Source organism: Providencia sp. PROV201, from assembly GCF_028479545.1.
Lineage (GTDB): Bacteria > Pseudomonadota > Gammaproteobacteria > Enterobacterales > Enterobacteriaceae > Providencia > Providencia huaxiensis.
Window position 1 is genome coordinate 1 of sequence record NZ_JAMPNW010000014.1, and the last position, 57,671, is coordinate 57,671.

General features: G+C 41.4%; 52 protein-coding genes (1 of these 52 running past the window's edge). 35 read left to right on the top strand and 17 right to left on the bottom strand.

Annotation, left to right across the window (positions count from 1 at the left end):
* The 4 genes from ftsY to rpoH form a co-directional block, all read left to right on the top strand.
* Window positions 1–1,019 (top strand): signal recognition particle-docking protein FtsY (gene ftsY / locus PR809_RS12530; protein WP_272524533.1); only part of this gene is annotated, 1,019 nt, incomplete at its 5' end.
* Between the two features lie 6 nt (window positions 1,020–1,025).
* Window positions 1,026–1,691 (top strand): cell division ATP-binding protein FtsE, encoded by a 666-nt coding sequence (gene ftsE, locus PR809_RS12535; RefSeq protein WP_004258545.1) that lies wholly within the window; start codon window positions 1,026–1,028, stop codon window positions 1,689–1,691.
* Entirely contained in the window at window positions 1,684–2,661 is a 978-nt protein-coding gene (ftsX, locus tag PR809_RS12540; RefSeq protein WP_166264270.1) for a permease-like cell division protein FtsX, read from the top strand. The genes ftsE and ftsX overlap by 8 nt, the downstream gene beginning before the upstream one ends.
* Before the next feature lie 256 nt (window positions 2,662–2,917).
* A complete protein-coding gene (gene rpoH / locus PR809_RS12545) occupies window positions 2,918–3,796 on the top strand; it encodes an RNA polymerase sigma factor RpoH (RefSeq protein WP_166264272.1) in 879 nt (292 codons plus the stop codon).
* Between the two features lie 109 nt (window positions 3,797–3,905).
* Here the strand turns inward: rpoH and gloA2 are convergent, their stop codons facing one another.
* Together gloA2 and panM are read right to left on the bottom strand one after the other, a co-directional pair.
* Entirely contained in the window at window positions 3,906–4,292 is a 387-nt protein-coding gene (gene gloA2, locus PR809_RS12550) for an SMU1112c/YaeR family gloxylase I-like metalloprotein (protein WP_206276528.1), read from the bottom strand.
* Window positions 4,279–4,692: an aspartate 1-decarboxylase autocleavage activator PanM gene (gene panM / locus PR809_RS12555; RefSeq protein WP_272524534.1), complete on the bottom strand. Its 414-nt coding sequence runs from the start codon at window positions 4,690–4,692 to the stop codon at window positions 4,279–4,281. The genes gloA2 and panM overlap by 14 nt, the downstream gene beginning before the upstream one ends.
* A gap of 379 nt (window positions 4,693–5,071) precedes the next feature.
* Between panM and PR809_RS12560 the strand changes: the two genes are divergently transcribed.
* From PR809_RS12560 to livF, 5 genes are all read left to right on the top strand, one after another.
* Complete coding sequence (locus PR809_RS12560) at window positions 5,072–6,181, top strand: branched-chain amino acid ABC transporter substrate-binding protein (protein WP_004908157.1); 1,110 nt, start codon at window positions 5,072–5,074, stop codon at window positions 6,179–6,181.
* A gap of 102 nt (window positions 6,182–6,283) precedes the next feature.
* Window positions 6,284–7,210 (top strand): high-affinity branched-chain amino acid ABC transporter permease LivH, encoded by a 927-nt coding sequence (livH, locus tag PR809_RS12565; RefSeq protein ID WP_004258523.1) that lies wholly within the window; start codon window positions 6,284–6,286, stop codon window positions 7,208–7,210.
* Entirely contained in the window at window positions 7,207–8,478 is a 1,272-nt protein-coding gene (locus PR809_RS12570) for a high-affinity branched-chain amino acid ABC transporter permease LivM (protein WP_102137978.1), read from the top strand. Before livH ends, PR809_RS12570 begins: the two co-directional genes overlap by 4 nt.
* Window positions 8,475–9,254: a high-affinity branched-chain amino acid ABC transporter ATP-binding protein LivG gene (gene livG, locus PR809_RS12575; protein ID WP_195697732.1), complete on the top strand. Its 780-nt coding sequence runs from the start codon at window positions 8,475–8,477 to the stop codon at window positions 9,252–9,254. Before PR809_RS12570 ends, livG begins: the two co-directional genes overlap by 4 nt.
* Window positions 9,254–9,955, top strand: coding sequence for a high-affinity branched-chain amino acid ABC transporter ATP-binding protein LivF (gene livF / locus PR809_RS12580; RefSeq protein ID WP_102137976.1), 702 nt, complete (start codon window positions 9,254–9,256; stop codon window positions 9,953–9,955). Before livG ends, livF begins: the two co-directional genes overlap by 1 nt.
* Before the next feature lie 47 nt (window positions 9,956–10,002).
* Here livF and PR809_RS12585 read toward each other — a convergent pair whose 3' ends face one another.
* Window positions 10,003–10,917 (bottom strand): hypothetical protein, encoded by a 915-nt coding sequence (locus PR809_RS12585; RefSeq protein WP_272524535.1) that lies wholly within the window; start codon window positions 10,915–10,917, stop codon window positions 10,003–10,005.
* Between the two features lie 556 nt (window positions 10,918–11,473).
* Between PR809_RS12585 and hutU the strand changes: the two genes are divergently transcribed.
* The 7 genes from hutU to PR809_RS12620 all read left to right on the top strand — a co-directional run bounded on the left by hutU (window position 11,474) and on the right by PR809_RS12620 (window position 20,801).
* The gene (gene hutU, locus PR809_RS12590; protein ID WP_206276877.1) at window positions 11,474–13,141 is read left to right on the top strand and encodes a urocanate hydratase; all 1,668 of its coding nucleotides are present in this window, start codon (window positions 11,474–11,476) and stop codon (window positions 13,139–13,141) included.
* A 56-nt stretch (window positions 13,142–13,197) separates the two neighbouring features.
* Window positions 13,198–14,382 carry a CaiB/BaiF CoA transferase family protein gene (locus PR809_RS12595; protein ID WP_166264282.1) on the top strand — a complete coding sequence of 395 codons (1,185 nt, stop codon included), beginning with the start codon at window positions 13,198–13,200 and terminating at the stop codon, window positions 14,380–14,382.
* Window positions 14,379–15,518, top strand: coding sequence for an acyl-CoA dehydrogenase family protein (locus PR809_RS12600; RefSeq protein WP_166264284.1), 1,140 nt, complete (start codon window positions 14,379–14,381; stop codon window positions 15,516–15,518). Before PR809_RS12595 ends, PR809_RS12600 begins: the two co-directional genes overlap by 4 nt.
* A 275-nt stretch (window positions 15,519–15,793) precedes the next feature.
* A complete protein-coding gene (locus PR809_RS12605; RefSeq protein WP_272524536.1) occupies window positions 15,794–17,233 on the top strand; it encodes a purine-cytosine permease family protein in 1,440 nt (479 codons plus the stop codon).
* A gap of 152 nt (window positions 17,234–17,385) precedes the next feature.
* Window positions 17,386–18,141 carry an electron transfer flavoprotein subunit beta/FixA family protein gene (locus PR809_RS12610; RefSeq protein WP_206276876.1) on the top strand — a complete coding sequence of 252 codons (756 nt, stop codon included), beginning with the start codon at window positions 17,386–17,388 and terminating at the stop codon, window positions 18,139–18,141.
* A gap of 15 nt (window positions 18,142–18,156) precedes the next feature.
* A complete protein-coding gene (locus tag PR809_RS12615; protein ID WP_206276875.1) occupies window positions 18,157–19,107 on the top strand; it encodes an electron transfer flavoprotein subunit alpha/FixB family protein in 951 nt (316 codons plus the stop codon).
* 11 nt (window positions 19,108–19,118) lie between these two features.
* Complete coding sequence (locus PR809_RS12620; protein ID WP_102137968.1) at window positions 19,119–20,801, top strand: electron transfer flavoprotein-ubiquinone oxidoreductase; 1,683 nt, start codon at window positions 19,119–19,121, stop codon at window positions 20,799–20,801.
* 88 nt (window positions 20,802–20,889) lie between these two features.
* On the opposite strand, the gene PR809_RS12625 is transcribed toward PR809_RS12620, so the two are convergent.
* Complete coding sequence (locus PR809_RS12625; protein WP_102137967.1) at window positions 20,890–21,603, bottom strand: UTRA domain-containing protein; 714 nt, start codon at window positions 21,601–21,603, stop codon at window positions 20,890–20,892.
* Between the two features lie 378 nt (window positions 21,604–21,981).
* Between PR809_RS12625 and PR809_RS12630 the strand changes: the two genes are divergently transcribed.
* Both PR809_RS12630 and PR809_RS12635 read left to right on the top strand, forming a co-directional pair.
* Window positions 21,982–23,235, top strand: coding sequence for a hypothetical protein (locus PR809_RS12630; protein WP_241098781.1), 1,254 nt, complete (start codon window positions 21,982–21,984; stop codon window positions 23,233–23,235).
* Window positions 23,232–24,362 carry a hypothetical protein gene (locus PR809_RS12635; RefSeq protein ID WP_206276874.1) on the top strand — a complete coding sequence of 377 codons (1,131 nt, stop codon included), beginning with the start codon at window positions 23,232–23,234 and terminating at the stop codon, window positions 24,360–24,362. Before PR809_RS12630 ends, PR809_RS12635 begins: the two co-directional genes overlap by 4 nt.
* 67 nt (window positions 24,363–24,429) lie before the next feature.
* Here the strand turns inward: PR809_RS12635 and PR809_RS12640 are convergent, their stop codons facing one another.
* Complete coding sequence (locus tag PR809_RS12640) at window positions 24,430–25,725, bottom strand: MFS transporter (protein WP_272524537.1); 1,296 nt, start codon at window positions 25,723–25,725, stop codon at window positions 24,430–24,432.
* A gap of 578 nt (window positions 25,726–26,303) precedes the next feature.
* Between PR809_RS12640 and PR809_RS12645 the strand changes: the two genes are divergently transcribed.
* The 5 genes from PR809_RS12645 (at window position 26,304) to PR809_RS12665 (ending at window position 31,240) form a co-directional block, all read left to right on the top strand.
* The gene (locus tag PR809_RS12645; RefSeq protein ID WP_102137964.1) at window positions 26,304–26,978 is read left to right on the top strand and encodes a CsgG/HfaB family protein; all 675 of its coding nucleotides are present in this window, start codon (window positions 26,304–26,306) and stop codon (window positions 26,976–26,978) included.
* Window positions 26,979–26,987: 9 nt separating this feature from the next.
* Window positions 26,988–27,341, top strand: coding sequence for a DUF4810 domain-containing protein (locus tag PR809_RS12650; protein ID WP_166264294.1), 354 nt, complete (start codon window positions 26,988–26,990; stop codon window positions 27,339–27,341).
* Entirely contained in the window at window positions 27,338–27,994 is a 657-nt protein-coding gene (locus tag PR809_RS12655; protein WP_102137962.1) for a DUF799 domain-containing protein, read from the top strand. The genes PR809_RS12650 and PR809_RS12655 overlap by 4 nt, the downstream gene beginning before the upstream one ends.
* Before the next feature lie 531 nt (window positions 27,995–28,525).
* Window positions 28,526–29,929 carry a tryptophanase gene (locus PR809_RS12660; RefSeq protein ID WP_102137961.1) on the top strand — a complete coding sequence of 468 codons (1,404 nt, stop codon included), beginning with the start codon at window positions 28,526–28,528 and terminating at the stop codon, window positions 29,927–29,929.
* A gap of 63 nt (window positions 29,930–29,992) precedes the next feature.
* The gene (locus tag PR809_RS12665; RefSeq protein WP_102137960.1) at window positions 29,993–31,240 is read left to right on the top strand and encodes an aromatic amino acid transporter; all 1,248 of its coding nucleotides are present in this window, start codon (window positions 29,993–29,995) and stop codon (window positions 31,238–31,240) included.
* Between the two features lie 91 nt (window positions 31,241–31,331).
* On the opposite strand, the gene PR809_RS12670 is transcribed toward PR809_RS12665, so the two are convergent.
* Window positions 31,332–32,156, bottom strand: coding sequence for an energy transducer TonB (locus PR809_RS12670; RefSeq protein ID WP_206276203.1), 825 nt, complete (start codon window positions 32,154–32,156; stop codon window positions 31,332–31,334).
* Between the two features lie 173 nt (window positions 32,157–32,329).
* Complete coding sequence (locus PR809_RS12675; RefSeq protein ID WP_229597481.1) at window positions 32,330–34,465, bottom strand: TonB-dependent receptor; 2,136 nt, start codon at window positions 34,463–34,465, stop codon at window positions 32,330–32,332.
* A gap of 472 nt (window positions 34,466–34,937) precedes the next feature.
* Between PR809_RS12675 and PR809_RS12680 the strand changes: the two genes are divergently transcribed.
* Entirely contained in the window at window positions 34,938–36,494 is a 1,557-nt protein-coding gene (locus PR809_RS12680; protein WP_166264301.1) for a methyl-accepting chemotaxis protein, read from the top strand.
* A 97-nt stretch (window positions 36,495–36,591) separates the two neighbouring features.
* On the opposite strand, the gene fis is transcribed toward PR809_RS12680, so the two are convergent.
* From fis to acuI, 9 genes are all read right to left on the bottom strand, one after another.
* The gene (gene fis / locus PR809_RS12685; RefSeq protein WP_004258438.1) at window positions 36,592–36,888 is read right to left on the bottom strand and encodes a DNA-binding transcriptional regulator Fis; all 297 of its coding nucleotides are present in this window, start codon (window positions 36,886–36,888) and stop codon (window positions 36,592–36,594) included.
* 7 nt (window positions 36,889–36,895) lie between these two features.
* Window positions 36,896–37,879 carry a tRNA dihydrouridine synthase DusB gene (gene dusB, locus PR809_RS12690; protein WP_102137956.1) on the bottom strand — a complete coding sequence of 328 codons (984 nt, stop codon included), beginning with the start codon at window positions 37,877–37,879 and terminating at the stop codon, window positions 36,896–36,898.
* Between the two features lie 317 nt (window positions 37,880–38,196).
* Window positions 38,197–39,081: a 50S ribosomal protein L11 methyltransferase gene (gene prmA / locus PR809_RS12695; RefSeq protein WP_102137955.1), complete on the bottom strand. Its 885-nt coding sequence runs from the start codon at window positions 39,079–39,081 to the stop codon at window positions 38,197–38,199.
* A gap of 62 nt (window positions 39,082–39,143) precedes the next feature.
* Window positions 39,144–40,604: a sodium/pantothenate symporter gene (gene panF / locus PR809_RS12700; RefSeq protein ID WP_102137954.1), complete on the bottom strand. Its 1,461-nt coding sequence runs from the start codon at window positions 40,602–40,604 to the stop codon at window positions 39,144–39,146.
* Window positions 40,594–40,836, bottom strand: a complete 243-nt coding sequence (locus tag PR809_RS12705; RefSeq protein ID WP_102137953.1) for a DUF997 family protein — start codon at window positions 40,834–40,836, stop codon at window positions 40,594–40,596. The genes panF and PR809_RS12705 overlap by 11 nt, the downstream gene beginning before the upstream one ends.
* Window positions 40,837–41,012: 176 nt before the next feature.
* On the bottom strand, window positions 41,013–42,359 hold the full coding sequence (gene accC, locus PR809_RS12710; protein ID WP_102137952.1) for an acetyl-CoA carboxylase biotin carboxylase subunit: 1,347 nt from the start codon (window positions 42,357–42,359) through the stop codon (window positions 41,013–41,015).
* Between the two features lie 12 nt (window positions 42,360–42,371).
* Window positions 42,372–42,842, bottom strand: a complete 471-nt coding sequence (accB, locus tag PR809_RS12715; protein ID WP_102137951.1) for an acetyl-CoA carboxylase biotin carboxyl carrier protein — start codon at window positions 42,840–42,842, stop codon at window positions 42,372–42,374.
* Window positions 42,843–42,860: 18 nt separating this feature from the next.
* Window positions 42,861–43,325, bottom strand: coding sequence for a type II 3-dehydroquinate dehydratase (gene aroQ, locus PR809_RS12720; RefSeq protein WP_102137950.1), 465 nt, complete (start codon window positions 43,323–43,325; stop codon window positions 42,861–42,863).
* Window positions 43,326–43,560: 235 nt separating this feature from the next.
* The gene (gene acuI / locus PR809_RS12725; RefSeq protein ID WP_206276202.1) at window positions 43,561–44,541 is read right to left on the bottom strand and encodes an acrylyl-CoA reductase (NADPH); all 981 of its coding nucleotides are present in this window, start codon (window positions 44,539–44,541) and stop codon (window positions 43,561–43,563) included.
* A 603-nt stretch (window positions 44,542–45,144) separates the two neighbouring features.
* Here acuI and PR809_RS12730 point away from each other — a divergent pair.
* From PR809_RS12730 to PR809_RS12780, 11 genes are all read left to right on the top strand, one after another.
* On the top strand, window positions 45,145–46,188 hold the full coding sequence (locus PR809_RS12730) for a rod shape-determining protein (RefSeq protein ID WP_004908213.1): 1,044 nt from the start codon (window positions 45,145–45,147) through the stop codon (window positions 46,186–46,188).
* Between the two features lie 86 nt (window positions 46,189–46,274).
* Window positions 46,275–47,243, top strand: coding sequence for a rod shape-determining protein MreC (gene mreC, locus PR809_RS12735; RefSeq protein ID WP_102137948.1), 969 nt, complete (start codon window positions 46,275–46,277; stop codon window positions 47,241–47,243).
* Between the two features lie 44 nt (window positions 47,244–47,287).
* Window positions 47,288–47,776 carry a rod shape-determining protein MreD gene (gene mreD, locus PR809_RS12740; RefSeq protein WP_004258382.1) on the top strand — a complete coding sequence of 163 codons (489 nt, stop codon included), beginning with the start codon at window positions 47,288–47,290 and terminating at the stop codon, window positions 47,774–47,776.
* Between the two features lie 35 nt (window positions 47,777–47,811).
* Window positions 47,812–48,399, top strand: a complete 588-nt coding sequence (locus PR809_RS12745) for a Maf family protein (RefSeq protein ID WP_102137947.1) — start codon at window positions 47,812–47,814, stop codon at window positions 48,397–48,399.
* Entirely contained in the window at window positions 48,396–49,865 is a 1,470-nt protein-coding gene (gene rng, locus PR809_RS12750; RefSeq protein WP_102137946.1) for a ribonuclease G, read from the top strand. Before PR809_RS12745 ends, rng begins: the two co-directional genes overlap by 4 nt.
* Window positions 49,866–49,879: 14 nt before the next feature.
* Window positions 49,880–53,671, top strand: coding sequence for an AsmA2 domain-containing protein YhdP (yhdP, locus tag PR809_RS12755; RefSeq protein WP_206276201.1), 3,792 nt, complete (start codon window positions 49,880–49,882; stop codon window positions 53,669–53,671).
* Window positions 53,671–54,522 (top strand): deaminated glutathione amidase, encoded by an 852-nt coding sequence (gene nit1 / locus PR809_RS12760; RefSeq protein ID WP_166264311.1) that lies wholly within the window; start codon window positions 53,671–53,673, stop codon window positions 54,520–54,522. Before yhdP ends, nit1 begins: the two co-directional genes overlap by 1 nt.
* 5 nt (window positions 54,523–54,527) lie before the next feature.
* A complete protein-coding gene (tldD, locus tag PR809_RS12765) occupies window positions 54,528–55,973 on the top strand; it encodes a metalloprotease TldD (protein WP_102137943.1) in 1,446 nt (481 codons plus the stop codon).
* 111 nt (window positions 55,974–56,084) lie between these two features.
* Complete coding sequence (locus tag PR809_RS12770) at window positions 56,085–56,573, top strand: ribonuclease domain-containing protein (RefSeq protein WP_102137942.1); 489 nt, start codon at window positions 56,085–56,087, stop codon at window positions 56,571–56,573.
* A gap of 12 nt (window positions 56,574–56,585) precedes the next feature.
* A complete protein-coding gene (locus tag PR809_RS12775) occupies window positions 56,586–56,873 on the top strand; it encodes a barstar family protein (RefSeq protein WP_195697724.1) in 288 nt (95 codons plus the stop codon).
* Window positions 56,874–56,933: 60 nt separating this feature from the next.
* The gene (locus PR809_RS12780; RefSeq protein ID WP_102137940.1) at window positions 56,934–57,521 is read left to right on the top strand and encodes an RBBP9/YdeN family alpha/beta hydrolase; all 588 of its coding nucleotides are present in this window, start codon (window positions 56,934–56,936) and stop codon (window positions 57,519–57,521) included.
* Here the strand turns inward: PR809_RS12780 and PR809_RS12785 are convergent.
* Window positions 57,518–57,671, bottom strand: the final stretch of a protein-coding gene (locus PR809_RS12785; protein ID WP_102137939.1) for a low molecular weight protein tyrosine phosphatase family protein. The gene runs 176 nt beyond the window's last position; 154 of the gene's 330 nt are visible here — the last part of the coding sequence; the start codon falls outside the window, past its right edge; its stop codon occupies window positions 57,518–57,520. The genes PR809_RS12780 and PR809_RS12785 overlap by 4 nt on opposite strands.

Here is a 57,671-nt window from a genome sequence, read left to right on the forward strand (position 1 = left end):
CTGAAGAAGCGAGAATTGCAGAGGAAGAAGCTGAAGCTGAGCGTTTACGTTTAGAAGAAGAAAAAAATAATTCACCAACTGAGCAAGAAAAACCTAAAAAAGCAGGTTTCTTTGCTAGGCTAAAGAAAGGGCTATTAAAAACTCGACAGAATTTAGGTTCAGGCTTTTTTGGGCTGTTCTCAGGTAAAAAAATTGATGATGACTTATTCGAAGAGCTCGAAGAACAGTTATTGATAGCGGATGTCGGGGTTGATACCACGCGCAAAATCATTGACAACTTAACGGCACATGCGAGCCGTAAAGAACTCAAAGATGCAGAAGCGTTATATGGCAAATTGCGTGAGGAAATGTCTGATATTTTAGCGAAAGTGGATAAACCACTCGTGATCGAAGACAAAAAACCCTATGTTATTCTTATGGTTGGTGTTAATGGGGTCGGGAAAACGACTACAATTGGTAAATTAGCACGTCAATATCAGTCGGAAGGAAAAAGCGTCATGTTAGCCGCGGGGGACACTTTCCGTGCAGCAGCCGTTGAGCAACTTCAAGTATGGGGTGAGCGTAATAAGATCCCTGTGGTAGCCCAACATACTGGTGCAGACCCTGCATCTGTTATTTTTGATGCGATTCAATCAGCACAAGCGAAAGGGGTTGATGTTTTAATTGCAGATACCGCTGGACGTTTACAAAATAAATCGCACTTGATGGAAGAGCTGAAAAAAATTGTCCGGGTAATGAAAAAACTCGATGAAAATGCTCCCCATGAAATTATGTTAACGCTAGATGCAAGCACTGGACAAAATGCGGTAAGTCAGGCAAAACTTTTTGATGATGCGGTCGGTCTGACAGGTATTACATTGACTAAGCTAGATGGCACAGCAAAAGGTGGCGTAATTTTCTCTATTGCCGACCAATTTGGTATTCCAATTCGTTATATTGGTATTGGTGAGGGTATTGAAGATTTACGTCCATTTAAAGCAGATGACTTTATCGAGGCTCTATTTGCCCGAGAGGAATAATTTTCGATGATTCGCTTTGAACACGTTAGTAAAGCTTATCGCGGTGGCCGCCAAGCACTCCAAGGGGTTGATTTTCATCTTCAACCTGGAGAAATGGCATTTCTAACAGGCCACTCAGGCGCAGGTAAAAGTACATTACTTAAACTGATTTGTGGTATTGAACGCCCAAGTGCGGGTCATATTTTATTCAATGGTCATGATATCAGCCGCTTGAAAAATCGAGAGATCCCATTTCTGCGCCGGCAGATCGGGATGATTTTTCAGGATCATCACCTGCTTTTTGATCGAACGGTATATGACAATGTCGCAATGCCGCTAATCATTTCTGGTGCCAGTACCGAAGATATTCGTCGGCGAGTTTCTGCGGCATTAGATAAAGTCGGGTTATTGGACAAAGCTAAAAACTTTCCAATTCAGTTATCTGGTGGGGAGCAACAGCGTGTCGGTATTGCCCGAGCGGTGGTGAATAAGCCAACGATGTTATTAGCGGATGAGCCAACAGGTAACCTTGATGGTGAATTGTCTGAAGGGATAATGCGTTTATTCGAAGAGTTCAACCGTGTGGGGGTGACTGTTTTAATGGCGACCCATGATATTGCATTGATTGAGCGTCGTAACTACCGTGTTCTTACATTAAGTGAAGGTCGTATGCTTGGAGGTCAACATGGCTAAGAATGTCCGTAAAAGCAAGCCGGAACGAGCCAAGCAATCGAAAAGTAAAGCATTAAAAGGCGGTTGGAAAGAGCAGTGGCGTTATTCGTGGTTGAATGCGCTCGCTGATATGCTTAGGCAGCCTTTAGCCACTTTTTTGACAATCATGGTTATTGCGATTTCACTCACATTACCGAGCCTTTGTTATATTGTGTGGAAAAATGTTTCGCAAGCCGCGGAACAATGGTACCCAACACCTCAACTCACTGTTTATTTAGATAAATCTCTTGATGAACAAGGTGGGCAAAATGTGGTAACACAATTACAGGCTCTTGATGGTATTGACCATGTGAATTACCTTTCTCGTGACCAAGCCATGAGTGAGTTTCGCAGTTGGTCTGGTTTTAGTACCGCACTCGATATGCTAGAGGAAAACCCACTGCCTGCAGTCGCAATAATTACACCTAAAATTGATTTTGAAGGTTCTGATGTATTAACAACACTGCGTGATAGAGTCAGCCAAGTCGATGGAATTGAAGAAGTTCGCATGGATGATAGCTGGTTTGCTCGGTTAGCCGCACTCACGGGCTTGGTTGGGAAAGTCGCTTCTGTCATTGGGATTTTAATGATTGTGTCACTGTTCCTTGTGATAGGTAATAGCGTTCGGCTCAACATTTTTGCTCGCCGCGATACAATTAATGTGATGAAACTAATTGGTGCTACTGATGGGTTTATCATGAGGCCATTTTTAAATGGTGGTCTTGTATTAGGCGCATTAGGTGCCATTATTTCCTTGATTATGACCTTTCTACTTGTTTGGCAGTTAGCAGACGGTGTGGCAAAAGTGGCCAGTGTATTCGGTACACAATTTCAGATTGAAGGGTTGTTATGGGAAGAGTCTTTATTGATCCTATTATTATCCGCTATGGTTGGTTGGATAGCGGCATGGTTGGCAACACTTCAACATTTACGACACTTTACACCTGAGTAATGCGTTGTTTTTTGTCATTTTTATTAAAGAGTTATGATTTTATTATATCATGACTCTTTGATTCTATTGCAAATTTGCGTTAAAAATGAACTTAGTCTGAATTGTTTTGTCCTACATTGACCTACTGTTAACAAATTTTGTATATAATTTATTTAACGCGGTTAAACTGGTAGACTTAAAGTGTTTACCTCATGGTTAACCAATGCGGTTATCAATACAAACTAATCTGTTTCCTATTATTTTATTGAGGATCTGAATGACCAAAGACATGCAATCATTAGCTCTTGTTCCACAAGGAAGTATTGAAGCCTATGTTCGGGCCGCTAATGCTTACCCGATGCTTACCGCTGAGGAAGAAAAGGAACTTGCTGAACGGCTGCATTACCATGGTGATCTGGATGCTGCAAAGCAACTGATCTTATCGCATTTGCGCTTTGTTATTCATGTTGCTCGTAGTTATGCAGGGTATGGTTTACCGCAAGCTGATTTAATTCAGGAAGGTAATATCGGCCTGATGAAAGCGGTGCGTCGTTTCAATCCTGAAGTTGGCGTTCGCCTTGTTTCCTTTGCGGTTCACTGGATCAAAGCTGAAATTCATGAATACGTTCTACGTAACTGGCGTATTGTGAAAGTCGCGACGACAAAATCGCAACGTAAGCTATTCTTTAATTTAAGAAAGAATAAAAAACGTCTTGGTTGGTTTAACCAAGATGAAGTCGATATGGTTGCCCAAGAGTTAGGTGTAAGTACTAAAGATGTGCGTGAAATGGAATCACGTATGGCTGCACAAGACATGGCATTTGATATGTCAGATGACGACGACAGCAGTGATTTTGGTGGCCCAGTAGCCCCGGTCTTATACTTACAAGACAAAGCATCAGACTTTGCCGGCTCAATTGAAGATGATAATTGGGAAAGCCATGCAACTGACCGCCTTACAGAGGCATTAGACTCTTTAGACGAGCGCAGTCAGGATATCATCCGAGCTCGTTGGCTAGACGATGACAACAAAACGACGTTGCAAGAACTTGCTGATAAATACGGTGTTTCTGCAGAGCGTGTTCGTCAGCTTGAGAAGAACGCCATGAAGAAGTTACGTTTGGCGATGGAAGAAGACGAAGACAGCGAAATGTGATTTATTACTGGCCAATTCGTTGTTCACTAAAATTATCTGCATTTATTACCCATTAAGCGGTGGATAAATGCAGATAATCATTTCTACTTTTATATTTTTGATTGTTCAATTAATCACTGTATAACTCTAGCGGTAAGCCATCTGGGTCTGTGAAAAATGTAAAACGCTTTTGTGTATAGGGGTCAACCCGTACTGCTTCACAGGCCACTCCTTGCTCAGTTAAATAAGCGACCCATTTATCTAAATCATCGACACTGAAGGCTAAATGACGCAGCCCTGTGGCTTCGGGGTAACTCAGCCTTGCTGGCGGGTTAACAAAACTGAATAACTCAATTTGGTAATGTTCACCAAAGGCTAAGTCCGCTTTCCACGAATTATTCGCTGGGCGGTAATGTTCTTCAAGTAAATTTAAACCCAAAATACGGCAATAAAAATCCTTACTGATTTCAAAATTGGATGCGATAACAGCAACATGATGAATTTTATTTAACTTCATGCTGTTTTGTCCATATATCAGGTTGTGTGGTGGCATTGAAGCCATTAGCCGCCAAGAATAGTTGCATCACTTCTTTTTCTTGTAGCGCTACCCCGCTAATATCAAATTTCCATAGTGTAATGTCAGGGATGGCTTGGCAAATTTCTTCTAATAAATATGAGCCAACACCTCGTCGGCGAGTAACCTCTCGTACACAAAAATCGTGCAAAGTGGCTGCGTTATGATCCACGGTAATTTTTGCGGCACCAAGAAGTCGGTCATTAAAGCGCGCAGCGTAAAATTGCTGACCTGCTTTGTACATTTTTGCCAGTTCAAAAGGGCTCTGGTCAGGCCAGATTTTATGTAAGTCCAGATATTGTTGCTCAGTAGGATTGACCAGCGGGATAATAGTGAGTCTCATGATATTTTGTTTGTTTCCCTGTAAGAGTTGCAGTTACTCATCCTGCCAGAGTGATCTACAACCGATTTTTTGATTTTAGAGAGAAAAATTTGGTGATACTGAATTTTCCGAATTTCACTCGGATTAATTTAAATTTAACCCGAATATAACACTAGTATTTACAAAAAAACCACTTTAACACATCAGTTTTTTATTCTGCTTCTAATGTAAAAACCTACCATATCCATTTGCTATTTAGCATAATTATCTTGTTTAATGTTATGAAATATATAGCCTTATTCGCTGTATTTTGAAATATCAGGCATTGTACCTGTCAACCATAATAATCTACTACAAATCAAACACAAACACTCAGAACCATGAAGACGGGGACGATAAAATGAAGAATATGAATAAAGCATTATTGGCGGGCTGTATTGCGATGGCGTTCAGTTCTGCAGGATGGGCAAAGGAAATTAAAATAGCGGTTGTTGGCGCGATGTCAGGGCCTGTGGCGCAATATGGTGATATGGAATTTACAGGGGCACGCCAAGCGATAGCAGACATTAATGCTAAAGGTGGCATTAATGGAAACACATTAGTGGCAGTTGAATATGACGATGCCTGTGACCCGAAACAAGCGGTTGCGGTGGCAAATAAAGTCATTAACGATGGTATTCGCCATGTCATTGGGCATTTATGTTCCTCTTCAACACAGCCTGCATCCGATATTTATGAAGATGAAGGTGTCATTATGATCACCCCTGCAGCCACTAATGCGGATTTAACCACGCGTGGCTACCAGATGGTGCTTCGTACAACAGGTTTGGATTCAGACCAAGGACCAACTGCAGCTAAATTTATTATGGAAGATATCAAACCAACTCGTATTGCTGTTGTGCATGACAAACAACAGTATGGGGAAGGTTTAGCCCGTTCTGTGCGTGAAAGCCTCAATAAAGCGGGCGTTAAAGAGGTCATGTTTGAAGGGGTAACCGCGGGAGACAAAGACTTTTCCGCTTTAGTGGCAAAATTGAAGAAAGAGAACGTGGATTTTGTTTACTTCGGGGGATATTACCCAGAAATGGGGCAAATTTTACGCCAAGCGAAACAAGCTGGGTTGAATATTCGCTTTATGGGGCCTGAAGGCGTCGGTAACTCTTCATTATCAAATATTGCAGGCGATGCCTCTGAGGGCATGTTGGTAACTTTACCAAAACGTTATGACCAAGTTGCGACTAACCAACCGATTGTTGATGCCATCAAAGCGAAGAAAGAAGACCCAACGGGCCCATTTGTTTGGACAACTTATGCTGCTATCCAAGGTTTAACAACAGCAATGGAGCGTACTGGCAGCATCGAGCCTGAAGATTTGGTGAAAGACCTGAAAGCAAATCCAGTCGAAACCGTTATGGGAACATTAAGCTGGCAGCCAAACGGTGACCTGAAAGGGTTTGAGTTCGGCGTATTTGAGTGGCACAAAGATGGGACATCCACCTCTGTAAAATAGTACTCAGCAGTGTTCCAGCATAGTGAATAAGAACCGGAAGTGAGTAACTTGCTTCCGGCTTCTGTTCTCTATATAGGACAAGTAGTTCGAAAGGATAGTCTTATGTCAGATCAAATTCTCTATTTTATTCAGCAGCTTCTGAATGGTTTAACCCTCGGCAGTACCTATGCATTGATAGCTATCGGATATACGATGGTATATGGCATCATTGGGATGATTAACTTTGCCCATGGCGAAGTGTATATGATAGGCAGCTATGTCTCTTTTATTGTGATCGCAGGCTTGATGATGCTTGGGATCGATATCGGTTGGATCCTTGTTGCTGCTGCCTTTATTGCCGCGATCGTGGTCTCTAGCGCCTATGGTTGGAGTATTGAGCGGGTTGCTTATCGGCCAGTGCGTCATTCTAAACGTTTGATTGCACTGATCTCAGCGATCGGGATGTCTATTTTCCTACAAAATTATGTCAGCCTGTCACAAGGTTCGCGTGATTTAGCCCTACCGAGTTTGATCACTGGGCAATGGGTTCTGGGTGAAAGCGATGGTTTTGAAGCCACGGTGACTAAGATGCAGTTGACCATCTGGGTGGTTACCGTGCTTGCGATGTTAGCTTTGACGTTATTTATTCGCTATTCAAAAATGGGTAGAGCCTGCCGAGCATGCGCAGAAGACCTTAAAATGGCCAGTTTATTAGGTATTAACACGGATCGCGTTATTTCATTGACCTTCGTTATCGGTGCGGCAATGGCTGCTGTAGCCGGTGTATTGCTGGGGCAATTTTATGGTGTGATTAACCCATACATTGGCTTTATGGCAGGAATGAAGGCATTTACTGCGGCGGTATTAGGGGGAATTGGGAGTATTCCCGGTGCTATGTTGGGCGGCTTAATCTTAGGTGTCGCAGAAGCGATGACCTCTGCATATTTAAGTACAGAATATAAAGATGTTGTGTCATTTGGTTTATTGATTGGTGTGTTATTGATCATGCCAACCGGCATTCTGGGACGCCCGGAGGTCGAAAAAGTATGAGAAAAGAAAATTGGATTAATGCCATTGTGGCTTCAGTGACTTTTTTCGTATTGGCACTGTTTATGATGGGGCTGCAGCTCGCACTGGATGGCACGAAACTGGTTGTGACGGTTGGGGACTCCGTGCGTTGGAACTGGATCATTGCCGGCATTGTTGTGATCTTTGTGTACCAGTTGGTTCGTCCAACCTTAAGAAAAGTGTGGCAAGGGGTGCCTAAGAAAGCGTGGGCTATTCCTGATTTTGATGGTTCGACAACTAAGCAAAAAATCCTTGCGGTTATAATTATTATTGCTGCAATTATTTGGCCGTTTATTGTTTCTCGTGGAAGTGTGGATATTGCAACCTTAACGCTAATTTACGTGATGTTAGGGCTAGGCTTAAACGTGGTGGTTGGGTTATCCGGCTTATTGGTTTTAGGCTACGCAGGCTTCTATGCGATAGGGGCTTATACCTTTGGTTTATTAAATCATTACTATGGTTTTGGGTTCTGGGAAAGTCTACCGATTGCAGGGTTAACCGCTGCATTAGCGGGCTTTTTATTGGGGTTCCCTGTTCTAAGGCTACGCGGGGACTATCTCGCAATAGTGACGCTTGGGTTTGGGGAAATTGTTCGTATTTTATTACTGAATAATACCGAAATCACTGGCGGGCCAAATGGGATCAGCCAATTACCGAAACCGACTTTTTTTGGTTTGGAATTTAGTCGTACAGCAAAAGATGGCTGGGACACTTTCCATAACTTTTTCGGCTTAGATTACAGCCCAGGTGACCGAATTATTTTCCTGTATTTTGTCGCTTTGTTATTAGTGGTTTTAACTTTGTTTGTTATCAATCGGTTACTGCGTATGCCATTAGGTCGTGCGTGGGAAGCATTACGCGAAGATGAAATTGCCTGCCGCTCATTAGGGTTAAGTCCAACTCGAATAAAATTAACCGCATTTACTATTAGTGCGGCTTTTGCGGGGTTTGCAGGGACGTTATTTGCTGCACGGCAAGGGTTTATCAGCCCTGAGTCCTTTACCTTTGTGGAATCAGCATTTGTGTTAGCCATTGTTGTTTTAGGGGGAATGGGCTCACAAACTTCTGTAATTTTAGCCGCAATTATCTTAGTTGTATCACGGGAAATGATGCGTGACCTTAACCAATACAGCATGCTGTTATTAGGGGCGCTGATGGTGCTGATGATGATCTGGCGACCACAAGGCCTATTACCGATGAAACGTCGTCAAATGCAGGTGAAAAAAGTCCCTGAAGGGGAGGGCGTATGAGTCATAAAACAACGCCTTTGCTACAAGTTAATGGCTTAACGATGCGTTTTGGTGGGCTACTTGCCGTTAATAATGTTGAGCTAACCATTAATCAAGGGGAAATAGTTTCACTGATTGGCCCGAATGGGGCGGGTAAAACCACTATTTTTAATTGTTTAACGGGTTTTTATAAACCGACCAGCGGCACTATTTTATATCGTGAAAAGCACCTTGAAGGGCTGACAGGGCAGGCGATTGCTCGTCTCGGAGTGATAAGAACGTTCCAACATGTGCGGCTATTTAAAGAAATGACGGTGATTGAAAATTTACTCGTGGCGCAACATCAACATTTAAAAAGTGGCATTTTTTCTGGGTTATTGAAAACGCCTGCATTTCGTCGTGCAGAATCAGAAGCGCTTGATAATGCAGTAAAATGGCTGGAGCGCATAGATTTACTACCCTTTGCAAACCGGCAGGCTGGCAATTTGGCCTATGGGCAGCAGCGTCGGTTAGAAATTGCTCGCTGTATGGTCACTCGCCCTGAAATTTTAATGTTAGATGAACCTGCTGCGGGACTTAACCCTAAAGAAACCAATGATTTGGATGATTTAATTGCCGAATTACGTGCCCATCATAATGTTTCAATTCTATTAATTGAACATGATATGAAATTAGTCATGGGAATTTCAGATCGCATTTATGTCGTGAATCAAGGAACGCCATTGGCAAATGGGACACCAAGTGAAATTCGTCAACATCCTGATGTGATAAAAGCCTATTTGGGGGAAGCTTACTGATGCTTGAATTTAAAAAAGTTTCTACCCATTATGGAAAAATACAAGCGTTACATGAAATTAGCTTGAATATCCAAAAAGGTGAGATTGTGACCTTAATCGGAGCAAATGGCGCAGGGAAAACAACGTTGCTCAGTACCCTTTGTGGCGACCCGCGTGCATCGGAAGGCCAAGTCATCTACCGGGGTGTGGATATTACTCAATTGCCAACGTCCAAAATTATGCGTGAAGATATTGCAATAGTGCCAGAAGGGCGACGTGTCTTTTCTCGTATGACAGTGGAAGAGAACCTCGCAATGGGGGGCTTTTTTGCAAATCGCCAACAGTACCAAGAACGTATTGAGCGGGTTTATAAGCTGTTTCCAAGGCTGTATGAGCGCCGAAGTCAACGTTCAGGAACGATGTCAGGTGGGGAGCAACAAATGCTAGCGATAGGCCGTGCTTTAATGAGCCAGCCAGAGCTGCTGTTGCTTGATGAGCCGTCCCTAGGCCTTGCCCCCATTATTATTATGCAAATTTTCGATACAATTCAACAGCTACGCGAGGAAGGTATGACGATTTTCCTTGTCGAACAAAACGCCAATCAAGCGTTGAAACTCGCAGACCGTGGCTATGTGTTAGAAAATGGGCATATTGTGTTGGAAGATAGTGGAAAGGCGCTTTTAGCCAATGAAGCGGTAAGAAGCGCGTATTTGGGTGGATAGTTAAAAATGCTATACTGCGAACTATAGATAACTATAGCTCGCAGTATTCATTGCTCAATATTTTCTATATTATTTTTTGTGATTTTGATTTTAAGCTCATCTTTCTTATTATTTGTAAGCTTAAAAATATTTTTATAATTATTTGATTTGGTTTCGTTTTTATTTTTTTTATTTAAATGTGTTTTTCGTTCTACTGAAATTGAAAGATCTGGTAATGGACTACCAAATTCATCACCTGTGTTTATATATTCAAAGTTTTTATTTGCTGTAATAATACAACTTCCATTCTCTGTTTCTTTAATAGTAAAATTGGTTCTCATACTCTCAATTGAACTGTTATTTTTAGACTCTTGAGTCGCCCTTACACCTATATTGTAATGCTCATTTTTATTTATTTGATGTAAAAGAATTGTTGGTTCTGCAAGAAAGCCTTGATGAGCAATTTGCGATATCAGCTGGGCATTCTTCAACCCGAATTTTGCACTGAGAAACTTTGCATCTTTTATTTCTACTGAGTTTTCTTGGCGGTATGGTGTGTGTAAATAAATATTCATTCTATTGAAATCTTTGTTGAATTTATCAGATAGTTCTTTATCAAAAGTAAATTCATTAGATTCATAAATGTGACCAAGATGAGTAGATGTATAACTATCGTCCTTGTTTGGTTTGAATCCTGCTATTTTTGTTCTCAATATAATAGAAGTTGATTTTTCATCATGAATGATTTCTTTTTTATATTTATTATTAATGCTGAAATATTCTTTAATAAAAACAATATTATTTTCTAAATTTAATTCGCGTTTTCTATTTTTTATTGGCGATTTGAATAATTTCCAAAATGGTTCTAATGCTGTATTAATTCGGCAGATAAAACGGGCGAATCGATTTTTATTCGGTGTTTTACTATTTATTGTTTGAGGGTTTTTCGTAGAGTAAAGCATATTGTTATTAATTTTAGTCATGAAAGCTCACTTAGAGGTATATTTAAGTTCAGGTTAGGGTATCTCACTGGGATAATAAATTATTGCATAAATAGATAGTACCTAATCAGGGGATGATACGATGGTATGGCAGGTGATAATCTTATGAAGACGAGTTTTAGTCATTTTAACTGTTAACTTTTCTACTTTTCTAGAATGTGAGGTATCTCCCATTTCAGCTATTTGCTTGTTTCTATGTGAAAAATTAAATGTATATACAACTTTTTCTCTAGAAACAGGGATCTACTTGTTGTTGTATAACTCCCTTGGTATTCCAACCTTCACACTTCCTACAAAATTTCAAATTTAAATGTATATACTTTGTGAAGTAAATGTATATATATTTAAATCATCGATAAACACTCTCAATGAATAGATAGTCTCGAGCAAGTTGATAGAAAATTAATTAGTTGATTTATAATCAATTAATTGGTTTGAAGACGCAGGTGCATCGCCACTAACTAGGTATCTCGCAGATTATTATAAATAAAATTGTTAATTTAAGGTTAATTAAAAATGGATGATAGGGGATACAACCATGTTAAATCGTACTGACTCAACTCGAGTGATCCGCGCACCACGTGGCAGTGAGAAAACCTGTAAAAGCTGGCTGACAGAAGCGGTATACCGCATGATCCAAAATAATTTAGACCCGGATGTTGCTGAGCACCCTCAAAGCTTAGTGGTCTATGGTGGCATCGGCCGTGCGGCACGTGATTGGGAATGCTATGACAAAATTTTAGATGTGCTAACAACGTTGGAAGATGACCAAACTTTGCTAGTGCAGTCAGGTAAACCCGTCGGTGTGTTCCCTACCCATCCAGATGCGCCGCGTGTATTGATTGCAAATTCAAATATTGTTCCTCACTGGGCGAATTGGGATCACTTTAATGAATTAGACCGCAAAGGCTTAATGATGTACGGCCAAATGACGGCTGGTTCTTGGATCTATATTGGCTCTCAAGGGATCGTTCAAGGCACCTATGAAACCTTTGTTTCGCTTGCTAAACAGCACTTTAATGGTAACGCTGCAGGGCGCTGGATCTTAACTGGTGGCCTTGGTGGGATGGGCGGGGCGCAGCCGTTAGCAGCAACCATGGCGGGTTTTAGCATGATAGCGGTCGAATGTGATGAAAGCCGTATCGATTTCCGCCTAAGAACCCGTTATGTAGACAAAAAAGCGACTTCCCTTGATGAAGCACTGCAATATATCGAAGAAGCCAAAGCCAATGGCCAACCCGTTTCTGTTGGGCTATTAGGTAATGCGGCTGATGTTTACAGTGAACTGGTGAAACGCGATATTACCCCGGATTCAGTCACCGACCAAACGAGTGCCCATGACCCAGTACACGGTTACTTACCACAGGGCTGGACACTCGCCCAATGGCGTGAAAAACAGCAAACTGCACCTGCCGAGGTAACCACAGCGGCGAAAAAAAGCATGGCCATACAAGTGGATGCGATGCTAACGATGCAAAAACGAGGCTCAGCGGCTTTTGACTACGGCAACAATATTCGCCAAATGGCAAAAGATGAAGGGATTAGCAATGCCTTTGATTTCCCTGGTTTTGTTCCTGCTTATATCCGCCCACTATTTTGTGAAGGTGTTGGTCCATTCCGTTGGGTTGCGTTATCAGGTGACCCAGAAGATATCTATAAAACAGACCAAAAAGTAAAAGAATTATTACCCGATGACAAACACTTACATAATTGGCTCGATATGGCACGTGAACGTATCGCATTCCAAGGGCTTCCTGCTCGTATTTGTTGGGTGGGCTTAAAAGACAGAGAAAGATTGGGCCGTGCTTTCAACGAAATGGTGAAAAGTGGCGAGTTAAAGGGCCCGATTGTCATTGGTCGTGATCACTTAGATTCAGGCTCTGTTGCAAGTCCACACCGTGAAACGGAATCCATGAAAGATGGCTCTGATGCCGTATCAGACTGGCCTTTATTGAACGCACTGTTAAATACCGCTGGTGGTGCAACATGGGTCAGTTTACATCATGGTGGTGGTGTTGGAATGGGCTTCTCACAGCACTCGGGGGTTGTCATTGTGTGTGATGGAACCGATGCTGCAGATAAACGTTTAGCGCGTGTTTTACATAATGACCCTGCAACAGGTGTCATGCGCCATGCAGATGCAGGTTATGACATCGCCATTAACTGTGCGAAAGAGCAAGGGCTTAATTTGCCTATGGTGAAGTAATGTCGTGTGCCAGCTGAAATTGAGCTGGCATCTTTCTGGAATAGAAGGAATTCAGTATGAATGCTGCGTTAACTCAGAAAAGACAAGGGCCACTGGCGGGGATCAAAGTGATCGATTTAAGCCGTGTGTTAGCCGGCCCTTATTGCACGGGTATGATGGCCGATCTCGGTGCTGAAGTGATCAAAATCGAAGTTCCCAACCACGGTGATGATAGCCGCCATTTAGGGCCATTCATTGATGGCGAAAGTGTTTATTACGGTTTGATTAACCGAGGTAAACGCAGTATTGAATTGGATCTTAAAGCGGATGAAGACCGAGCTATTCTATTCCAATTAATCCAAGAAAGTGATGTGGTAGTTGAAAACTTTCGCCCTGGTGTGACTCAACGACTTGGTATCGATTTCGATAGCTTGAAGCAGCACAACCCCCAATTAATCTACGCCAGTATTTCTGGTTTTGGACAAAATAGCCCATTAGCCAGTTATCCCGCTTATGACATCGTGGCACAAGCGATGTCGGGCCTAATGAGTGTCACGGGTTTCCCAGAAACGGGGCCAACACGTAGCGGTGAGTCAATTGGCGATGTGTGTGCAGGGATGTTTGCATCATGGGCGATAAGCAGTGCGTTATTTGCGCGAGAGCGTCATGGCGAAGCGGCACAGTATATTGATGTGGCGATGGTGGATGTCTTATTAAGCATGCAGTTAACTGGGCTTTCAAACTTATTTGCGAATGATAAGGCCCCGAGCTTAGTGGGGAACCGCCATCCAGTATCCACGCCATTCGATACCTATCAAGCAAAAGACGGTTTAGTGGTTATCGCGATTGCCAGTGAAAAGTTATTTCAACGCTTTTGCGAGTGTATGGAAAAACCGCAGTTATGCCACGACCCACGTTACCTTAATGACCCGAGTCGAACACAGCACCAAGCTGAGCTTCGAGAAGAAATCGAAAGTTGGACATGCCAAAAAACCGTTGAAGAGGTATGCGACATATTATTAAACGCGGGTGTGCCTGCCTCACCAATCCATAATTTACACCAAGCCACACAAAGTGAGCATGCCCAAGTGAGGCAAGTGCTAACACACCTGAATGACGGAGGAACGCCATTGGTTTCTCAACCGGTTTTTTTTAATGGAAAGAAACCTCATTCGACCCACCGGGCTCCGAAATTAGGTGAGGCAAACGCAGTTTATAAGCCAGCGAAAACAACAATTAAAAATGCGGAGACGATGCAATGAGTTTTGATATTAATGAAACAGAACAAGCCGTTGTGGATGCGATAGAAAAAGTCTGTCACGACATTTTACAGCCGAATGCACAAAGATACGATGAAACCGAAACTTTTTGCGCTGAAAGTTTACAAGCGTTGGGGGAAATGGGCTGTTGGGGAATTAATTTACCTGAACAGTATGGCGGTTTTGGTATTGGTAGTGTAGCGATGAGTAAGGTGGTAGAAGCGGTTGCAGCGGCTTGTGCTTCGACTTCATCGGCTCTAACAGCGCATTTTTTAGCGACAGATTCAATTCTGATTGGCGGTACAGAAGAGCAAAAACAGCATTGGTTACCAAAAGCCGCAGCTGGGGAATTATTAGGTGCATTTGGCTTAACTGAGCCAGCTGCTGGCTCTAACCCTGCAGATATGCGAACCGTGGCAACTCGTGAAAATGGTGGCTGGCGCATTCGGGGTAATAAACACTATATTACTAACGCCAAAGAAGCTGATTTCATCGTGTTATATGCGAAAACGGATGTAGAAGCAGGGGCTCGCGGGATCAGCGCATTCATGATCCCTAAAGGCACGGAAGGTGTGGCATTTTCTCAACCTGAAAAAACCATGGGGTTACGGGGTAGCACCATTTATGAATTAGCACTGAATTGTTGGCTACCTGAATCTGCATTACTGGGAGAGGAAAACAAAGGGTTTCATACCGCCATGGAAGTTTTAGATAAAGGGCGCGTCGAAGTGGCCGCAACCTCACTAGGTATTGCTCGAGCCGCGATGGAAAGTGCTTTAGGCTGGGTAAAAGAACGCCAAATTGGTAAAAAGCCATTAGCGGCTTACCAAGGAACCCAATGGCGTATTGCGGATATGCACACGCAATTGGAAGCTGCTCGTATGTTGACTTGGCAAGCTGCGGAATTACGTGATTCAGGGGAACGTTTTAGTTTGCAATCTGCTACGGCAAAATTGTTTGCAGCTGAATGCGCAGGTTTTGTTACGGATGCAGCATTACAGCTTCACGGAGGCTACGGTTATATTCGTGACCTGCCTCTCGAGCGTTATGTGCGGGATGCACGGATTTTACGAATTTTTGAAGGGACGTCAGAAATACAAAAAATTATTATTTCACGTGCCGTTTTAGACGCCCATTAAGTTATTTATCAGTATTGAGCCAGTAAGCGGGACAGGCGTTTACTGGTTTATGGAGCACCATAGGAAGCACTACCTGACAACAGGATCATGGAATTAAAAACACAACAACAATCAGGTTTAAGAATGTATTTCAATTAGTTATTTAGGGTGAATAACAGATAAAACATCACCCAGCGTAATGCTTAATAACTGTACCTTACAACTGTAGTTATTGCGGTTCCATTACGATTAATTGGTTCATTCTTTAAGCCAGCCTTGCTTAAAGAGGAGTTACCATGACAGTTTCAAACGACATCGCAACAGGGCAAAAAGCCCGGCAGGAGAATGTACCTTTAATCGAAGCGCGTTCCATCGACTACATTCCAGAGTCCGAGCGCCACGGCACCTTATCAAGCCAATTCACACTTTGGTTTGGTTCTAATTTGCAAATAACCGCAATTGTCACTGGTGCCTTGGCTGTGGTACTGGGTGGCGATGTATTCTGGTCATTAATAGGCTTATTTATTGGCCAATTATTAGGTGGTGCGGTGATGGCCTTGCATGCGGTGCAAGGGCCGAAATTGGGGTTACCACAAATGATTTCGAGCCGTGTACAGTTTGGCGTATACGGTGCAGTTATCCCTATCTTACTGGTTTGTATGATGTATGTCGGATTTTCTGCTAGTGGTACTGTGCTGGCAGGGCAAGCAGTCGGTCAGTTATTACATGTGACGGATTGGGTGGGAATTATCATTTTTGGTGTGGTGATAATCGGCATCACAATTTGTGGTTATCGCATCATCCATATTTTAGGGAAAGTGGCGAGCGTTATCGGCGTAATTACGTTCTTCTATCTATTTTTCCGTCTGTTTTATATGAATGATGTCTCAATACTACTCGAAAACCGCCATTTTAGCTGGACGAACTTTCTATTAGCGATGTCATTGTCCGCTTCTTGGCAAATTGCATTTGGGCCTTATGTTGCTGACTATTCTCGCTATTTACCGACTAAAACCCCGACAATTAAAGCCTTTTTGGCCGTCGGTTCAGGTACAGTGATTGGTACGCAAGCATCGATGATTTTAGGGGTTTTTGCCGCAGCGCTTGCCGGCAATCAATTTGCAGGTAACGAAGTCTCTTATATCGTAGGGTTAGGTAGCACAGGTTTAATCGCGGCGTTGCTGTACATCAGTATTTTTTATGGGAAAGTGACCATAACTGCACTGAATGCTTATGGTAGCTTTATGTCTATGGCAGCGATCTGGTGTGGTTTCCGAGGGAAAAGCCAAATTTCTCGCGGACAAAGGTTATTTTTCATCATTCTGATGGTGAGTTTCTCGACCGCTTTAGGGTTAGCAGGCCAGCACTCATTCTTAAAGTTATTCTCTGCCTTCTTACTGTTTTTACTCGCATTTTTTACCCCTTGGAGTGCAATTAATCTCGTTGACTACTATTGGGTCACTAAAGGCCGCTACGATGTACCTGAGCTAGCTAATCCAAATGGCCGTTATGGACGTTGGAATAAAGTTGGGATTATCACTTACATCGTTGGGGTATTGATTCAATTGCCATTTATTTCCACGGGCTTCTATACCGGGCCTTTAGTCGAAAAACTGGGCAGGGTTGATATCTCATGGATTGTGGGTTTAGTCGCAACCAGCGTTATTTACTATGTGGCGATTAAAAAATGGCCTATGTCAGTGGCAGACAGATTGATATTACCTACGAGTAAATAACCATTTCATAAAAAATTAGCATTCAAAATAGTAAAAATTGAGATAGCCAGTAGCAGTGTGAATATCACTGTTACGGTTTCTCTCAACCTAAAAAACGATTTTAGAACATTACCATACCCACCAATCGCTGAAGAATTGGGATAGGAGTTGCTATGAAAATTTTAGTCGCAGTGAAGCGAGTGATAGACCATAACGTCAAAATAAGAGTGAAAGCCGATGGTTCAGGAGTTGAGCTGGCAAATGTCAAAATGGCCATCAACCCCTTCGATGAAATTGCTGTCGAAGAAGCTGTACGTTTAAAAGAGGCGGGAAAAGCGGCAGAAGTTATTGCTGTTTCCGTTGGTGATATTAGTTATCAAGATACATTACGCAGTGCGATGGCGATTGGGGCAGATCGCGGGGTTTTAGTCCAAAAGCCTGAAGAGTTAACCTTAGAACCACTGGATATTGCACGTTTACTTCAACAAATCGTGGAAAAGGAACAGCCAGATCTTATTTTATTAGGTAAACAAGCGATTGATGATGACTGTAATCAAATCGGCCAAATGCTTAGTGCATTATTGGACTACCCGCAGGCAACATTTGCCTCACAAGTGAAGCTTGAAGGCCAGTTACTGCAAGTGACAAGGGAAATTGATGGTGGCTTAGAAACGTTAGAGATGCCATTACCAGCGGTTATCACAACGGACTTACGGCTCAATGAACCTCGTTATGCTACTTTGCCTAATATCATGAAAGCTAAGAAAAAAACGTTAGATATTATCGATATTGCTGAGATGGATTTTACGCCACTAGGGCAAATTAAAACGCTGAGTGTCTCAGAACCTAAAAAACGAGCGGGGCAATGCACATTGTTAAGCAGCGCGACAGAGCTAGTTAGTGCATTACAAGCGAAAGAAGTGATTTAATCGAGGAAAATATCTATGAGCCAAATATCGGTATTAGTGGTTGTCGAACATGATAATCAAACAATAAAAACATCTACTTATCATAGTATTAACGCTGCAAAGCAACTTCTCACAGCTGGTGGTCATTTGCACTTATTAGTTGCAGGAAGTGAGACGGAACAGGTCGCTCAGTCAGCTGCAAGTATACAGGGCGTGAGTAAAGTCCTAGAAATACAATCAGATAACCTTAAAAACCAACTTGCAGAGCCGATGGGCCATGCAGTGGCAAGTATCGCAAAAGAATATACCCATTTACTGTTTCCAGCGACGACATTTGGTAAAAACATTGCTCCACGGGTTGCGGCAACGTTAGGGATCGCACAAATTTCAGACATTACCCAAATTATTGATCCTCAAACTTTTATTAGGCCTATTTATGCAGGAAATGCATTAGCAACAGTACAAAATAATGGCCAGCAGGTGGTCATTACGGTGCGTAGTTCGGCATTTTCAGGGGGATATGAAGCGCAAAATCATGCTGAAATTGAAAAAGTCTCCTTTGCTGATATTCCCTTGCGTAGTCAGTTAAAAAGCCAATCTCTAACCCAAGTAAGCCGTGCGGAATTGAGTTCTGCAAAAGTGGTTATTTCAGGGGGGAGAGGTTTGAGTTCAGGTGACAACTTTGCGTTATTGGAAACGATAGCTGACAAACTTGGCGCTGCGGTGGGTGCTTCACGTGCTGCGGTAGATGCTGGTTTTGTTCCAAATGACTACCAAGTAGGACAAACAGGGAAAATTGTTGCACCCGATTTATATATCGCAGTAGGGATTTCCGGGGCAATTCAACATGTTGCTGGTATGAAGGAAAGTAAAGTGATCGTTGCTATTAATAGTGATCCTGAGGCACCGATTTTCCAAGTCGCGGATTATGGCATTGTTGGCGATCTATTTGAGATCTTACCGGAATTTGACAAAGCATTAGCGTAAGAGGTGGACAAATGGCTATCGACAATATTGATAAGATAAACGAGGCTCCCGAGCGGGAATCGATGGAGTTCGATGTCCTGATTGTCGGTGGTGGACCCGCAGGGTTATCTGCAGCAATACGATTAAAGCAGCTAGCAGCAGAGAAAGGCACAGAGATATCAGTTTGTTTAATTGATAAAGGTGCGCAGATAGGTGCTCATATTTTATCTGGCGCGGTGATAGACCCTCGGGCTCTTGATGAATTGCTGCCAGATTGGCAACAAAAGGTGTCGGCTTCTTTAACCCCTGTAAACCATGACCGTTTTTTATGGTTGAAAGAAAATAAAGCGAGCCATTTACCCCTATCCTTATTGCCAAGCTGTTTGAAAAATAATGGCAACCTCATTGGTAGCTTAGGGCAGATAAGTGCTGCACTTGCCGTTGAAGCTGAAAGATTAGGTGTTGATGTTTTTGCCGGATTTGCTGCCACTGACGTGCTGTTTGATGATAAAAACCAAGTAATAGGCGTCACCACCGGAGACATGGGGCTGGATAAATCAGGCAACCCAACAGCGATGTACCAACCAGGTATGAATTTACTGGCAAAAATGACCTTTTTTGCGGAAGGGTGCCGTGGCCAGCTAGGTAAGAGATTGATAAATCATTTTAATTTAGCCGCAGAGAGCGGTAAACAAACCTATGGCTTGGGCATCAAAGAGATTTGGCAAATTCCCAAAGAGCAACACCAAGCAGGGCTGGTTGTGCATTCTGTTGGTTGGCCCCTAGATAACCACACCTATGGCGGCGGCTTTGCTTATCACTATGGAGATAACTTAGTCGCAGTGGGTTTGGTAGTCGGGTTAAATTATGAAAACCCTTATTTATCACCGTTTGATGAGTTTCAGCGTTTAAAGACCCACCCTGAGTTTAGTGCTTTTTTATCAGGGGGAGAGCGTATTAGCTATGGCGCTAGAACGATGGTGGCCGGTGGGCTGGCCGCGTTACCTGAATTGAGCTTTCCCGGTGGTGTACTAATCGGTGATGATGCAGGTTTTCTTAATGCAGCTCGAATTAAAGGTACACACTGTGCAGTGAAAAGTGGGTTATTAGCAGCAGAAGCCTGGTTCAGTGCTAACCAGAATGGAATGGTTGACTATTCACAGTTTAAAAAACAATTTCGCCAGCTATTTGAAGAGAGCTGGCTATATCAAGAACTTTATCAAACACGCAATTTTAAACCCTATATGAAAAAAGGGTTAGTGATTGGGTCAATGTTATTTGGTGCGGAACAATTGTTATTAAAAGGCCGTAGTCCGTGGACTTTAAAGCTAAAACACGCAGACCATGAAGGAATAAAAGAAGCACGAAATTTTTCGCCAATAAATTACCCAAAACCCGATGGAAAATTAATTTTTGATAAGCCTTCTTCCGTGTTTTTATCGAATACGAATCATGAAGAGGAACAACCCTGCCATTTAAAACTGGCGGATATTAATGTCCCTATCCAAGTTAATTTAATGAAATATGCTGCGCCCGAGACGCGTTATTGCCCCGCGGGAGTCTATGAAATTGTAGAGGATAAGAGCGAAGAAAAACTGCAAATTAATGCGCAAAACTGCCTACATTGTAAGGCTTGTGATATTAAAGACCCGTTACAGAATATCACTTGGACAGCCCCTCAAGGAGGCGAAGGCCCTATTTATCAGGGAATGTAAAACGAATTTGTTGTGATGTAGTTGTGCTTGATATTTTTTGTTTTATCAGTCGCTTTGGGGCAATTTTGCCCCATTTTTTTATTTTGCATTAATTCTCAATTCGCGAATGTAATTTTAATTTGTAACGCGAGCCAGCTGTGATCATATTAACGTAGCTAATTAGAGTGCTACCTGTCCAAGTGCGACGGCTAAGTTGTAAGCAAGGTGAGTTTTCTTTAATTGATAATGATTGAGCAATGGATTTTGTGGCTAATGCGGCTTCAATGGTATGTTCCATTTCACTAACAGGAAAATGGCGTTGTAAATAACCGCTCGGCGTTTCAGTGTCACCATATTTTTGCTTAACAAAATCAGGCACAATGGCATGATTAACATAGCGTTCTTCTAACATTAAAGGAATATCATTTTCAAAATGTAGAACTTTACAGTAACCCACATCACTTCCTTCACTAATTCCTAGCTGTAGTGCGATTTCTGCTGATGCCGAAATAATTTTAAGCTGTAATTGGTGACCGCTATATTTATTACCGCTTGTTGAAATTTCATCAAAAATATCAAATGCTTTTGTAACGGGGAGTTCATGTTTTTGAGTGGCAACAAATGTGCCTTTTCCTGCAATACGATTCAAGATCCCTTTTTGGCTTAACTCGGAAATGGCCTTATTCACCGTCATACGGCTCACATTAAATTGAGCGCACAGCTCAAGTTCTGTGGGAATTTGAGTTTCAGGCTTAAAAATTCCTAAATCAATACTGCGTAAAATGTAAGACTGGATTTGCTTATATGCAGGTTGTGATGTCATCGCTGTCATTCAAAATTATTGTTAAAGGAAGGAGTGGTAAAATTGTTTTATTGCCACATTTCACTCACAAACTTTGTATGTAATGCAGTTTATCAGTAATTATGGGCTTTGCTAGTTATACTCGTCATACTTCACGTTGCCGTGTTGTTGACTGCACTCATTCGCACTAGTCACCTACTGGTGTAGGCTCCTAGCGTCTCATTCATTTGTCGCCTAACTGCACCATGAATTATTTAGAGTATAACGCCTAAGATAATTGGCGGTTAAAGGCGTTAATCATTGTCTGAATTATTTTATTATAAGGTAAGTTTTGCTAGGGCTATATACCTTTATTTATTATCATAATGTTAAATTTACTTAGCAAATTAGGCACTATTCATGCGAGCTCAATATTTCCATGTCAATCTTACTCAGTGTGATTATCGAAATGTCAGCCCAATGGGGATGGTAAGACTGATTGCTTGTGAAAAAGTATTTTTCTTTAATCAGGATGATTTTTCAAATAGCGAAATTTTTTTAGAGCGCATACAGCAAGGTGACGCTTTGATAATTTGCGCAGAAGAGATGAACGATGGAAGCTATTGGGTTAAATGGGTTTACCATGAAAAGCATGGTCGTTTAGAGCCTGACAGAACAGTCGGTTTTACTCGAAAGTTAGGAATACAATATTTAGTTTCATTGTTGTTAATGATGCTAATTCCTGCAGTGTATTACTGTTTTATTAATGCAGATGATAGTTTCTTAATGATCATCCTAGTGGCAATTCTAGGTTTAGCAGCTTTCGGCGGGATCGTTCTGTTTGGCCTTGCATTGGCCGAAACCAAATATATTTTAAGTCCAAAACGAAAGCGAATTTTAAAGGCGTTGGATTTGGTTATTGATGGGCAATACCAAAAAAGCGAGCAAGAGCAGGAAATTAACATTCCAGGGATTAAAACCTCGAAAGCCAAAGCCCGTAAATTGCGTCAATCAGTCGATAATTATCGTGATAAAGCGTCATTACTCACCACTCGTGGGAAGGTTAATATTACCTCAACCCTTAGCTTAACCGTTGCAAGAGGGGATACAGAACAAAAGCTTAATCATGTCGGCTTGCAGATTAATAAAAGCCATATGGATGTTTTGGTTTCAGCTAATGAGCCATTATTTAACAACCATAATCTCTTTATTGCCCAAGGTGACGAACTTGAGGTTTTTCATAAAAATATCCAAGCGCATTCAAAAGATCAGGTAATTTTTGGTATTTACAATCACCAAGACGGACTTGCCTATAGCTTGATTGGTAAGGGGGCTCCTCAAGAACGAGGTTTTTATTTCGGGCTGTGGGGGTTCGTTTGCTTACTTTTAATGTTCTTTGTCTTTATGGCCGGAGGGTTATCAATTTCCGAAACCCTAGAGAAAGGCGGATATTGGGATTATTGGGACTGGGTTAATATTGTGGATACAGGTGTGCTATTTATCAGTTTCGCAGTAACGATTTTATTCGGTATCAGTTTTCTTATTGCTTTGTGCGTGGCGATATATTTTAAATTATCTCAGCGTGGAAGTGGGTATTATCAAGCGCAATATATTTTGAAGCATTTACGTCGTAATAATGGCCAAACGGATTATGTGACGGAGGTGCGCTCATGAACCCATTTCTGAGTAAACGTTTTCTCTTTTTGGCTTTGGTGTTTGCACTAAGTCTCGCTTTCACTTTTATTATTTTTATTCGTGCTGGTACGGTTGATTGGCAGTGGAAAAACCACAATGAAAATAGCTTCCCGATTGGTAGTTATGATTTTGCAACAACATTTCCAGCAGAAAATGGGATGCTAATTGTAGCTAAAAAAAGTGGCCGTTCTAATTATTATTACTCTTCTTATAATACTTATATGCCTTCAAGCGAATATGATAACCAGATTTTATTTGCAGATAATAATGGCGTGCATTTTATTACTCATAGCGATCAAAGTTTCTATAATGCGGTTTGTGAAAGAAAACAATGTTTAATGATGTTCAGTGATGGCTATCAAAAAATTAACTTAACTGATTTTTCAGTGAGTGAATTTACACCTTGGAGTAAAAAAACTGGCAAGCTATTTTCAACGTTGATTATGGGAAAAATCTACTTATCTAAAAGCTCTCCTTTCTATGTTGTTGCGGATAATGAAAATATTTTTATCAGTGCTGATAAAGGAATGACATGGGAACATTTTATGAATGTTCGAGATTTAGCCAAGTCATTATATCCTGAAGAAATTGAAGGAAATTCAAATTTTTCTTATGCAACATATCGAGATAAAATAGTGATGTGGTATAGCTATGGCAATCAAATGGGATCATTAGAAGTTATTATGGATATCTCAACAAAACAGGTTATTAGCAGTAAATGGCTGCCTGTCAGGATCAATGAATCAGCACAAAATCGTAATGGTGATATTTTTGTAGTTGCTCAAGAGCCCTCACGTCGCTTATTTTCTTTGATGCAATTTCATACTAATGGTAATTTTGAGGTGATGGCAGAAAGCGGTTATAACCACATGAACAGCTTAGAAGTCGGCAATCAAGGTTTAATTGTTTCGAATATAGTTAGAGGTTCGCAACAATATTTAATGATGGATTTTGCCACGAAAGAGATCCGTTATCGTCCTCAGTTTCCTTTGTATAACAAAATATACAATATGGCGGATCAATCCTTAATTGAAATAGAAAGTACTTATTCGAATGAAGATAAATTAACTAAGGGAGCTCAAGTTTCTTATCAATCTTTGCATTGATACCTAGTGATGGTTTAATGCGTTCTCATTCAAGAAGGATAGGGGAAAACCCTATCCTTTTTTGTCATTATAGTGCGCGTTGTTTAGGTAACAAAATAACCGCGGTAGCTGCGATGACGGCAACGATAGCAAAAGCAATAAAATTCCAGCTAGTGGCAATCCCCAGGCTAGCGATATAAGCACCAAACATAGGGCCTGTCATTGCGCCAATTCGAGAAAAACTGAGGGCCCAACCTGTTGCGGAAGCTCGTGCATTGGATGGATAATAATTGGCAATATAACCCGTTAATATGAGTGCGGCAGAAATACTTCCAACACCTGCAAAAGCCACGAGAACGTAATTCATATAGATATTTTGCTTGAATATCAAGCAACCCACACCGATTGCACCCAGTAAAAAGAAAAATGCGACAGAATTACGTACGCCATATTTATCTGCAATTTTTCCGAGAAATAATCCACCTAATGCGGAGGCTAAACTGAACACAATTAAAAATGTTAAACTGGAGCCAAGGTTATAACCTTCTTTTCGCATAATAGATGGCAGCCAAGTATTTAACCCGTAAACTAATAGCATCCCACAGAATAATGCAACCCAGAAGCAAGCGGTGGCACGCAAATGACGCCAAGCAAATACGACTGCTACAATCACTTTAATACTTTGTGATTTATGTTGCACATATTCTGAAGATGATTGGTAATCAATGTCGAGTTTTTTAGCGAGAGTTTGAGCTTCAGAATGTAAGCCCTTGTGTGTCAAATATTCTAATGACTCAGGCAGAATACGCGCCATTGGCCAAATAAGTAATAGAGGTAATGCACCAAATGCAATCACGCTACGCCAACCAAAGTGTTCTAATAACCACATTGCGACGAGCGCGGCACTTAATATACCTAATGAATATCCTGAATACATAATTCCATAGTTAAAAGAGCGTTTTTCTGTTGGGGAATATTCAATCGTGAGTGCCGCTGCAACAGGAATAACTCCTCCTAAACCAATGCCACCAATAAAACGCATTAAACCAAAAAGCCAAGGCGTTGGTGCGAATGCTGCGCCTAACATGGTCAATGAAAATAAGGTAACACAAGCCAGTAACATGCGGCGCCGACCATACAATTCACTCAAAGTACCGATGATAAACGCGCCGAAAAACATCCCAACAAGCGCATAGCTACTCAAAGCACCTAGTTCTAGAGGAGATAAATTCCACTGTTTATATTCAGCAAGTGTAGGTAAAACTGCCCCCATAACACCGACATCATAACCTTCAAATAAAATACTCATCCAACAAATGAGTAAAACTTTAGATGTTGTTTTTGTAGAACCAAATGATTTCACTGCGATTGTTTGCATTGTCATGGCTAACTCTCTTATGGTGAGGGTTTGATTTTTTTAATTACAAGCCTATTTCTTGAGTCCAAGGTGACTTAGTTACACTCAACGTTTCTAAGGTAAAGTACAATGCTTAATGTTAATTAAAGGTTAAATTAATGCAGGAAATGGATATAGTTTGCAGTAAATCTGCACATGCAAGATGAGAAAGGTCTCTTTCCAATGACACATTGAAAAAATAGACAACTTTAACTTATTATATGGAAATATAACCGCTAATTAGGAAATTATAATTAGAATCCAATAAATACAGTTAATACTATACATTACTAATTATACGTGGCCATATTAGATATCATCACTAAAGATTACTAATTAAATCATTTCCTCTAAATCTATCAATACATAATCAAACGGTTGATTTTATTTTGGAAAACCATTTTAGTAAACCCTAGTTACTTTATGAATACTATAGTAATTGAAAGTAAAACTAAATATAAGATAAAAAATAAGTAATCTTGACTAGATTCGGTTTTTCATTTAATGCAAAATAACAATGCAAAAATTAATTCTAATTCTAATTTTCTTTTAATTGAGATAGCTAAATGAATATATCCAAAATCAGCATTGCATCAATTTTTATTGCAAGTGCATTATTAACCGGTTGTGCTAAAGAATCTTCTCGTTCCTTAGCCGTAGAAAAAGTTGCAACATATAACACGCAATATTCAGGTCCTAAAAGCCCAATATCAATAGGGAAATTTGATAATCGTTCTAGTTATATGAATGGCATTTTCTCTGATGGCGTTGATCGCTTAGGTAATCAATCTAAAACTATTTTGATGACACATTTGCAGCAAACGGGGCGTTTTAATGTATTAGACCGTGCAAATATGCAAGAACTTAAAGAAGAAGCTGGAATTAAAGGCCAATCGCAACAGTTAAAAGGTGCAACTTACGTGATTACTGGTGATGTGACTGAATTTGGGCGAAAAGAAGTAGGAGATCGCCAATTATTCGGTATTTTAGGGCGTGGAAAATCACAAGTCGCTTATGCCAAAGTTAATTTAAACGTTGTTAATGTTCAAACATCTGAAGTGGTATTTTCTTCACAAGGTGCTGGTGAATATGAATTATCAAATAGGGAAGTGATTGGTTTTGGTGGCACAGCCAGTTATGACTCAACTTTAAATGGCAAAGTATTAGATTTAGCAATTAGGGAAGCTGTAAATAACTTAGTTTCTGGTATTGAAAGTGGTGCATGGCAGCCAGCTAAATAAGGGAATAACATGAAAATTAAATTATTGGCTGTTTTAGCCGGTACTATTTTATTAAATGGCTGTGCTAATGAACCAAAACCGCTATATCACTGGGACGGTTATCAAACAACGGTTTACCAATATTACCAACAAACAGAAACTGGCCCTCAAGAACAAATTCAAACTTTGAAAAAGAATTTGGAAATGAGTAAAGCAAATGGTTTGGCAACTCCACCGGGGCTGCATGCGCATTTAGGGTTATTGTATTCAACAACCGGAGCGATTGATCTTGCAATGCAAGAATTTACTGCAGAAAAAGCATTGTATCCAGAATCTGCGGCTTACATGGATTTTCTCATGAAGAATAAAGGAAAAGTAAAATGAAACATTTACTTATAGTCTGTGGATTGATAATGACATGGTTATTAACGGGGTGTGCTCAGCCAACGAAAGTTGATTACACGGCATTTAATCAAAGTAAGCCCAAAAGTATTCTGGTACTGTTACCACAAAATAGCTCACCAGAAGTACAAGCCAGTCATGGATTATTATCACAAACGACGCTTCCTTTAGCTGAAGCGGGTTATTATGTTTTCCCTGTTGCTGTTGTTGAAGAAACATTTAAGCAAAATGGGATAACAAATGCGGGCGATATTCAGGCTGTTCCACCTGCAAAATTGCGCGAAATTTTTGGTACTGATGCAGTACTTTATTTGAATATTACTGAGTATGGTACAAGTTATCAGGTCATTTCTAGTGACACTCGTGTCACCGCGGATGCGAAATTGGTTGATGCCAGAACAGGGACATTATTATGGAGTGGCTCCGCGACGGCATCGAGTGCTGAAAATAATTCTTCCTCAAATGGTATTATTGGAGCATTAGTTTCAGCGGTTGTTAACCAAATCGTAGATACAATGACGGACAAAAGCTATGCAATTGCGGGTATAACAAGTGTCAGGTTATTATCTGCAGGTAAGCCTAATGGTATCTTATATGGGCCTAGATCACCTAAATATGGCAAAGATGCTCAGTAATTATTAATTGATTGAATAATGGGTAAAATAAAAAATATTTTACCCATTTAACTTAAGTTGAAATAAATTTAAGTTAAATTAACCTGTCTAATTATCTAATTACATTATTTATGCCTATCTTAATTGGTGTGATTAAGCGAAAAATCATCATATTAAATTCTTAATTTGATATAGAGATTAATACTGTGATTTGAGTCAAGTTGTTCTGGCCTATATCAAGAATAGTGTGATATAGGTACAATATTATGACAATGGCGATTACTTTGGTAATACAACTGTTATATATATAATAGCAGTCGGTTGTACTAATTCCTCGTTGATAGGAGTCATAGTATGTTCTTGTTAAACGAATCACTTATATCAAGGTATTTCTTCTATATGAAGAAATGGTTCAATATTGATATTTCCTTAGCCTTCTTCTTTCCAAATAAATAACCTTTCTTTTTTCTTTCCTTAAAGTTTTTTTAACTTATTTCATTATAGGTTAAATCTCTAATATTTATTATTTAATGAAAAATTAAAGGTATTATCATGGCTAAAAGAATTGTAGAACCATTCCGTATTAAAATGGTAGAAAATATCCGTATTCCATCAAGAGAAGAACGCGAAGCAGCGCTAAAAGAAGCTGGATATAACCCATTTTTACTGCCAAGTAGTGCGGTTTATATTGATTTATTAACTGACTCAGGCACCAATGCGATGAGTGACCACCAGTGGGCAGCAATGATCACTGGTGATGAAGCATATGCAGGATCTCGTAACTATTATGATTTAAAAGATAAAGTGAAAGAGATGTTTGACTATGATTATATCATTCCTGCTCACCAAGGTCGCGGTGCTGAAAATATGTTGTTCCCTGTATTATTGAAAGTTAAACAGGAACAAGGCGGCGCGAAAAAACCTGTATTTATTTCTAACTTCCACTTTGATACAACAGCAGCGCACGTTGAATTAAACGGTTGTAAAGCAATTAATATTGTTACCGAAAAAGCCTATGACTCGGATACTTATGATGACTGGAAAGGTAACTTTGATATTCAAAAATTAAAAGATAATATTGCAAAGCATGGTGCAGAAAACGTTGTGGCTATCGTTTCTACAGTAACTTGTAATAGTGCGGGCGGTCAGCCAGTATCTATGGCTAACCTAAAAGAAGTTTATGAAATTGCAAAACAACATAATATTTTTGTTGTTATGGACTCTGCGCGCTTCTGTGAAAATGCGTATTTTATTAAAGAACGTGATCCTAAATATAAAAATTCTACTATCAAAGAAATCATTCTCGATATGTATAAATATGCTGATGCATTAACAATGTCAGCGAAAAAAGACCCATTATTAAATATTGGTGGGTTAGTCAGTATTAAAAATGACGAAAAAATCTTTACCTTAGCAAGACAGCGTTGCGTACCAATGGAAGGCTTCGTGACTTATGGTGGTCTTGCAGGGCGTGATATGGCAGCAATGGTACAGGGGCTTGAAGAAGGGGCTGGAGAAGAATATCTGCATTATCGTATTGGCCAAGTTAAATATTTAGGTGACCGTTTACGTGAAGGTGGTATTTCAATTCAGTATCCTACAGGCGGCCATGCGGTATTTGTTGACTGTAAGAAACTTGTTCCACATATTCCAGGTGATCAGTTCCCAGCTCAAGCGGTAATTAACGCACTTTATTTAGAATCAGGTGTTCGTGCGGTTGAAATTGGTTCATTCTTATTAGGCCGTGATCCTGAAACGGGTAAACAAAAACATGCTGATATGGAGTTTATGCGATTAACGATTGCTAGACGGGTTTATACCAATGACCACATGGATTACATTGCAGATGCTCTGATTGGCTTAAAAGATAAATTTGCAACCCTAAAAGGGCTAGATTTCGAATATGAACCGCCAGTATTAAGACACTTTACTGCGAGATTAAAACCAATTAAATAATAGGTTGTTCTTATGGTTCCCGTGCAATGCGGGAACCTCATCCTTATTCTTAAGGTAAACACCATGAATAATTCGGCAGCCAAGAAAGAACCCTCCATAATGGTAGGGGGTTTTGTGCTAGGCGGTGCCATGATAGGGGCAGGAATGTTTAGTTTGCCTACTATTATGGCAGGAGCTTGGTTTATTAACTCTGTAGTTATTTTATTAATTGTTTGCTTTTTTATGTTTCACTCTGGAATATATATTCTAGAATGTATATCAAAATATGGTTCAGGAACGAATTACTTTTTTATATCTAAAGAACTATTACCAAAATGGGCATGTTACATTGCCAATATAGCATTAATATTTGTACTTTATATATTAATATATGCCTATATATCTGCAGCAGGTTCAGTTATTAAAGAAGCCGCTGCCATTTACGGATACAGCATAAATCTAAGATTGATATTTATTTTATTCACCTTAATCTTAGGCGCGAGTATTTGGTGGAGTGGTATCGGGGCAAGTCGTTTAACATCACTATTTTTATTTATCAAAATAATTTTGTTTGTACTGGCTTTCTCTGGACTATTTCTTATTGTTAAAACAGACTTACTGTTAACCTCACCAGTAGAAGGTGGGCAAGCATCATTACTACCATTTGTTTTTATTATTATTCCCTATGCAATCACATCTTTTGGTTATCATGGTAACGTTTGTAGCTTATATAAGTTATACCATGAGAATGAAAGAAAGGTTGTTAAGAGCTGTATTATTGGTTGTGTTTTGGCATTGGTTCTCTATTTTCTATGGATATTAGGAACGATGGGAAACCTACCTAGACCTGAGTTTTTAACTATTATCAATAAAGGTGGTAATTTAGATGCATTTATTGAATCACTATATGCAGTACTCAATAGCAAAAATATCGCAACATTCTTACTGTGGTTCTCTATTAGTGCTGTATTTTGTTCATTCTTAGGCGTCGCAATTGGGTTATTTGATTACATTCTTGCTTCGTTGAATTTTAAGGACAACCCATCGGGTAGAATGAAATCTGCATTATTATGCTTCTTGCCACCACTTATTCTTTGCATGTTATTCCCAAATGGTTTTTTAATCGCTATAGCTTATGCAGGTATGGCTGCATGTATCTGGGCAATTATTTGCCCTGCTGTTATGGCATTAAAAGTAAGAGAACGTTTTCCTGATTCTAGATTCAAAGTGTGGGGCGGAAAAGGGTTAATTTATGCCGTTATCGCCTTTGGAGTCGTCGGCATTATTTGCCAATTGTTAGCGCAGTTTAATTTGTTACCGATATACCGTTAATTTTTCAAAACACAGGCTGTAAAATAACTGCAAAGGTACAGTGAGGGTTCGCTGTACCTTTTTTCCTATCCAACGATACGATGGTTTGTGGCTAATATTGAAAGATGACGGTTTTTTTAAAATACATTTTAATATTTTGTCCTTGATAAACAATGGGCTTAAAGACCATTTTTTTAATCGCTTTAACCGCTTCTTCTTTAAAACCTAAATCAGGAATTTTATTATTTAGTATTTCAACGGACTCAATTTGACCATCTAATCCAACTAATAGCCGGAGTTGTACTTTAACCACTTTTGTATAACCTAAGGAGCGAGCCTCTTTCGGATACTTAGGGGTTGCATCCTGTAAAATTGTATAGGAAATACCACTCGAACCGAGTGCAGTATAACTTCCATCACCATTAGCCGAAAATTGGCTATTACCAGATAATATATTATTCCCTTTACCACTTTGATTACTCTCTGAAGCGGATGGGGTTGCGGAAGAATGATTTTCATCAGTTAAATTAGATGGCATTTCTTTAGCCGTTTCTTGTGAGCCTTGTTGCATCTCATGGCTTATCTTATTAGCAATAAGTTGATTTTCTGTGTTATTTCGAGAGTTATTGTTCAGTAATTTACTTTGCTTTTCTTGTTTTTTTCCTTGTACAGACTGACTGATTTCCGGTTTTGTATTTACTTTTGTTTCTTGCGTGAGTAAAGGCGATTCAATCGTGTTATCAACGGGAACATTCACTGGAATCAATGAATTTTTAAGTTGAGCTTTTGAAGGTATTTTACTTTCATTCGGTTGAGACTTGCTAACCTGCTTCTGTTGGGAAGCAGCTTCAGCCTTCGAGGGGGATTCTGATACAACTTCTTGTAATTGCGCTTGTCTCTTACTACTTTGTTCTCCTGTGCCCCCTGAAGAGCCCATTGCTCCCCCTAGAGATAAAGTTATCGTTTCCGTCCCTTCCACTATAGGTACCGCCCTACCTATTTGTAGGGCGATAAACATAATGACAATGATATGGATAACGAGTGACAGCGCTAAAGCAAGTTTATAACGAAAAAACGGGTGTATAGTCACTGAAACGTTTCCTGTTTAAATCAGTAGGTAGCTTTAATACCTGCGAAGAATGAGCGCTCATTTCCAGGAATCAATGAACCATAACCTGCAGTAACATAGTCGTAGTAAGTTTTATTCATTAAGTTAGTGACGCCACCATATAATTCGATATGTTCAATTGGTGTGTAACGAACACTGAGGTCAATGAGCTCACGTGATTTAACAACGCCATCTTCCTCTTTATTGGCATCAGAAAGGAAATTATTGTACGAACCGTAATAGGTGTACTGAATATCTCCCGATAAATCTTCGGTGAAGTCGTATTTTACTTTTAGCTTAACGGAGTGCTCTGGCACTTTAGTTAAACCACTTTTTGTGTAATCAATGGTATTTTTGCCGTTTTCTTCCAAAAACTGACGGCCATGGTTGTTATAATCAGAACGCCCTCTGAGCCATGAATAGGATTCTTGGAAAGTGAAATCACCGAGTGTCTGTTGGAAGTCAACATCAGCTCCCCAGCGACGAGTTTTTAACAAGTTCATTGTCTTCGCATCATTGACACTAGTGAGATAAATACGATTTAGCTGGTTATTCGTATTGGATGTCCAGAACGTGACATTGACAGTACTAAACGCTAGTTTGTCTCTTAAACCGACTTCAAATAAGTCATATTTTTCATCTTCGGCCTTAGTGGGAGTGTAAATTTTCTCACCATTGACGACAGATTGGTCGCTGATTTGCAAGCCATCGGGAAGGGTGTAGCCTCGTTCGTATCGCCCATAAATTCGGCCAGTATCGCGATAAAGGTAAGCAAGAGAAAGTTCAGCTGCGGTATTCCAACGGTCTGAAGTACCAGACCCATTTACTGTGCCACTTTTATCAAATGACCATTCCGACAATTCACGTCTCAACCCTTGAGTAAATACAAATTGATCTGATTTTAGGCTGTTAAGGACATAAATTGCCTTTGTTGTTTTATCATAATCAAAATTATGAGGAACCCCATAATATCGGCCTTTACTGTCTTTTTTATAGCTCCCAATATAATGAATAGAAGCCTTTTGTTTTGCATAATCTACGCCAAAAAGTAGATTGCTATCATCGAGATAGCCGATATCTAATTTGATTTTTGTTCCATGGCTTTTTTGATTAACTTTTTGTTCCCAGTTGGCATTATTAGTATAAAAACCATCAGTGTAGAAAACATCTGTAGCAAAATTGAGTTTTTCAGTAAGTGCATTTTGGTAACTTAAATTATAGCTATCGACTTCGCGGTCACCGATCAGATAACCGCTGATTGTTTTTTTAATTAGTTTACCATTCTCATCAATACCGACAGTGACGGTTTTGTCTGGTGGAACGTAGTCTTTACCATACTTTTTGATATTACGTGATGTGAGCGTTTTCACGTATTGAGAACTTTCAGTGAGATGACTTCCTCGTAACATGAGGCTTTGATCTGGGGTAAGATCCCATCTTCCACCTAATGAATAATATTCTGAATTACGGTAGGTATCTTTATAGTAAAGATCACGATTTAGTTTACTGGCAGTACCTAAAATTGAAAACTTATCATTAACCCGAGCGCCCAAATTGGCATTTAAGCGATATCCTTCTGAGTTCCATTCAGATAAAACACTTGTTTTTGGATCAGCCATACTTCTCAGATTTGAAGTGATATTAATGACGCCACCGGCAGTCCCTGAGCCGTAAATAACGCTTCCACCACCGGGAATGATCTCAATACGCTCAAGTTGTTCAACGGGAATAATATCGTAGTTAGTGGTATAAGGGTGATTTGCTAATGTGGTAATTGGAGCCCCATCAAGTAATACTTGTAGGTTACGTTGTGAGGTTTCAGCCCCTTGTCCCCGCAAGTCAATATTACCTTGTCCAGAGGTATCGACACTAATACCAGGAACGGATTTAAGCACATCAGAGATTGTGCGGTTTCCTTTGCCTTGAATATCTTCTTTTGAAATAACAATAATTTGTTTGGTGTCTCGTAAACGTTCTATTTCAACATAGTCAGGTCGTGCATAACTATCTTGTAGCTCAATAGCATCAGTTGTTTCTTGAAGTTGTGGTGATTCAAGTTCTTTATTGGCTGCATGTGTCGTAAAAGAAAGTGTTGATAAAATAATGAAACAAATAAAACTTGGCTTAAATTTAACCATATTGTTTCCAACGGAGGAAATGTTTTTCATTGGAGTAGGCTTGCCTTTTGTAATGATAATGCAAATGATAATCAATCTTATTATATTGTTGTTAGTTTCAAGATCAATTAATTTAAACAAATTTATTCTGTAGCTAATTATTTGATTTAAGTAAAAATAAGCTGTTGACTTATCGGAGTGTCTAATTGAGAGGGTAGCAATTTTTGCACTAGGTTAGGTGTGAAAATAGCGATAAGGATGGTTCATTTACCCAGGTTGGATGTTTGCATTTAGCGATCTACTTCAAATTCCTCATATTAATCTCAAATTTTTATTATTCTTTGATTTCCAAAACCAAATAGTAACCCTTTTGAAATATAAGTGTTTTTACTTATTTCGGGTAAAAATCAACCAAATACAGTGGTTAAAATATTTCTCTATAGTGCCGATAAAGTTAAATATCCTTATTTTATCCCAGCGAAAGAGAAATTCTATGCAGAAACTTCGAAATTACTCAATCCGCACTGTGGTCTTCGTATTATTAAGTATTTTGTGCCTGATCTTGGGGGGAACGAATGTATACAGTGGTTGGTCACTATCACGTATCGCAGATGGAAATGACATCGATAGACAATTAGTGCAGCAAATGACGGTAATTAGTCAGGGAAATGACCAATATTTTCGTTTTGTCACTCGGTTAACCCGAGTAATGGAAAGTAAAAGTGAAGGGAAAACGGTGGATTATGGCCCAGTCAAAGAAGCGATGTCCAATATGGAAAAATATTTAGAGCAGATGAAATTGATTTCCCCTGGGCCAATGACGCCTGAAATAGCAGAACAGGTAATTAATAACTGGCAAGCACTACTTGATGATGGGGTAAAACCTCAATTAACCCTTAGTATGGAAAGTGATACCAATAAATATTTATCTCACGCCCACAATGTCACTCCTGCATTGAGCCGAACGTTTGGTGCATCAATTCAAAAATTCAACCAAACTGCAGAAGAGTTGATTAGCCAAGCTCGAAATCATGTTGATAACGTGATGGATATTACGCGAATGGTTATGATTATCACGGCAATATTAGGGATCTTTATGCTCATTTTTACGGATCGCTATATGGCAGAGATGATGCAAAAACCATTAGGCTTATTAAGGCAGCATTTTATCGATATCGCCAAAGGCGATTTAAGCCATCCTATACAGCCATTCGGAAATAGTTGTGTAGGAAAATTGTTTCCAATACTTGAAGGGATGAGAAAAGACTTAAGTGAATCGGTCAATTCAATCCGGCAAGGAAGTGAAAATATTTATCTGGGAGCAAGTGAGATTTCAAATGGTAATAGCGACCTTTCATCACGAACAGAAGAGCAGGCCGCTGCTTTGGAAGAGACAGCTGCGAGTATGGAGGAAATTACCGCAGCAGTTCAACTGAATATGGAAAACACACATCAAGCTAATCAACTTGTAGGCGAAGCGTTTGTGGCCGCTAATAAAGGGAATAGCATTGTTGATTCGGTTGTCGTGACCATGACTGAAATATCTCAAAGCTCACAAAAAATCGCTGATATTATCAACATGATTAACGATATTAGTTTCCAAACTAATATTTTGGCGCTCAATGCTTCCATCGAAGCCGCTCGTGCTGGTGTGCATGGACGCGGCTTTATGGTAGTCGCTGCAGAAGTACGCAAGTTAGCGAGCCACAGTGCGGAAGCTGCGATGGAAATTGAACGGCTTATCGCAGATTCAGGAACTTGCGTACAAAAAGGAACGGGGTTGGTGAATGAGATGGGGAAAACGATGGAGCATATTTTACAGGGAGTCAATGAAGTGACTGCAATTATGGCGCAAATCACGGTGGCTTCAGAAGAGCAGAGCAAAGGGATAGCCCAAGTTGGGGTCGCTATTACACAGATGGACGGTGTTACGCAGCAAAATGCGGCTTTAGTTGAGCAAGTGGCTACAGCGGCCAGTTCATTAGCGGAGCAAACGCAAGAATTACAACAAGCTGTTCAGCAGTTCAGTTTATCCACCCAAATGGCCTAGCACATTATTTTGGCAACTAGCCATTATTTTTGCAAATAAAAAGCCCTCACTGCGTTACAGTGAGGGCTCACAAAAACACTGCATTAACCGACTAGGATTAGTTCATGCCGTATTTTTTCAGTTTCTTACGCAGAGTTCCGCGGTTGATACCCATCATTAGGGCTGCACGGGTCTGGTTTCCACGGGTATATTGCATAACCATGTCCAACAAAGGCTGTTCTACTTCAGCCAATACCAGCTCATATAAATCATTAACATCTTGATTATTTAATTGAGCAAAATAGTTCTTCAGTGCTTGCTTAACTGAGTCACGTAACGGTTTTTGAGTTACTTGATCTTGTGAATTTACAGTAGCAACGGTTAGTACGTCAGAATTTACGCGTTGTTCGAACATAGTTCTGTCAGCTCTTATCTTTATTTACGCAAAAATTTTCAAAAAATGCCTCCAACACCTCCAGCTGTTCGCTGGCATCCTCAATGGTGTTGAATGAGCGCCGAAACTGGTCATCAGGTGCATGTTCTTTTAAATACCAAGAAACATGTTTGCGCGCTATACGGGCTCCTTTGCCTTGACCGTAAAAGTCGTGCAATTCCTGTACATGCGCTAGCATAATACGCCTTACCTCTGCCACTGGCATTGGTGGCAATATTTCACCTGTGTCCAGATAATGCTGGATTTCCCGGAAGATCCAAGGTCTTCCCTGAGCCGCTCTGCCTACCATCAAGGCATCCGCCCCTGTGTAGTCTAAAACAGCCCTGGCTTTTAGCGGGTCAGTAATGTCGCCATTGGCAATAACCGGAATGGTAACAGTCTGCTTAACTGCCCGAATGTTGTCGTATTCAGCTTCCCCATTAAACAGACAGGCTCTAGTTCTGCCATGAATAGTGAGAGCTTGAATGCCGCAATCTTCGGCCAATTTGGCAATCTCTATGCAGTTTCGCTCTTCAGGTGACCAGCCTGTGCGGATCTTAAGGGTAACTGGCACATCCACTGCTTTGACGACACCTTCAAGAATCGATTTCACGATTTCTGGGTAGCGTAGCAGTGCAGAGCCTGCAAGCTTACGATTCACTTTTTTAGCTGGACAGCCCATGTTGATATCAATGATTTGAGCGCCACTCTCAACGTTAATTTGAGCCGCGGCAGCCATTTCATCGGGATCATTGCCAGCTATTTGCACGGAACGAACCCCAAGTTCATCGCGATGAACCATTCTAAGTCTAGATTTGTCGGTCTTCCAAACTTGAGGATTAGAAGAAAGCATCTCTGATACTGTCATCCCAGCACCCATGTCATAACAGAGCGACCTAAACGGCTTATCTGTAATGCCTGCCATGGGGGCAGCAATAAGACAGTTTCTCAACTGATATTGTCCGATTCGCATAACTAAATGGGGGCCATACTGTGACTGCAAGGGCGCGTATATTACGCATTTTTTACGAGATATGAAAGGACAAACTTTGAGCAAACGGTTATTTATCACTAATTTTTTTATCTTGCATTTTTGCAAAAATAAAATTAGTTATATTTAACAAATAGTTAAGTTAATCCTATAACGATTTATTAAAATAACGGTTGTGCTGTTCAAATCTCGTGCAGAACAGATTATCGCCAGCTATTGAGCAATATTTGAGCTATAAGATAATCTATTCTGGCGTTGTTTTCAAAGAAATTATTCTCTAATTTTAATAAAAAAACTCACTAAAAATGCTTGACACCCGTAATCCGGCACCATTCTTCTTTTTCAGCAACAGGGTCGATTTCAAAAGTGGAACGATAAGCATCAGCCACTCCTTCTGCTTGAGTGGCGAGCACGCCAGAAAGTCCTAATAACCCACCCGGACGAGGTAGAACGCTAATCATAGGGGCGAGTTCACGCAATGGGCCAGCAAGGATGTTAGCAACCACGACATCAGCTTGTAAGTCATCAGGCTGGTCTTTTGGTAGGTATAGAGATAAACGCTCTGAAACACCGTTACGCTGCGCATTATCGCGGCTTGCAGTGATAGCCTGAGGGTCGATATCGATCCCAATCGCGTGAGCAGCACCTAATTTTAAGGCTGCAATCGCTAAAATACCGGATCCACAACCAAAGTCGATCACGGTTTTACCTTCGAGATCAAGACTGTCTAGCCATTGAAGACACAATGAAGTCGTTGGATGCGTACCAGTACCAAAAGCAAGGCCAGGATCTAACATTACATTGACTGCGGTCGGGTCGGGCACATCGCGCCAACTTGGGCAGATCCACAAACGTTCCCCAAAGCGCATTGGATGAAAATTATCCATCCATTCTCTTTCCCAATCTTTGTCTTCTAATTGTTCGATTTTATGGATAAAACCTGCACTCAATAGAGGACTATTTTCTAGTTGAGCAACGACAATTTTCATGTCGGTTTCTGCGTCATATAGGCCAATGACATCGGTATCACCCCAAAGGCGGGTTTCCCCCGGAAGCGGCTCAAAAACGGGCGTGTCGTGGCTGTCTTGAAAAGTGACGGATACCGCCCCTGTTTCTATCAGTTCATCGCCAAGCGCTTCTGCCTGTTGAGCGGTGGAGTTAATTTTAATTTGGATCCAAGGCATTATTTTTTCTCTATTTATTCGTTTATATCAGGTTGAGCAAAATCACTTGCCTATAATAGGCGTTAGTGCGTGCTAGTTACCTGCTCAATTGGCGTCGATTGTACGGGATTTTTACCGAAAAGGTTACCCACTAAGAAAGCCACAAGGCTAAAAACCAGTGAGGGAACGATGGCATGGAAACCCATGATCTCAATTTTAAAGCTAGCCAGTATGGCATAACTGACGCCTCCGACGACCATCCCACTGATAGCGCCTGTTCCATTGGCTTTTTCCCAATATAGCCCGAGGACTAATGGCCACAAGAAAACAGCTTCTAAACCACCAAAAGCCAGTAAATTCAGCCAGATAATCATCTGAGGCGGGTTCCATGCTGCAACTAAAAGCAATGCACCTAAGACCAAAGTGGAAAGGCTAGAGATGCGCGCAAGACGCTTTTCATTTTTGATTTGTGTTGGCACGGTATTTAGATAGATATCTTTTACGATGGTTGCCGAAGATTGCAGTAGTTGTGCGTTGATCGTCGACATGATCGCAGCCATTGGTGCCGCTAGGAAAATCCCTGCTGCGAAAGGTGGCAGCACTTGCACCATCAAAGTTGGGATCACTTGGTCTGGGATCGTCAGGTCAGGTAAAATTGCGCGACCGAGTGCCCCCGCAAAGTGCATGCCAAACATCAGCATGGCCATGACGATCGTTCCTAAGATAATTCCACGGTGAACCGCTTTACTGTCTTTATATGAAATACAACGTACTGCGGTGTGAGGTAAACCAATCACCCCAAAACAGACTAAAACCCAAAACGAAGCTAAAAATGGCCCGCTTAAAATGTCATCTGCACCTTCAGGCGATACCAATTTAGGGTCTATGCTATGCATTTTTTCTATCGCGGCAGGTAAACCACCTGCATGGTAAATAATCGCGACTAACAGGATCACCGTACCTAAAAGCATTACAAGCCCTTGTAGCGCATCATTTAGGACACTGGCCCTAAACCCGCCAATTGCGGTGTAGAGTGCGATGGATACCCCAAAAATCATTAACCCATAAGTATATGGAATACCTGCTGCGGTTTCTAATAGGCGCGCCCCACCAATAAATTGCACCGTCATGGCGCCAAAAAAGGCAATGAGCAGGCTGACACTGGCAAACCATACTAAAAACCGGCTTTGATAGCGTGCATACAGCATATCGTTAAGCGTAACGGCATTATAGCGACGCGCCAAAATAGCAAATTTTTTACCTAGCACGCCAAGGGAAAGCCAAATCGCAGGCAGTTGGATCATCGCCAATAGCACCCAACCTAGGCCATATTTATAGGCAGCACCTGGCCCACCAATAAATGAACTCGCACTGATATAAGTCGCTGTGATGGTCATCGCAAGGACAAAGCCGCCCATTGAACGATTACCTAAAAAGTATTCATTTAAGAACTCGCCTTTTGTTCGTTTTTTATATGCATAAATGGATAGCAAAAAAACGAGAGCTAGGTAGCCGACGAGAGGCAGGAGAACTTCAATCTGCATCATTCTCCTCCAGAGAAATGTCTTTAAAAATCAGTTTAACCATCATTATGCAGAGCAAAATAAAAATGATGGGTAAGATGAGACAAGACCATTCAAACCACAGTGGTAGTCCTGTAACTCCAAGCGTGTTGTCCGGTAGGTAGGCACTAATAACCCAGCCAATTAGATAGGCGATAGTCAAATAAAATGACCAGCGTGCTTCTTTATTTGATTGAAGAAAACGTTTATCCACCCGTTCTTCCCCTTCATTCCCATAAAAAAATAATCAGCAATTGTACGATAATCCGCAGGCTGAGTGTGAAAAATACCAGAAGAAAAGTGCAATAAAGCGTATTTAACACAAAAAAATACCGCAACGCAGCGCGTTACGGTATCGATTGACGATGAGCCAAACAGGTTATCGCTGACTTATTCAGCAATCCCCAGTTTTTTCTCTAAATAGTGGATATTAGTGCCACCTTTTTGGAAGTTTTCATCGCTCATAATCATTTGGTGCAATTCAATATTGGTTTTAATACCATCGACGATTAATTCGTTTAACGCATTTTTCATACGAGAAATAGCGATTTCACGAGTTTCACCATAAGTAATTAATTTACCAATCATTGAGTCATAATACGGAGGTACAGTGTAGCCTGCGTAAATATGAGATTCCCAACGTACGCCAAAACCACCTGGTGAGTGGAAACGGGTGATTTTACCTGGACTTGGGATGAAGGTATTCGGATCTTCTGCGTTGATACGACACTCAACAGCATGACCATGTACCACGATATCTTCTTGCTTCACAGATAATGGTAACCCAGAGGCAACACGCAGTTGCTCTTTAATCAAGTCTACACCCGTGATCATTTCAGTGACTGGGTGTTCAACTTGAATACGGGTATTCATTTCAATGAAGTAGAACTCACCGTTTTCGAATAAAAATTCGAAGGTACCTGCGCCGCGATAACCGATTTCAATACATGCATTAGCACAGCGTTCACCGATATTACGGCGAATTTCCGGCGTAATGCCTGGAGCTGGTGCTTCTTCAACCACTTTTTGGTGGCGACGTTGCATTGAACAGTCACGCTCAGCTAAGTAAACCGCATGGCCTTGGCCATCAGCCATGACTTGAATTTCAATATGACGTGGGTTTTCAAGGAATTTTTCCATGTAAACCATATCATTATTAAAAGCGGATTTCGCTTCAGCACGCGTCAAGTTGATAGAAGATTCTAAATCTTTCTCATTGCGTACCACACGCATACCACGACCACCACCACCACCAGATGCTTTGATGATGACAGGGAAGCCGATACGTTTCGCGATGGCTTTATTTTTTTCAGTGTCGTTCCCTAATGGGCCATCAGAACCCGGAACGCAAGGTACGCCAGCTTTTTTCATCGCGTTAATCGCAGAAACTTTATCACCCATTAGGCGGATGGTTTCAGCTTTTGGACCGATAAAAACAAAACCAGAGTTTTCAACTTGTTCTGCGAAATCTGCGTTTTCAGCCAAGAAACCATATCCTGGGTGAATCGCTTGAGCACCTGAAATCTCCGCTGCGGAAATAATCGCAGGGATATTTAAGTAACTTTTTGCTGATGCTGCTGGGCCGATACAAATTGTTTCATCAGCCAGTAACACGTGTTTTAGATCGCTATCTGCCGTAGAGTGAACCGCTACTGTTTTGATGCCGAGTTCTTTACAGGCACGCAAAATACGTAATGCGATTTCGCCACGGTTAGCGATAACAATTTTTTCCAGCATGGAAACGCCTCGTTATTCGATGACAACTAATGGCTCGTCAAATTCTACTGCATCACCGTTTTGCAACAGAATGGCTTTAACAACGCCTGCTTTATCTGCTTCGATTTGGTTCATCATTTTCATCGCTTCAACGATGCAAAGTGGGTCACCAACGCTGACCGTTTGGCCAACTTCAACGAATGATTTCGCTTCTGGGCTTGGCGCGCGGTAGAAAGTACCGACCATTGGTGAGCGAACCTGGTGACCTGCAACTGCTGCAGGTGCAGCTGGCGCTACCATCGCTTCAGATGGTGCAACCGCATTAGCCAGAGCAGGTTGCTGTGCAACCGGTGCTGAGTAATATTGTTGAGGTGCAGCCATAACCTGAGAAGCAGGTGAAACGCGGCTGATACGTACTGACTCTTCACCTTCAGAAATTTCCAGTTCAGAAATGCCAGACTCTTCGACCAGCTCGATCAGCTTTTTAATTTTACGAATATCCATGGATATGATTCCGTACTCTTATATTTGGATTGAATTAATTAGGCGCAGACGGTTAACCGCTGCCTGTAAAGCAAAACTATAACCATCAGCACCTAGACCACAAATTACACCGATTGCTTTATCGGAGAAATAAGAATGTTGGCGAAATGATTCCCTAGCGTGCACATTAGACAGGTGGATCTCGATAAACGGGATACTCACCGCGAGTAATGCATCACGTAGTGCAACACTGGTATGTGTGAATGCAGCCGGATTGATGAGAATAAAATCAACATCATGACGTGCAGCATGAATTTTATCGATGAGTTCAAATTCTGCGTTTGACTGAAAATGACTCAGTTTTACCCCTAGTTGACTAGCCTCTGCCCCAAGGTTGGATACGATATCGGCAAGAGTTTGGTTGCCGTATTTATCGGGTTCCCGTGTACCTAGCAGGTTTAGGTTTGGCCCATTCAAGAGTAAAATGTGAATATCTTCTGCCATTATGCTGCTAACTCCGACGATATTATCAATAGCCCGACAACATAACGCGATGCTAAGCGTTTGTCATCTTTTATCATAAAAATAAATGGATTTTCTACTGACAAGGTTCGTCATTATAATTATTTCGTGACATATAGCAGCAAAATACTGGTCTTATCAGAGAAAATACCCGAATTTATTTTGGAAAATGTGCGGTAATCCCTATTTAGGCGAAAGTACCGCGACAAATTGGTGATTAGCCTCGCAGGTTAACAAGCGTACGCCCAGTCACTTCATTTTTTAAGAGTTTTTTTGCATATTCGACAGAATCTTCTAACGTGATCTCATTGCTGACTTGCTCATAGAAAGAAGATGGGAGAAGTTCCGTGAGCCGTTGCCATACTTTAGGACGATTTGCAGCAGGGTAGTAAACGGAATCGACACCTTGTAACCGAACATTACGTAAAATAAATGGCATGACACTGGTCGGTAAATCGAAACCACCGGCTAAGCCACAGGCAGCAACCGCACCATTATAATGTGTTTGTGCAAGAAGATTGGCGAGTAACTCACCGCCTACAGTATCAATTGCACCGGCCCACAGCTGTTTGTCTAATGGTTTAGCGGGATGAGTGAAATCACTACGAGGTAATACCCTCTTGGCACCTAAGCTTTTTAGGTAATTACTGTTTTCTGCTCGACCTGATATCGCGACAACGTCATAACCTAATAACGCAAGTATTTGCACAGCGGTGCTGCCAACACCACCACTTGCTCCACTAACAATGATTTCACCTTTATCTGGTGTCACACCTGCGTCTTCTAAGGCGTTTACGCAGAGCATAGCGGTAAAGCCGGCAGTGCCAATTATCATTGCTTGCTTTAAAGATAAATTTTCTGGCAGGGGTGTTAAGTATTTGGCTGGGACTCTGGCTTGAGAGGCTAAGCCTCCCCAATGCGTTTCACCAACTCCCCATCCAGTGAGTAGCACATGTTGGCCAACTTGGAAGCGCGGGTCTTCACTGTGATGGATCACGCCTGAAAAGTCGATACCGGGTACCATTGGATATTGGCGAACAACACCTGCTTTTCCACAAATGGCTAATCCATCTTTATAATTGAGTGTGGACCAATGAATATCGACTACAATATCTCCGGCTGGAAGCATTTCTGTAGTTAATGGTTGAATGCCAGAGACGATTTTTTCGTCAGTTTGTTGTAGGACGAGAGCTTTCATCTTTCACTCCTATATAATGATTAAATATGTATTTTGAAAATTACTAAAATTTGAGTGCATTTCATTGACGTAGTAACAGTATTTAAGCTATTAATATTGTAATTAATTTGTAAAAATTTATTTTTTTCTGGCATAAATAGGCTTTTATCATGCAAAATATCGCATCCTGACGGATTCATTTTGTATATTGACATAAATTTGCCGCGTTTCTGGTAGATAATAGAGCGAACACTCAGCGAATTCACCCAATTTGTATTGGAAATAGCCAGTGTGTAGCAATAATAAAAAGAACTAAATAATATTTGAACTTGTTGCCCCAATAGCTTGTCACACTGGGAAGAAAAAGATGGAGTATATAACAACCAAAGAGTAGAAATTTTTTTGTATAATTTTATCCTGTCGGTAAAAATGCAATTAATCTCTGTTTTTGGGGTTTTTATCTGCTTCGTTTATATAAGAAGCATGTACAGTACGGTACGTGAAAAATAGATGAATTAACCATATTTGTAGAAGCAGCTCATTAACGCCTTGAGACCGCTTCAAGTGGTTGGTAGAGTAGACGGGTTTAAATTCGTCCCCAGCTTGCAGGATAACTCTTTCGTTATGTTTAAAAAATTTCGTGGCATGTTTTCTAATGACCTGTCTATTGACTTGGGTACGGCCAATACCCTTATTTATGTCAAAGGACAAGGCGTAAAATTAAATGAACCCTCTGTAGTTGCTATTCGTCAAGACCGCTCTGGATCGCCAAAAAGCGTTGCTGCTGTCGGTGGTGAAGCGAAGCAGATGCTGGGACGTACACCAGGTAATATTTCGGCAATCAGGCCAATGAAAGACGGTGTTATCGCTGACTTTTTCCTGACAGAGAAAATGTTACAACACTTCATCAAACAAGTTCATAGCAACAGTTTTTTACGCCCAAGCCCGCGAGTGCTTGTTTGTGTTCCCGTTGGTGCAACACAAGTTGAGCGTAAAGCCATTCGTGAGTCAGCATTAAGTGCAGGTGCGCGTGAAGTCTTCTTAATCGAAGAACCGATGGCTGCGGCGATTGGTGCTGGGTTGCCTGTATCAGAAGCGACGGGTTCAATGGTTGTTGATATCGGTGGCGGTACAACAGAAGTCGCTGTTATTTCTCTAAATGGCGTTGTTTACTCTTCATCTGTACGTATTGGTGGTGACCGTTTCGATGAGTCCATCATTAACTATGTACGCCGTAATTATGGCTCACTAATCGGTGAAGCGACAGCCGAGCGCATCAAACATGGGATTGGCTCTGCATTCCCGACAGATGAAGTCTACGAGATTGAAGTTCGCGGTCGTAACCTTGCAGAAGGTGTGCCTCGCGGATTTAAGATGAATTCAAATGAAATTTTAGAAGCACTGCAAGAACCGCTTACAGGAATTGTCAGTGCAGTCATGTTAGCACTTGAACAGTGTCCTCCTGAATTGGCCTCAGATATCTCAGAACGCGGTATGGTCTTAACCGGTGGTGGCGCGCTTCTTCGTAATTTAGATCGCCTATTGATGGAAGAAACGGGTATCCCTGTTATTGTTGCTGAAGATCCTCTAACTTGTGTCGCTCGTGGTGGCGGTAAAGCGTTAGAAATGATCGATATGCACGGTGGTGACCTGTTTAGCGAAGACTAAATGGCCTTTTAGAAACAGTTGGAGACGGTTCTCCAACTGTTTTGACTATTTTTTGTTCCTCTGACATTAGCGAAACTTAGCCACACATGAAGCCAATTTTTAGGCGAGGTCCATCCCTACAGTTACGCATTTTTTTTGCGGTAATCATTGCACTTGTACTGGTGGTGATTGACCATCGTTTCGAGCCTTTCAATAAAGTCCGTAACTACTTAGACACGGCGGTTAGCCCATTCTATTTTTTAGCGAATGGCCCACGCCAATTCCTAGATAATATCTCTGAAAGTTTCTCTTCAAGGGACCAACTGCAATTTGAAAACAAAGCGTTACGCCAAGAGTTATTACTGAAAAAAGCGGATAACTTGCTTTTAGAGCAACTTAAGCAGGAGAATGCGCGCTTAAGGGAGTTGCTTGGCTCGCCACTTCGTCAAGATGAACACATGATGGTAACGCAAGTGATTTCAGGGGCAAATACACCCTATCGTGACCAAGTGGTTATAGACAAGGGCAGTAACGAAGGGGTGTATGAAGGGCAGCCCGTTATTAGTGATAAAGGCGTTGTTGGCCAAGTGGTTGGGGTGAGTAACTTTAATAGTCGTGTCTTGTTAATTTGTGATACTGCCCATGCCTTACCTGTACAAGTATTACGTAATGATGTACGTGTTATTGCGGCGGGTTCTGGGTGTGCCGATGATCTACAATTAGAACCGTTACCTGAAAATACCGATATTCGTGTTGGTGATGTCCTTGTCACATCGGGGTTAGGGGGGCGTTTCCCTGAAGGGTATCCAGTTGGGGTGGTATCAGCCGTAAAACATGACACACAACGAGCTTATACGATCATAAGCGCGAAGCCGAGCGCTGAATTACAACGTTTACGTTACCTGCTGTTATTATGGGGAAATGATAACGATCCTAAAACGCCACTACAGCCTTCGGAAGTTTATCGTGCAGCAAATGAACGCTTAATGAAAGTGTTGCCGCAAGTATTACCTAACCCGAATGAAATTCAGGGGCCTCCATTGCCACCATCAATGGCTCCGACGTCACAACCATAAGTAGAGGAAACACAGTATGGTTATGGGCAAGAGAGTAAATTAGCATGGATGAGTATCGTGGAAATGGCCGTGCCATTATTTGGTTATCATTTTTTATTGCATTGATTTTACAAGTCATGCCTTGGCCGGAGCAACTCAGTTTTTACCGACCATCATGGCTTCTGTTGATTCTCACTTATTGGGTGATGGCGTTACCACACCGAGTGAGTGTTGGCACAAGCTTTATCTTAGGGATTATCGTTGATTCCATTCAGGGCTCCGCACTAGGAGTGCATGCTCTCTCTTTTAGTATTATTTGTTATCTCGTCTCTTATAAGCACCAGCTGTTGCGCAATATGGCGTTGTGGCAGCAAGCGTTGGTGATTATGTTGCTTACTATCATTCAAGATCTTGCTGTTTTTTGGGCTGAATTTCTATCATCACAAGTATTATTCCATCCGCAAGTATTTTGGAATAGCTTAGTGAATGGTATTCTATGGCCATGGCTATTTTTGCTTTTACGTAAAATTCGCCGGCAATTTTCAGTATGTTAGAGTGCTAGTTGTCGGTTTGACTGGGAATTCAGTTTATGTGTTTAATTTATCTTGCGTCCGGTTCACCCCGTCGACGTGAACTTGTTCAGCAACTTAATTATACCTTTGAAATTTTGCGTCCAGAGGTAGAAGAACAGTGGCAAGAGGGGGAGACGCCTCAAGACTATGTTCAGCGTCTTGCACGAGATAAATCTTTAGCTGGTGTTGCGATAGCACCCGATAATCAGCCTGTTTTGGGCGCTGATACTATCGTTGTTCTCGCAGGTAAAATTTTAGAAAAACCGCAAGATAGCCAGCACGCAGAAGCGATGCTAAGTGCATTATCGGGAAGAACCCATCAAGTCATGACGGCGATTGCCTTATCCAGTCGTCAACAGACGATGCAGTCACTAATTGTGACAGATGTGACATTCCGCGAGTTATCTTTGCTCGAAATACAGGATTATATACAGTCAGGTGAGCCAATGGATAAGGCAGGCGCTTATGGAATACAAGGAATTGGTGGGCGTTTTATACGTAAAATTAATGGCAGCTATCATGGGGTTGTTGGTTTACCACTGGTTGAAACAGACGAGCTAATTCAGCGATTTTTAGCGTTAAGTGATGGTAAGGGGAAGTCATGACAGCGGAACTATTAGTGAACATTACACCATCTGAAACGCGCGTTGCTTATATTGATGGTGGGATATTACAAGAAATTCATGTTGAACGAGAAGCGAAAAGAGGGCTAGTAGGGAATATTTACAAAGGCCGTGTGAGCCGCGTCTTACCAGGAATGCAGGCGGCCTTTGTTGATATTGGTCTAGATAAAGCGGCTTTTTTGCACGCGTCTGATATTATGCCTCACACGGAATGTATTGCGGGTGATGAGCAGAAAAACTTTCATGTCAGGGATATTGCAGAGCTGGTTAAGCAAGGACAAGATTTAATCGTCCAAGTCGTTAAGGACCCTCTTGGTACTAAAGGCGCTCGCCTTACTACGGACATTACTCTTCCTTCTCGCTATTTGGTCTTTATGCCAGGGGCTTCCCATGTTGGCGTTTCACAACGTATTGAAAGTGAAGATGAAAGAGAACGCTTAAAAGCCTGTGTTTCACAGTATTGTGATGAAAATGGCGGTTTTATCATTCGTACGGCAGCAGAAGGGGTCGGGGAAGAGGAAGTTAAACAGGATGCTGCATTCTTAAAGCGCCTGTGGGCGAAAGTGATTGAGCGAAAAAAACGTAATGTGACTCGCACAAAAATTTATGGTGAATTAGCGCTTGCCTTCCGTATTATCCGTGATTTTGCAGGCGCTCATCTTGACCGCATTCGTGTTGACTCTCGTTTGACCTATACTCAATTACAAGAGTTTATCGAAGAGTATGTGCCAGAAATGACAGCTAAGCTCGAACTCTATCAGGGAAATCAGCCGATATTTGACTTGTTTGACGTTGAAAACGAAATTCAGCGAGCAATGGATCGAAAAGTGGAATTGAAATCAGGTGGTTACTTGATTATCGATCAAACTGAAGCCATGACGACTATTGATATCAATACAGGGGCATTTGTTGGGCATCGTAACCTTGAAGAAACCATCTTCAATACCAATATCGAAGCCACTCAAGCGATAGCAAGGCAGCTGCGTTTACGCAACTTAGGCGGTATTATTATTATTGATTTTATTGACATGGCTGACCCAGAGCATCGTCGCCGTGTGCTAGCATCATTAGAGCAGGCATTGAGTAAAGATAAAGTCAAAACAACCATTAATGGTTTTTCGCAGCTAGGTTTAGTCGAAATGACGCGCAAGCGCACAAGAGAAAGCTTAGAACATGTGTTATGCGATGACTGCCCAACTTGCCAAGGACGTGGAACCGTTAAATCAGTCGAAACAGTATGTTATGAAATTTTACGTGAAATAGTTCGCGTGCACCGCACGATAGATGCCGATAGGTTCTTGGTTTATGCCTCTCAAGCGGTGGTAGATGTCCTTAAAGGGGATGAGTCACACGCCCTTGCAGAAGTTGAAATCTTTGTTGGGAAGCAAGTTAAAGTTCAGACTGAGCCTCTTTACAGTCAGGAACGTTTTGATGTCGTGATGATGTAATAAAGGAGATATGAGTGAGACGACTGCCACGTGTAGCACTGGTGACGACTGCGGTTATATTATTGCTGTGCGCATTAGTGTTGTCAGGGCTGCGTTTTCTTCTGCCAAATATCGATAATTATCGGCAAGACTTGGTCGATTACGTTGAAAAAAAGACCGATATGTCCGTGCAGCTTGGTAAAATCGAAGGGGCTTGGCAATCTTTTGGTCCTGCACTGACGTTATCTGATGTGGTTTTACAGAATCAAGCCATCGATGTCACAGCGAATACTATTAGGGTTGAATTAGATATCTGGAGCTCGTTATTTTCTCTACGCTGGCGTTTTCGTGACTTAACCTTTTACCAATTAAATGTGGATTATAAAATTCCTTTTAGCTTTGGAGACTCGTCGGAAGGCGGCTCTTTAGATGGGATTGAAGATCTATTTTTAAGGCAATTCGACCATTTCGTATTAAAAGAAAGCCAATTAACCTTTCTCACACCTTCTGAACAAAAAACAACGCTGATTTTACCTGAGCTTTCATGGCTTAATGACAATGAACGGCATCGTGCTCAAGGTTTTGTAAGCCTTGAAACCATTAATAAGCAGCATGGTTATCTGCAAGTAAAGCTTGATGTGTTAGATAAAAATGGCGTGTTAAGTGATGGGGTTTTTTATTTGCAAGCGGATAATATTGACATGCAGCCATGGCTTAGCCACTGGCTGCGTGATAATACCTCATTGCGGGATGCCAATTTTAGTTTGTCTTCTTGGGTAACCCTGAAAAATAACCGGATTGATAGTGGCCTTATTCAACTACGGCAAGGTGAAGCTAACTGGGGAACGGGCGAATTAGCGCAAAACTTGCAAGTCAATGATTTGCTTTTGCGAATGAAAAGGCAGGGGAATGGGTGGTTATTTAACATTCCTGAGCTTGATACTTTGAAAACCAATGAGTTTATCTGGCCGCAAGGGAGCGTCTCTGTCTTGTATTTGCCTGCCAGCAAGAAATATCAGGATAATGACCATTGGCGCATCCGTGCAAAAGATATTGAACTTGAACGTTTAAGCGAAGTTTTACCCACATTTTCCTTTTTAACCCCTGAAATGGTACAGGATTGGCAACACCGCCAACCAACGGGTGTGGTGAGTGAATTTGCGCTTGATATCACGCCAAATCTGCCTGAAAACGTACAATTTAACATGGACTGGCAAAATGTTAGCTGGAAAAAATGGAAAGAATTACCTTCGGTTAACCATTTTTCGGGGGCTTTAATTGGTGGAATGCAAAGTGGTGGTGCCACAGTTCGCTTACAAGATAGTGAAGTGGATTATCGTGATGAATTTAAAGCTCCTTTTTTGATAAAAACGGCAACAGGTCAATTCCATTGGGTCAATAATGACAGTGAATTTAAATTGTGGAGCCCATCATTAGATGTACAAGCTCAGTCTCTTTGGGCAAATGGTGAGTTTCGTTACGCAAAAGCGAAAAAAGGAAATTATGCGGATCTCGCGATCCTCGCAGGAATTCGTTTAGATGATGCGGGGGATGCATGGCGTTATTTCCCCCAAAAATTAATGGGCCAAGATGTGGCAGATTACCTGACGAAAGCGATTATCGCAGGTAGTGTAGATAACGCGACTTTAGTCTATAAAGGCGATCCTGCTCATTTTCCTTATGATGACAATGATGGGCAATTCCAAGTTTACGTCCCTCTGCGTGATGCCACATTTGAATATGACAGCGAATGGCCTGCGTTATTGAACTTGGATATGGATTTAGACTTCAGGCGTGCAGGGCTATATATGCATGCACCAACTGTGAAATTGGCGGATGCCACCGCAACCAATCTTGATGCTAATATCCCGGATTACACTAAAGAAATGTTGTATATCAATGCGGATATCAGTGGGACAGGAAAACAAATCCAACAATATTTTGTGCATACCCCGATGAACCACTCAATTGGCGATACGCTTGAAGAGTTACAAATTGGGGGAACAGTTAATGGGCAGTTGGGATTATCTATTCCACTGGTAGCGGGTAAGGACGTTGTTGCCAAAGGGAAGGTCAATCTCAATAAAAATGATTTATACATTCAGCCGATTGATAGCACTATTTCCGCTTTAACGGGTAGTTTTGAGTTTAACAATGGCGATTTACGCGGTGAAAACCTGCGGGGCCATTGGTTTGAACAGCCGATAACTGTCGACTTCACCACCACAGACCAAGCAAAAAATTATTTAGTGGATGTGAATATTAACGGAAACTGGGCGGTGAATAAGTTGGCAATGTTGCCTACTGAAATTAAGCAAAAAGTGTCAGGAACCACTGACTGGAAAAGCCAAGTCGCCATTACCATTCCAAATACGGCAAAAGAGCCAGTAGGTTTACAAATAGACGTCACCGCAGGGCTCAAACAACTGAGAAGCCAGCTACCCGCTATTGATAGCGCTCTATTAGCCGAGCTTGGGCAAATCAATGTTCAGGCGAAAGGAACGACAGAGCAGTTGGTGGTTGGTGGTGATATTGGTAAGCGCATTGGTTTTAATACTCAATGGGGGCTGAGTGATAAGCCTTTAAGCTTATTAAAAGCCCATGTTGCCCAATGGCGTAATGGCATTCCTGAATTACCTAAAAGCTCGACTTTTGTCGTTAATTTGCCAGCTATTACCGATATGAACTGGGAGAAATTAGCTGGGCTGTTAGTGTCTTCTCATAGCCGAGAAGGCGGTATGAATATTCGCTTACCTGACATGCTCGAGGTCAATATTCCATCTATTTATCTCGTAGGGCAGCAATGGAATGCAGTCAACTTTTCCTATGATCTACAACGGGCTGAGCAACTGGTTCATATCAATAGTGAAAACCTGAAAGGTTCGTTACAAATATTTGCTTCACAGCCTTGGCAGGTTGCCATTGATTATTTGTATTACAATCCCAGTGCTTCTACGAGCGCCCAAATTAATGACCTTGCCACAACCCAATTTGATTTTAGCCAATGGCCGCAATTACAGTTGCACTGTAAAGAGTGTTGGGTTGCTGGGCAGAAACTGGGGGAGATTAGCGCGAATATCCAACCTAAAGGGTCATTATTGCAATTGACGGGCGGTACGCTAGATAACAGTGTCACGAAATTAAAGCTAGATGCTATTTGGGACAGCAAAAAAGGCAACAAAACACAAGTTGCAGGCTCATTAACGGGTGATGCTTTCGACGAAACAGCGGCCTATTTTGGTATATTAGTTCCTATTATCCAATCACCTTATACTATTGAATTTGATTTAGATTGGGCCGATTTGCCTTGGTCACCCGATATTGCCTCTTTAAATGGTAAAATGTCTGTGAAATTGGGTAAAGGTGCGATTGCCCAAATGGGCGGTGGCCGGGCAGGGCAAATATTGCGTTTAGTCAGCTTTGACGCCTTGTTACGTAAACTACGATTTGATTTTAGCGACACGTTTAGTAATGACTTCGATTTTGACTCGATTAAAGGTGATGCGACGATTAAAAATGGTGTGTTGGTTTCGAAAAATACCTATGTTGATGGCTTAGTTGCAGACATTTCATTTGATGGTCAAATTGACCTTGTTAAACGCCAAATTAACGTTGAAGCCGTCATCACACCAGAAATATCTGCTACAGTAGGAGTAGCAACCGCGTTTGTGGTAAATCCATTTGCTGGGGCTGCGGTATTTGCAGCAACGAAAGTGCTCGGTCCATTATGGAGTAAAGTTTCTGTTATTCGTTACCGAGTAACTGGTAGCTTGGACGAGCCAAAAATTGATGAGGTATTACGTCAACTTAAGGAGACTCAAGAGTAATGAAAAATGGCAACGTTGCACTTTTGCAGTTATGTAGCGGAAATAATACTAAACACAATTTGGCGCAAATAGAACAACAAATCAAACAGTTACCCGAAACTGTTGAGTTAGTACTGACACCTGAAAACGCACTGTTATTTGCGGATGCAGCAACGTATCGCAAACAAGCTGAAGAGCAAGGAAAAGGTCCTTTGCAAAATGCGATCAGCGAAATGGCCAAACGTTATCATGTTTGGATTTTAATTGGCTCAATGCCAATGGTTAGCCGTGAAGATCCTGAGCGTATTACAAGTAGTAGCTTATTATTTGATTCAGAAGGAAATATTAAAGCACGCTACGACAAAATTCACATGTTTGATGTCAATATCGAAGACGAGCAAGGCACTTATAACGAGTCTGTAATTTATCAACGCGGTGAACATATTACCGTCGTTGATACACCCGTTGGTCGCCTTGGCATGACAATTTGTTATGATTTACGTTTTCCTGGTTTATTCCAAGCATTACGTGAGCAAGGCGCAGAAATTATCTCTGTACCCGCTGCATTTACCCGTTATACCGGCCAAGCACATTGGGAGCCATTATTACGCGCTCGTGCGATAGAAAACCAATGCTATATTTTAGCGCCTGCTCAAGTCGGTGTGCATGGTACCCGTCGCACATGGGGGCACAGCCTTGCAGTTGATGGGTGGGGTAAAGTGATGAAAAAGAACGTCGATGCAGTCGCTTCTACGGTACTGAATATTAAAACAGACAGCTTAAGTGTCATGCGTGAGCAAATTAAAGTGGTAAAACACAACCGCTTTAGACCGCAATTGACATCATTGATTAAAAAAGAAACCAAAGAGTAACGAATATGAGTTTAGCTTCTGTCAGCGAACATTTGCTGGCCGCCAACCGCCTTGGGCAAGAAAATCTGTATGACATTTTAGGTTTGTTATCTGAGCGCCATCTGGATTATGCGGATCTGTTCTTTCAATCGAGCTTCCATGAATCGTGGGTGCTTGAAGATAGGATCATCAAAGATGGCTCTTACAATATCGACCAAGGTGTTGGTGTGAGAGCTGTCAGTGGTGAAAAAACTGGGTTTGCATACGCAGACCAAATTTCGCTACATGCGCTGACACAAAGTGCGACTGCTGCACGCAGTATTGTGAATGAGCAAGGTTCTGGTAAATCACAAATTCTAACTAACGTTGAATATAAAAAACTGTATTCAATGGCAGACCCACTGCAAAGCTTATCGCGGGAACAAAAAATTGATTTACTGCATCGTGTTGACCAAATTGCTCGCGCAGAAGACCCGCGTGTCATTGAGGTCAATGCCAGTTTAACCGGTGTTTATGAGCAAGTGTTAGTCGCTGCAACAGACGGCACCTTAGCGGCAGATATTCGCCCATTAGTGCGTTTATCGGTCAGCGTGCTGGTGGAACATGACGGCAAGCGCGAACGCGGTGCGAGTGGCGGCGGTGGCCGTTATGGCTACGAGTATTTCTTGGAAATTCATCAAGGGCAAGTGGTTGCTGAGCAATATGCACGTGAAGCGGTGCGTATGGCGCTGGTGAACTTGTCTGCAATTGCCGCTCCTGCTGGAATGATGCCAGTTGTGCTGGGCGCTGGTTGGCCGGGGGTTCTATTACATGAAGCGGTGGGCCATGGCTTAGAAGGTGACTTTAACCGTCGCGGCACCTCTGTTTTTTCAGGTCAAATAGGTGAACAAGTGGCATCACCACTGTGCACTGTGGTGGATGATGGCACGATAGCAGGCCGTCGTGGTTCCCTTGCCATTGATGACGAAGGGGTACCCGGGCAGTATAACGTCCTAATAGAAAATGGTATTTTACGTAATTATATTCAAGATAAACTGAATGCACGCCTGATGGGAGTTGCTCCAACAGGTAATGCACGCCGTGAATCTTATGCACACTTACCTATGCCGCGTATGACCAATACTTACATGTTAGCAGGGGCATCAACGCCAGAAGAAATCATCGCAAGTGTGGATAAAGGCATATATGCACCAAACTTTGGTGGTGGTCAGGTAGATATCACCTCAGGTAAATTTGTATTTTCGACATCAGAAGCTTACCTGATTGAAAAGGGTAAGATTACTTCTCCTGTGAAAGGGGCAACGTTAATCGGCTCTGGTGTTGAAGCTATGCAGCAGATTTCAATGGTCGGTAATGACTTAGCGCTAGATAAAGGCGTTGGTGTCTGTGGTAAAGAAGGCCAAAGTGTGCCTGTTGGTGTGGGGCAGCCTACATTAAAACTGGACAAACTGACCGTTGGTGGTACCGCTTAATTTTCACGGTTATGATATAAATTAGGCTTTGCTCGCCCTTGTGACAAACTCTTGGAGATGTTGTGACTAGGGCGTTTGTGTGTCTGCAAAGCACAAAACAACTGAGGTGTTATGAATAAACGTATTTTACCCGTCGTGTTGATGGCTATTTTGATTGTGATTAGCCTGTATTTTAATGGTGGAGATAAAACCCCATCTGAGCCACCGGTTAATCAAAGTAATCCACCTTCTCGTGAAGCGATAACGCCAAAAGAAACAGCACAACCGATTGATAAACTAACCGCACAAGATAATGTCGTTAGTTTTATGGAAAAATATCAAAAACTTCCCGCTTTTTATATGACAAAGAAGCAAGCCCGTGAAGCTGGATGGGATGCGAAAAAAGGCAATCTTTGCGATGTATTACCAGGAAGAGCGATTGGCGGCGACCGTTTTTCTAACCGTGAGAAAGGGTTACCCATTGCACAAGGGCGCCAGTGGTTTGAAGCTGACATTAATTATCGCTGTGGCCATCGTGGGGCAGACCGTTTGCTATACTCATCTGATGGGATGATTTTTGTGACGCATGACCATTATAAGAGCTTTACACAAGTCAACTAAAGGAAAATCGTGATGAGCAAACAGGTGAGCTTTGATTTCAGGCAGATAAACTCATTGAATGATTTTTATGACCAATTTGCTCGACAATTTTCCCTTCCTGACTGGTTTGGTTGCAATCTTGATGCCCTGTGGGACATGGTTTCCGCAGGCATTGAGTTACCTGTAACCATCACGTTTTCACACATGACTGCGGAACAACGTATCCAATTCGCAGATGTTATTGATGTGATGAATGACGCACAAGATATGTGGGAAGAAGAGTTCATTTTTGCTTTAGATATAACAAAAAGCTCTAACTAATATTCCTATCACTCATGGTAAAGTCTAAATAAGATAACTGAGCTGATAGGGGTCTTTAGGATGAATAACGTTACCTGTACTGCATTTCCGCTAAAAGAAAAAAAATTCCTGATTGTTCACGGCTATACCGCATCCCCTGAAAAAAACTGGTTTCCATGGTTGAAATCAGAGCTCGAAGCTTTAGGCGCTTTTGTTAACGTGCCCACCATGCCTGACTCATTAGCCCCCAACCCTGAAAGATGGCAGCAGCGCTTACAACACTTGCCTTTTGATATTGATGAAAATACGGTTTTGATTGGCCATAGCTTAGGTTGCGTTACCGTATTACGATTTCTTCAAAATGCAGGGCAGCTGGTAGCGGGTTATGTATTGGTATCAGGGTTTGATGAAGAACAGCCTACATTGCCTGAATTACAGCACCACACAAGCGAACCATTGAATTATGATGAACTCATACAAGTGGCAAATAATCGAATATCGATTATATCAACCAATGATGAAATTGTGTCACCAGAGTCTTCGAAAGCATTGGCTAATGCCTTAAAAACACAGGTTATTATTGAAGGCTCAGCCGGTCATTTTCTTGATAGAGAAGGCTATACTGAGTTCAGAACACTACTTGATACGATCAAAACGCATTTTAGCTAGTTATGGTTGGTAAGAATACTAGGCACACTGGTTTTGAGTATTTCAATCAACTCTGGGTCCATATAGGGGTAATCATCAGGAATATCCAGAACATGAAGCGGTTTGTATTCCAAAAGGCGGGGGAAATCTGCTCTTAAGCGGTTTTTATGT

Bases quoted from the DNA above. Each gene is read 5' to 3' on its own strand.
- rng (WP_102137946.1), top strand. From the start codon at position 48,396: ATGACAGCGGAACTATTAGTGAACATTACACCATCTGAAACGCGCGTT.
- panF (WP_102137954.1), bottom strand. From the start codon at position 40,604: ATGCAGATTGAAGTTCTCCTGCCTCTCGTCGGCTACCTAGCTCTCGTT.
- fis (WP_004258438.1), bottom strand. From the start codon at position 36,888: ATGTTCGAACAACGCGTAAATTCTGACGTACTAACCGTTGCTACTGTA.
- hutU (WP_206276877.1), top strand. From the start codon at position 11,474: ATGTTAAATCGTACTGACTCAACTCGAGTGATCCGCGCACCACGTGGC.
- PR809_RS12615 (WP_206276875.1), top strand. From the start codon at position 18,157: ATGAGCCAAATATCGGTATTAGTGGTTGTCGAACATGATAATCAAACA.
- livF (WP_102137976.1), top strand. From the start codon at position 9,254: ATGCTTGAATTTAAAAAAGTTTCTACCCATTATGGAAAAATACAAGCG.
- PR809_RS12635 (WP_206276874.1), top strand. From the start codon at position 23,232: ATGAACCCATTTCTGAGTAAACGTTTTCTCTTTTTGGCTTTGGTGTTT.
- mreD (WP_004258382.1), top strand. From the start codon at position 47,288: ATGGATGAGTATCGTGGAAATGGCCGTGCCATTATTTGGTTATCATTT.
- aroQ (WP_102137950.1), bottom strand. From the start codon at position 43,325: ATGGCAGAAGATATTCACATTTTACTCTTGAATGGGCCAAACCTAAAC.
- PR809_RS12770 (WP_102137942.1), top strand. From the start codon at position 56,085: ATGAATAAACGTATTTTACCCGTCGTGTTGATGGCTATTTTGATTGTG.
- PR809_RS12665 (WP_102137960.1), top strand. From the start codon at position 29,993: ATGAATAATTCGGCAGCCAAGAAAGAACCCTCCATAATGGTAGGGGGT.
- ftsX (WP_166264270.1), top strand. From the start codon at position 1,684: ATGGCTAAGAATGTCCGTAAAAGCAAGCCGGAACGAGCCAAGCAATCG.
- livG (WP_195697732.1), top strand. From the start codon at position 8,475: ATGAGTCATAAAACAACGCCTTTGCTACAAGTTAATGGCTTAACGATG.
- PR809_RS12670 (WP_206276203.1), bottom strand. From the start codon at position 32,156: ATGGGCTCTTCAGGGGGCACAGGAGAACAAAGTAGTAAGAGACAAGCG.
- PR809_RS12645 (WP_102137964.1), top strand. From the start codon at position 26,304: ATGAATATATCCAAAATCAGCATTGCATCAATTTTTATTGCAAGTGCA.
- dusB (WP_102137956.1), bottom strand. From the start codon at position 37,879: ATGCGAATCGGACAATATCAGTTGAGAAACTGTCTTATTGCTGCCCCC.
- PR809_RS12745 (WP_102137947.1), top strand. From the start codon at position 47,812: ATGTGTTTAATTTATCTTGCGTCCGGTTCACCCCGTCGACGTGAACTT.
- PR809_RS12595 (WP_166264282.1), top strand. From the start codon at position 13,198: ATGAATGCTGCGTTAACTCAGAAAAGACAAGGGCCACTGGCGGGGATC.
- PR809_RS12585 (WP_272524535.1), bottom strand. From the start codon at position 10,917: ATGACTAAAATTAATAACAATATGCTTTACTCTACGAAAAACCCTCAA.
- PR809_RS12600 (WP_166264284.1), top strand. From the start codon at position 14,379: ATGAGTTTTGATATTAATGAAACAGAACAAGCCGTTGTGGATGCGATA.
- PR809_RS12680 (WP_166264301.1), top strand. From the start codon at position 34,938: ATGCAGAAACTTCGAAATTACTCAATCCGCACTGTGGTCTTCGTATTA.
- mreC (WP_102137948.1), top strand. From the start codon at position 46,275: ATGAAGCCAATTTTTAGGCGAGGTCCATCCCTACAGTTACGCATTTTT.
- panM (WP_272524534.1), bottom strand. From the start codon at position 4,692: ATGAGACTCACTATTATCCCGCTGGTCAATCCTACTGAGCAACAATAT.
- prmA (WP_102137955.1), bottom strand. From the start codon at position 39,081: ATGCCTTGGATCCAAATTAAAATTAACTCCACCGCTCAACAGGCAGAA.
- PR809_RS12730 (WP_004908213.1), top strand. From the start codon at position 45,145: ATGTTTAAAAAATTTCGTGGCATGTTTTCTAATGACCTGTCTATTGAC.
- livH (WP_004258523.1), top strand. From the start codon at position 6,284: ATGTCAGATCAAATTCTCTATTTTATTCAGCAGCTTCTGAATGGTTTA.
- PR809_RS12675 (WP_229597481.1), bottom strand. From the start codon at position 34,465: ATGGTTAAATTTAAGCCAAGTTTTATTTGTTTCATTATTTTATCAACA.
- PR809_RS12570 (WP_102137978.1), top strand. From the start codon at position 7,207: ATGAGAAAAGAAAATTGGATTAATGCCATTGTGGCTTCAGTGACTTTT.
- PR809_RS12620 (WP_102137968.1), top strand. From the start codon at position 19,119: ATGGCTATCGACAATATTGATAAGATAAACGAGGCTCCCGAGCGGGAA.
- PR809_RS12640 (WP_272524537.1), bottom strand. From the start codon at position 25,725: ATGACAATGCAAACAATCGCAGTGAAATCATTTGGTTCTACAAAAACA.
- PR809_RS12560 (WP_004908157.1), top strand. From the start codon at position 5,072: ATGAAGAATATGAATAAAGCATTATTGGCGGGCTGTATTGCGATGGCG.
- PR809_RS12605 (WP_272524536.1), top strand. From the start codon at position 15,794: ATGACAGTTTCAAACGACATCGCAACAGGGCAAAAAGCCCGGCAGGAG.
- PR809_RS12630 (WP_241098781.1), top strand. From the start codon at position 21,982: ATGCGAGCTCAATATTTCCATGTCAATCTTACTCAGTGTGATTATCGA.
- tldD (WP_102137943.1), top strand. From the start codon at position 54,528: ATGAGTTTAGCTTCTGTCAGCGAACATTTGCTGGCCGCCAACCGCCTT.
- acuI (WP_206276202.1), bottom strand. From the start codon at position 44,541: ATGAAAGCTCTCGTCCTACAACAAACTGACGAAAAAATCGTCTCTGGC.
- PR809_RS12775 (WP_195697724.1), top strand. From the start codon at position 56,586: ATGAGCAAACAGGTGAGCTTTGATTTCAGGCAGATAAACTCATTGAAT.
- PR809_RS12625 (WP_102137967.1), bottom strand. From the start codon at position 21,603: ATGACATCACAACCTGCATATAAGCAAATCCAGTCTTACATTTTACGC.
- accB (WP_102137951.1), bottom strand. From the start codon at position 42,842: ATGGATATTCGTAAAATTAAAAAGCTGATCGAGCTGGTCGAAGAGTCT.
- PR809_RS12610 (WP_206276876.1), top strand. From the start codon at position 17,386: ATGAAAATTTTAGTCGCAGTGAAGCGAGTGATAGACCATAACGTCAAA.
- rpoH (WP_166264272.1), top strand. From the start codon at position 2,918: ATGACCAAAGACATGCAATCATTAGCTCTTGTTCCACAAGGAAGTATT.
- PR809_RS12650 (WP_166264294.1), top strand. From the start codon at position 26,988: ATGAAAATTAAATTATTGGCTGTTTTAGCCGGTACTATTTTATTAAAT.
- PR809_RS12780 (WP_102137940.1), top strand. From the start codon at position 56,934: ATGAATAACGTTACCTGTACTGCATTTCCGCTAAAAGAAAAAAAATTC.
- nit1 (WP_166264311.1), top strand. From the start codon at position 53,671: ATGAAAAATGGCAACGTTGCACTTTTGCAGTTATGTAGCGGAAATAAT.
- accC (WP_102137952.1), bottom strand. From the start codon at position 42,359: ATGCTGGAAAAAATTGTTATCGCTAACCGTGGCGAAATCGCATTACGT.
- ftsE (WP_004258545.1), top strand. From the start codon at position 1,026: ATGATTCGCTTTGAACACGTTAGTAAAGCTTATCGCGGTGGCCGCCAA.
- PR809_RS12660 (WP_102137961.1), top strand. From the start codon at position 28,526: ATGGCTAAAAGAATTGTAGAACCATTCCGTATTAAAATGGTAGAAAAT.
- gloA2 (WP_206276528.1), bottom strand. From the start codon at position 4,292: ATGAAGTTAAATAAAATTCATCATGTTGCTGTTATCGCATCCAATTTT.
- PR809_RS12655 (WP_102137962.1), top strand. From the start codon at position 27,338: ATGAAACATTTACTTATAGTCTGTGGATTGATAATGACATGGTTATTA.